64 protein-coding genes and 2 tRNA genes (2 of these 66 only partly in view) are annotated in these 56,767 nt (G+C 34.1%); 31 read left to right on the forward strand and 35 right to left on the reverse strand.

Annotation, left to right across the window (positions count from 1 at the left end):
* Window positions 1–246, reverse strand: the beginning of a protein-coding gene (locus tag KI430_RS06830; protein WP_248877501.1) for a hypothetical protein. Its footprint begins 288 nt before the window's first position; only the first 246 of its 534 coding nucleotides appear in the window; the start codon lies at window positions 244–246; its stop codon lies beyond the left edge, outside the window.
* A 17-nt stretch (window positions 247–263) separates the two neighbouring features.
* The gene (locus KI430_RS06835) at window positions 264–1,346 is read right to left on the reverse strand and encodes a DUF6688 family protein (RefSeq protein WP_248877502.1); all 1,083 of its coding nucleotides are present in this window, start codon (window positions 1,344–1,346) and stop codon (window positions 264–266) included.
* A gap of 155 nt (window positions 1,347–1,501) precedes the next feature.
* Between KI430_RS06835 and KI430_RS06840 the strand changes: the two genes are divergently transcribed.
* From KI430_RS06840 to KI430_RS06865, 6 genes are all read left to right on the forward strand, one after another.
* Window positions 1,502–2,770 (forward strand): hypothetical protein, encoded by a 1,269-nt coding sequence (locus tag KI430_RS06840; protein ID WP_248877503.1) that lies wholly within the window; start codon window positions 1,502–1,504, stop codon window positions 2,768–2,770.
* Between the two features lie 148 nt (window positions 2,771–2,918).
* Window positions 2,919–4,316, forward strand: a complete 1,398-nt coding sequence (locus tag KI430_RS06845) for an APC family permease (RefSeq protein ID WP_248877504.1) — start codon at window positions 2,919–2,921, stop codon at window positions 4,314–4,316.
* Entirely contained in the window at window positions 4,306–5,049 is a 744-nt protein-coding gene (locus KI430_RS06850; RefSeq protein ID WP_248877505.1) for a hypothetical protein, read from the forward strand. Before KI430_RS06845 ends, KI430_RS06850 begins: the two co-directional genes overlap by 11 nt.
* Window positions 5,050–5,058: 9 nt before the next feature.
* Entirely contained in the window at window positions 5,059–5,676 is a 618-nt protein-coding gene (locus KI430_RS06855) for a hypothetical protein (protein WP_248877506.1), read from the forward strand.
* A gap of 54 nt (window positions 5,677–5,730) precedes the next feature.
* Window positions 5,731–5,979 (forward strand): type II toxin-antitoxin system ParD family antitoxin, encoded by a 249-nt coding sequence (locus tag KI430_RS06860; RefSeq protein WP_248877507.1) that lies wholly within the window; start codon window positions 5,731–5,733, stop codon window positions 5,977–5,979.
* On the forward strand, window positions 5,972–6,271 hold the full coding sequence (locus KI430_RS06865) for a type II toxin-antitoxin system RelE/ParE family toxin (protein WP_248877508.1): 300 nt from the start codon (window positions 5,972–5,974) through the stop codon (window positions 6,269–6,271). Before KI430_RS06860 ends, KI430_RS06865 begins: the two co-directional genes overlap by 8 nt.
* Here the strand turns inward: KI430_RS06865 and pheA are convergent.
* From pheA to KI430_RS06905, 8 genes are all read right to left on the reverse strand, one after another.
* Window positions 6,268–7,116 carry a prephenate dehydratase gene (gene pheA / locus KI430_RS06870; protein ID WP_248877509.1) on the reverse strand — a complete coding sequence of 283 codons (849 nt, stop codon included), beginning with the start codon at window positions 7,114–7,116 and terminating at the stop codon, window positions 6,268–6,270. The two genes, KI430_RS06865 and pheA, sit on opposite strands and share 4 nt — an antisense overlap.
* Before the next feature lie 201 nt (window positions 7,117–7,317).
* Window positions 7,318–8,109: a DUF2490 domain-containing protein gene (locus tag KI430_RS06875; protein WP_248877510.1), complete on the reverse strand. Its 792-nt coding sequence runs from the start codon at window positions 8,107–8,109 to the stop codon at window positions 7,318–7,320.
* 59 nt (window positions 8,110–8,168) lie between these two features.
* Window positions 8,169–8,612, reverse strand: a complete 444-nt coding sequence (locus tag KI430_RS06880; protein ID WP_248877511.1) for a hypothetical protein — start codon at window positions 8,610–8,612, stop codon at window positions 8,169–8,171.
* A 135-nt stretch (window positions 8,613–8,747) separates the two neighbouring features.
* On the reverse strand, window positions 8,748–9,818 hold the full coding sequence (locus KI430_RS06885; RefSeq protein WP_248877512.1) for an endonuclease/exonuclease/phosphatase family protein: 1,071 nt from the start codon (window positions 9,816–9,818) through the stop codon (window positions 8,748–8,750).
* A gap of 5 nt (window positions 9,819–9,823) precedes the next feature.
* Window positions 9,824–10,321 carry a GNAT family N-acetyltransferase gene (locus tag KI430_RS06890; RefSeq protein WP_248877513.1) on the reverse strand — a complete coding sequence of 166 codons (498 nt, stop codon included), beginning with the start codon at window positions 10,319–10,321 and terminating at the stop codon, window positions 9,824–9,826.
* A 72-nt stretch (window positions 10,322–10,393) separates the two neighbouring features.
* A complete protein-coding gene (locus tag KI430_RS06895) occupies window positions 10,394–11,548 on the reverse strand; it encodes a cystathionine gamma-synthase (protein ID WP_248877514.1) in 1,155 nt (384 codons plus the stop codon).
* 83 nt (window positions 11,549–11,631) lie between these two features.
* On the reverse strand, window positions 11,632–11,958 hold the full coding sequence (gene gldC / locus KI430_RS06900; RefSeq protein WP_248877515.1) for a gliding motility protein GldC: 327 nt from the start codon (window positions 11,956–11,958) through the stop codon (window positions 11,632–11,634).
* 86 nt (window positions 11,959–12,044) lie between these two features.
* Window positions 12,045–13,028, reverse strand: coding sequence for a gliding motility protein GldB (locus KI430_RS06905; protein WP_248877516.1), 984 nt, complete (start codon window positions 13,026–13,028; stop codon window positions 12,045–12,047).
* A gap of 47 nt (window positions 13,029–13,075) precedes the next feature.
* On the opposite strand from KI430_RS06905, the gene KI430_RS06910 reads away from it, so the two are divergent.
* The 11 genes from KI430_RS06910 (at window position 13,076) to rny (ending at window position 21,939) form a co-directional block, all read left to right on the forward strand.
* Window positions 13,076–13,606 carry a GNAT family N-acetyltransferase gene (locus tag KI430_RS06910; RefSeq protein WP_248877517.1) on the forward strand — a complete coding sequence of 177 codons (531 nt, stop codon included), beginning with the start codon at window positions 13,076–13,078 and terminating at the stop codon, window positions 13,604–13,606.
* Window positions 13,607–13,611: 5 nt separating this feature from the next.
* Window positions 13,612–14,403 (forward strand): NAD(+) synthase, encoded by a 792-nt coding sequence (gene nadE / locus KI430_RS06915; RefSeq protein ID WP_248877518.1) that lies wholly within the window; start codon window positions 13,612–13,614, stop codon window positions 14,401–14,403.
* A gap of 36 nt (window positions 14,404–14,439) precedes the next feature.
* Window positions 14,440–15,129: a DUF6090 family protein gene (locus tag KI430_RS06920; RefSeq protein ID WP_248877519.1), complete on the forward strand. Its 690-nt coding sequence runs from the start codon at window positions 14,440–14,442 to the stop codon at window positions 15,127–15,129.
* A gap of 38 nt (window positions 15,130–15,167) precedes the next feature.
* Window positions 15,168–15,821, forward strand: coding sequence for a hypothetical protein (locus KI430_RS06925; protein WP_248877520.1), 654 nt, complete (start codon window positions 15,168–15,170; stop codon window positions 15,819–15,821).
* 24 nt (window positions 15,822–15,845) lie between these two features.
* Window positions 15,846–16,898 carry a bifunctional diaminohydroxyphosphoribosylaminopyrimidine deaminase/5-amino-6-(5-phosphoribosylamino)uracil reductase RibD gene (gene ribD / locus KI430_RS06930; protein ID WP_248877521.1) on the forward strand — a complete coding sequence of 351 codons (1,053 nt, stop codon included), beginning with the start codon at window positions 15,846–15,848 and terminating at the stop codon, window positions 16,896–16,898.
* A gap of 53 nt (window positions 16,899–16,951) precedes the next feature.
* Window positions 16,952–17,524 (forward strand): hypothetical protein, encoded by a 573-nt coding sequence (locus KI430_RS06935; RefSeq protein ID WP_248877522.1) that lies wholly within the window; start codon window positions 16,952–16,954, stop codon window positions 17,522–17,524.
* A 47-nt stretch (window positions 17,525–17,571) separates the two neighbouring features.
* Window positions 17,572–18,297 (forward strand): bifunctional demethylmenaquinone methyltransferase/2-methoxy-6-polyprenyl-1,4-benzoquinol methylase UbiE, encoded by a 726-nt coding sequence (gene ubiE, locus KI430_RS06940; protein WP_248877523.1) that lies wholly within the window; start codon window positions 17,572–17,574, stop codon window positions 18,295–18,297.
* A 1-nt stretch (window position 18,298) separates the two neighbouring features.
* Window positions 18,299–19,105, forward strand: a complete 807-nt coding sequence (locus KI430_RS06945) for a porin family protein (protein WP_248877524.1) — start codon at window positions 18,299–18,301, stop codon at window positions 19,103–19,105.
* Window positions 19,106–19,459: 354 nt separating this feature from the next.
* Window positions 19,460–19,762: a hypothetical protein gene (locus KI430_RS06950; protein WP_248877525.1), complete on the forward strand. Its 303-nt coding sequence runs from the start codon at window positions 19,460–19,462 to the stop codon at window positions 19,760–19,762.
* A gap of 2 nt (window positions 19,763–19,764) precedes the next feature.
* Entirely contained in the window at window positions 19,765–20,052 is a 288-nt protein-coding gene (locus KI430_RS06955; RefSeq protein WP_248877526.1) for a cell division protein ZapA, read from the forward strand.
* A 315-nt stretch (window positions 20,053–20,367) separates the two neighbouring features.
* A complete protein-coding gene (gene rny / locus KI430_RS06960) occupies window positions 20,368–21,939 on the forward strand; it encodes a ribonuclease Y (protein ID WP_248877527.1) in 1,572 nt (523 codons plus the stop codon).
* A 72-nt stretch (window positions 21,940–22,011) separates the two neighbouring features.
* On the opposite strand, the gene KI430_RS06965 is transcribed toward rny, so the two are convergent.
* From KI430_RS06965 to KI430_RS06980, 4 genes are all read right to left on the reverse strand, one after another.
* The gene (locus KI430_RS06965) at window positions 22,012–22,374 is read right to left on the reverse strand and encodes a hypothetical protein (RefSeq protein ID WP_248877528.1); all 363 of its coding nucleotides are present in this window, start codon (window positions 22,372–22,374) and stop codon (window positions 22,012–22,014) included.
* A 16-nt stretch (window positions 22,375–22,390) separates the two neighbouring features.
* Entirely contained in the window at window positions 22,391–24,076 is a 1,686-nt protein-coding gene (gene ggt / locus KI430_RS06970) for a gamma-glutamyltransferase (protein WP_248877529.1), read from the reverse strand.
* Between the two features lie 91 nt (window positions 24,077–24,167).
* Window positions 24,168–24,734: a pentapeptide repeat-containing protein gene (locus KI430_RS06975; RefSeq protein WP_248877530.1), complete on the reverse strand. Its 567-nt coding sequence runs from the start codon at window positions 24,732–24,734 to the stop codon at window positions 24,168–24,170.
* Between the two features lie 135 nt (window positions 24,735–24,869).
* Window positions 24,870–25,424, reverse strand: a complete 555-nt coding sequence (locus KI430_RS06980; protein WP_248877531.1) for a hypothetical protein — start codon at window positions 25,422–25,424, stop codon at window positions 24,870–24,872.
* A 172-nt stretch (window positions 25,425–25,596) separates the two neighbouring features.
* Between KI430_RS06980 and KI430_RS06985 the strand changes: the two genes are divergently transcribed.
* Together KI430_RS06985 and KI430_RS06990 are read left to right on the forward strand one after the other, a co-directional pair.
* Window positions 25,597–26,973: a glycosyl transferase family 1 gene (locus KI430_RS06985; protein WP_248877532.1), complete on the forward strand. Its 1,377-nt coding sequence runs from the start codon at window positions 25,597–25,599 to the stop codon at window positions 26,971–26,973.
* Between the two features lie 226 nt (window positions 26,974–27,199).
* Window positions 27,200–27,436 (forward strand): YtxH domain-containing protein, encoded by a 237-nt coding sequence (locus KI430_RS06990; RefSeq protein WP_074233415.1) that lies wholly within the window; start codon window positions 27,200–27,202, stop codon window positions 27,434–27,436.
* Between the two features lie 37 nt (window positions 27,437–27,473).
* Here the strand turns inward: KI430_RS06990 and KI430_RS06995 are convergent, their stop codons facing one another.
* From KI430_RS06995 to rpsA, 3 genes are all read right to left on the reverse strand, one after another.
* A complete protein-coding gene (locus KI430_RS06995; protein ID WP_248877533.1) occupies window positions 27,474–28,457 on the reverse strand; it encodes an EamA family transporter in 984 nt (327 codons plus the stop codon).
* 133 nt (window positions 28,458–28,590) lie between these two features.
* On the reverse strand, window positions 28,591–29,352 hold the full coding sequence (locus tag KI430_RS07000) for a T9SS type A sorting domain-containing protein (protein WP_248877534.1): 762 nt from the start codon (window positions 29,350–29,352) through the stop codon (window positions 28,591–28,593).
* A gap of 90 nt (window positions 29,353–29,442) precedes the next feature.
* Window positions 29,443–31,239: a 30S ribosomal protein S1 gene (gene rpsA / locus KI430_RS07005; RefSeq protein WP_074233411.1), complete on the reverse strand. Its 1,797-nt coding sequence runs from the start codon at window positions 31,237–31,239 to the stop codon at window positions 29,443–29,445.
* 573 nt (window positions 31,240–31,812) lie between these two features.
* On the opposite strand from rpsA, the gene KI430_RS07010 reads away from it, so the two are divergent.
* On the forward strand, window positions 31,813–32,457 hold the full coding sequence (locus tag KI430_RS07010) for a helix-turn-helix transcriptional regulator (RefSeq protein WP_248877535.1): 645 nt from the start codon (window positions 31,813–31,815) through the stop codon (window positions 32,455–32,457).
* A gap of 153 nt (window positions 32,458–32,610) precedes the next feature.
* On the opposite strand, the gene KI430_RS07015 is transcribed toward KI430_RS07010, so the two are convergent.
* The 6 genes from KI430_RS07015 to KI430_RS07040 all read right to left on the reverse strand — a co-directional run bounded on the left by KI430_RS07015 (window position 32,611) and on the right by KI430_RS07040 (window position 38,060).
* The gene (locus tag KI430_RS07015; protein WP_248877536.1) at window positions 32,611–34,116 is read right to left on the reverse strand and encodes a carboxypeptidase-like regulatory domain-containing protein; all 1,506 of its coding nucleotides are present in this window, start codon (window positions 34,114–34,116) and stop codon (window positions 32,611–32,613) included.
* 10 nt (window positions 34,117–34,126) lie between these two features.
* Window positions 34,127–35,488, reverse strand: coding sequence for a CsgG/HfaB family protein (locus KI430_RS07020; protein WP_248877537.1), 1,362 nt, complete (start codon window positions 35,486–35,488; stop codon window positions 34,127–34,129).
* Window positions 35,489–35,506: 18 nt separating this feature from the next.
* Entirely contained in the window at window positions 35,507–35,917 is a 411-nt protein-coding gene (locus KI430_RS07025) for a curli assembly protein CsgF (RefSeq protein ID WP_248877538.1), read from the reverse strand.
* A gap of 11 nt (window positions 35,918–35,928) precedes the next feature.
* Window positions 35,929–36,660: a curli production assembly/transport protein CsgE gene (locus KI430_RS07030; RefSeq protein ID WP_248877539.1), complete on the reverse strand. Its 732-nt coding sequence runs from the start codon at window positions 36,658–36,660 to the stop codon at window positions 35,929–35,931.
* 11 nt (window positions 36,661–36,671) lie between these two features.
* Window positions 36,672–37,076 (reverse strand): hypothetical protein, encoded by a 405-nt coding sequence (locus KI430_RS07035; protein ID WP_248877540.1) that lies wholly within the window; start codon window positions 37,074–37,076, stop codon window positions 36,672–36,674.
* A 165-nt stretch (window positions 37,077–37,241) separates the two neighbouring features.
* A complete protein-coding gene (locus tag KI430_RS07040) occupies window positions 37,242–38,060 on the reverse strand; it encodes a hypothetical protein (RefSeq protein ID WP_248877541.1) in 819 nt (272 codons plus the stop codon).
* 143 nt (window positions 38,061–38,203) lie between these two features.
* Between KI430_RS07040 and KI430_RS07045 the strand changes: the two genes are divergently transcribed.
* On the forward strand, window positions 38,204–39,511 hold the full coding sequence (locus tag KI430_RS07045) for a DEAD/DEAH box helicase (RefSeq protein WP_248877542.1): 1,308 nt from the start codon (window positions 38,204–38,206) through the stop codon (window positions 39,509–39,511).
* A 12-nt stretch (window positions 39,512–39,523) separates the two neighbouring features.
* On the opposite strand, the gene KI430_RS07050 is transcribed toward KI430_RS07045, so the two are convergent.
* Window positions 39,524–40,414 (reverse strand): SMP-30/gluconolactonase/LRE family protein, encoded by an 891-nt coding sequence (locus KI430_RS07050; RefSeq protein ID WP_248877543.1) that lies wholly within the window; start codon window positions 40,412–40,414, stop codon window positions 39,524–39,526.
* Window positions 40,415–40,494: 80 nt separating this feature from the next.
* On the opposite strand from KI430_RS07050, the gene KI430_RS07055 reads away from it, so the two are divergent.
* Window positions 40,495–40,827, forward strand: coding sequence for a MerR family transcriptional regulator (locus KI430_RS07055; protein ID WP_034965019.1), 333 nt, complete (start codon window positions 40,495–40,497; stop codon window positions 40,825–40,827).
* A 70-nt stretch (window positions 40,828–40,897) separates the two neighbouring features.
* The gene (locus KI430_RS07060) at window positions 40,898–42,235 is read left to right on the forward strand and encodes a helix-hairpin-helix domain-containing protein (protein ID WP_248877544.1); all 1,338 of its coding nucleotides are present in this window, start codon (window positions 40,898–40,900) and stop codon (window positions 42,233–42,235) included.
* 33 nt (window positions 42,236–42,268) lie between these two features.
* Here the strand turns inward: KI430_RS07060 and rluF are convergent, their stop codons facing one another.
* From rluF to KI430_RS07095, 7 genes are all read right to left on the reverse strand, one after another.
* Window positions 42,269–42,991: a 23S rRNA pseudouridine(2604) synthase RluF gene (rluF, locus tag KI430_RS07065; RefSeq protein ID WP_248877545.1), complete on the reverse strand. Its 723-nt coding sequence runs from the start codon at window positions 42,989–42,991 to the stop codon at window positions 42,269–42,271.
* Between the two features lie 20 nt (window positions 42,992–43,011).
* Window positions 43,012–43,602 (reverse strand): hypothetical protein, encoded by a 591-nt coding sequence (locus KI430_RS07070; protein ID WP_248877546.1) that lies wholly within the window; start codon window positions 43,600–43,602, stop codon window positions 43,012–43,014.
* A gap of 149 nt (window positions 43,603–43,751) precedes the next feature.
* Window positions 43,752–44,618 (reverse strand): T9SS type A sorting domain-containing protein, encoded by an 867-nt coding sequence (locus tag KI430_RS07075; RefSeq protein ID WP_248877547.1) that lies wholly within the window; start codon window positions 44,616–44,618, stop codon window positions 43,752–43,754.
* 203 nt (window positions 44,619–44,821) lie between these two features.
* Window positions 44,822–45,520 carry a tRNA pseudouridine(55) synthase TruB gene (gene truB / locus KI430_RS07080; RefSeq protein ID WP_248877548.1) on the reverse strand — a complete coding sequence of 233 codons (699 nt, stop codon included), beginning with the start codon at window positions 45,518–45,520 and terminating at the stop codon, window positions 44,822–44,824.
* Window positions 45,521–46,339, reverse strand: coding sequence for an undecaprenyl-diphosphate phosphatase (locus KI430_RS07085; protein ID WP_248877549.1), 819 nt, complete (start codon window positions 46,337–46,339; stop codon window positions 45,521–45,523).
* A gap of 76 nt (window positions 46,340–46,415) precedes the next feature.
* Window positions 46,416–46,721 carry a DUF3098 domain-containing protein gene (locus KI430_RS07090; RefSeq protein WP_248877550.1) on the reverse strand — a complete coding sequence of 102 codons (306 nt, stop codon included), beginning with the start codon at window positions 46,719–46,721 and terminating at the stop codon, window positions 46,416–46,418.
* Window positions 46,722–46,723: 2 nt separating this feature from the next.
* Complete coding sequence (locus KI430_RS07095) at window positions 46,724–47,623, reverse strand: cell division protein FtsX (RefSeq protein ID WP_074233398.1); 900 nt, start codon at window positions 47,621–47,623, stop codon at window positions 46,724–46,726.
* Window positions 47,624–47,794: 171 nt separating this feature from the next.
* Between KI430_RS07095 and KI430_RS07100 the strand changes: the two genes are divergently transcribed.
* Window positions 47,795–48,781, forward strand: coding sequence for a DNA topoisomerase IB (locus KI430_RS07100; RefSeq protein ID WP_248877551.1), 987 nt, complete (start codon window positions 47,795–47,797; stop codon window positions 48,779–48,781).
* Here the strand turns inward: KI430_RS07100 and KI430_RS07105 are convergent.
* A complete protein-coding gene (locus tag KI430_RS07105) occupies window positions 48,778–50,265 on the reverse strand; it encodes an NAD(P)H-hydrate dehydratase (RefSeq protein ID WP_248877552.1) in 1,488 nt (495 codons plus the stop codon). The two genes, KI430_RS07100 and KI430_RS07105, sit on opposite strands and share 4 nt — an antisense overlap.
* 118 nt (window positions 50,266–50,383) lie before the next feature.
* Between KI430_RS07105 and mscL the strand changes: the two genes are divergently transcribed.
* Window positions 50,384–50,764: a large conductance mechanosensitive channel protein MscL gene (mscL, locus tag KI430_RS07110; RefSeq protein ID WP_248877553.1), complete on the forward strand. Its 381-nt coding sequence runs from the start codon at window positions 50,384–50,386 to the stop codon at window positions 50,762–50,764.
* A 44-nt stretch (window positions 50,765–50,808) separates the two neighbouring features.
* Here mscL and KI430_RS07115 read toward each other — a convergent pair whose 3' ends face one another.
* The 3 genes from KI430_RS07115 to KI430_RS07125 are packed head-to-tail and all read right to left on the reverse strand — an operon-like array spanning window position 50,809 to window position 54,155.
* Complete coding sequence (locus KI430_RS07115) at window positions 50,809–51,648, reverse strand: GLPGLI family protein (RefSeq protein ID WP_248877554.1); 840 nt, start codon at window positions 51,646–51,648, stop codon at window positions 50,809–50,811.
* Window positions 51,649–51,705: 57 nt separating this feature from the next.
* Window positions 51,706–53,790 (reverse strand): M56 family metallopeptidase, encoded by a 2,085-nt coding sequence (locus KI430_RS07120; protein ID WP_248877555.1) that lies wholly within the window; start codon window positions 53,788–53,790, stop codon window positions 51,706–51,708.
* Window positions 53,790–54,155, reverse strand: coding sequence for a BlaI/MecI/CopY family transcriptional regulator (locus KI430_RS07125; protein ID WP_120212899.1), 366 nt, complete (start codon window positions 54,153–54,155; stop codon window positions 53,790–53,792). Before KI430_RS07125 ends, KI430_RS07120 begins: the two co-directional genes overlap by 1 nt.
* Window positions 54,156–54,372: 217 nt before the next feature.
* On the opposite strand from KI430_RS07125, the gene KI430_RS07130 reads away from it, so the two are divergent.
* From KI430_RS07130 to yaaA, 6 genes are all read left to right on the forward strand, one after another.
* A tRNA-Met gene (locus KI430_RS07130) sits at window positions 54,373–54,448 on the forward strand.
* Between the two features lie 159 nt (window positions 54,449–54,607).
* A complete protein-coding gene (locus tag KI430_RS07135) occupies window positions 54,608–54,733 on the forward strand; it encodes a hypothetical protein (RefSeq protein ID WP_248878282.1) in 126 nt (41 codons plus the stop codon).
* Between the two features lie 294 nt (window positions 54,734–55,027).
* Window positions 55,028–55,103: transfer RNA gene (locus KI430_RS07140), tRNA-Met, on the forward strand.
* A 37-nt stretch (window positions 55,104–55,140) separates the two neighbouring features.
* Window positions 55,141–55,389: a GIY-YIG nuclease family protein gene (locus KI430_RS07145; protein ID WP_248877556.1), complete on the forward strand. Its 249-nt coding sequence runs from the start codon at window positions 55,141–55,143 to the stop codon at window positions 55,387–55,389.
* Window positions 55,390–55,510: 121 nt separating this feature from the next.
* Window positions 55,511–56,122 (forward strand): L-threonylcarbamoyladenylate synthase, encoded by a 612-nt coding sequence (locus KI430_RS07150; protein ID WP_248877557.1) that lies wholly within the window; start codon window positions 55,511–55,513, stop codon window positions 56,120–56,122.
* Between the two features lie 72 nt (window positions 56,123–56,194).
* Window positions 56,195–56,767, forward strand: partial view of a peroxide stress protein YaaA gene (gene yaaA / locus KI430_RS07155; protein WP_248877558.1) — the 5' portion only. It continues 189 nt past the right edge of the window; the window shows 573 of its 762 coding nt (coding positions 1–573); it begins with the start codon at window positions 56,195–56,197; its stop codon lies beyond the right edge, outside the window.

Genomic DNA, 56,767 nt, shown 5'->3' on the forward strand with positions numbered 1-56,767 from the left:
TAATAAAACAACCGTAAATCCAAAAAACATTACCAAAAAGAATCTTTTCCATTTCCTCAGTATTCCTAAAAACAATAAAGTAATTATAATGATTACCAACCAAATCCATTGATAATTGATGGTTATTAGAACATCCTCAAACTTTCTCAAAAACAAATCTATAAAACTGAAAACAATCATTAGCAAAGCAATTACAAAGAGCGTATTGCTTACCTTAATCAATGTTTTATTGTTTAACAATTCCATAATTTAACTAGTCGATGTTACAAATATTGTTTATTGATTTTAGCTTCTGGTTTTTCACAAAAAAGATAAAGACAAAAAAGGAAAAGCCACTCTAAAGGCTTCATCAAAACATAAGTAAGATCAGACGCTTTTTGATTATTGATTTTTGTTGAAAGATTATAACCATATTTATCATAATTAGACCTTAAAAACTGATGACTTTTCGGTGACCAATCTGCAATTAATTCTTCAAAAGCATTGGCAATCTGCAATTGTCTGTTAACAATAATTGGCTGACCGTGACGTTTGCCGATATGGGTTGGTTTTACAAGTTTCGGATTTCCCTTCGCTGAAACCGTACATAGATAATGACCTTTATGATCCAATATAGGCGGATGAGTTTTCTGCGAAAATGCCCAGGTTGTGGTATCGGTAAATACTTTGACCATAGAATTGTAATCTTGACCAAAAAGAATCAGAATTAATGTAATCAAGAAAAAAACTGGCAGTAAAAAGAAAATAGCCCATACGTGAACTTCATATTTTTGAGATAGAAAAAGATTACATCGATTAAGGAATGGATTTTTGAAACTTCGGTTTTCAGTTTCATCTTTTTCCTCAGAAATAATTTTATTCAAAAGTAAAATGCCAATAATATTACTAATTAGCGTTGCTGGAACAAAGAAAAAACTGCCGTCATTACCATTATAAATACTAAGACTTTCCGTATTGTGACTGCTAAATTGAAATAGCAATGCAAAATTGATGATTATCCCAATATAGATAAATATCAGACTAAACACCAAAAGCAAAGGTGGACTTTTTCGACCTTTGATCCAAAGCACATAAGCTGAAATATGATATAGAAAAAAGTACAAAAGCAAGGAGAGAATGTGTTTTCCGCCCAAAGGAGAATAGCATTGGTCCACCGGATCTATGGCAGTATGATAATCTTGATTATGGAACATAAAACCAAATGCAAAAAACAGCAAAGAAAGGATGTAAATAAAAAATAAAACAATCTCGCCCCAGCTTTTCTTTTTGTTGACCATAGCTTCGATCGCAAAAAAGTTAAAGACCAAAAACAAGATCCAAAAAACACAAAAACCTATTTCTGACATCAGATTCTTTCTTTAATTATAAAATATAAATAACAAATGTTTGTAAAGTAAATGTAAAAAGAAAAATTTCTTAATCAATATAAAACATTTAAAAACCTAGTCTAAGTCATAGAAAACCAGAGACAATGATTATATTTGAAACAAAAACAAATCAGATGAAAAAGCAATTGTTCTTATTGTTCGCAAGCATTTTTTTGATTTCCTGTTCACAAAACATTATCAGAAATCCGATGAATGGTGAAAAATCAGATTTCGGTATCACATCGCCGTCCAAAGCATTATTTTTTGTGGAAAATGAAAAAATCGATGATGATGAAGAAAAAATAAAAACTCACACCAAAACGGCCAACGAAATCTACAGTATGTTTGGAGAAATCACTGATAAAATGATGGTTGGAAGAACAAATGCCAAAACTTTTAAATTCACAAGAGGAAAGAAAACGTGGCTTGTGGATGTCAATAAAATGCCCAAAAGAACTGCGATGATTCTTTTCGACGGTTTGCAGAAACCCTTTATAGAATACGATTCCGAGAAATATTTGCCATTAACCAAGCAATATTTTGCTGAAGATTTGAAAGAAAAAAACATTTTAAAACAAACCATAAAAGCTGATACTAAAACAACAAAAACTATTGTAGACTCTTTGTGGACAATCAGTTTTGTACCTGATAAACAATACGCATCTGCAATTACATACAACCTGAAACGTTATTATTCTCCGGCAATTTTTGGTTTTAATTCTAACAATTGCGACGGGACTATTTTCACAGAAACTTTCACAGACCTTAAACAAACAAAACTGAGTTACGCATCATCCGTCACGTATGCCAACGGAAAAATCACAAGTGATGAATATGTTAGAAATGGTGAGGTTTCCGGTCAAAAACGACATTTCAGTTCTTTAGGATTATTGGATTCTATGGTTTATTATTCCAACAAGGAAGCTGATGGTAAAATTGAGTTCAAATATCTTCCGGACCGTATTATCAGTCGATACAACAAAAGTCTGTCCCGCGATGAATATCTTTTGAATGACAAATTTCAAATCTCAAAAAAGATAAGCTTTGATGCAAGAAACCAAACAGAATCTGAGCAAAATTTCTTTTACGACAACTTTGGAAGAATGGTTAAAGAAGAATACTATTCTTCCGGAAAAAAGCTAAGCACTAATATTTTCGAATACGAAGGAAAGGAACAAAAGCGTTTTTCAAAAATGAAAGTAATTCCTTCCGACGAAAGCTACATTTCTGAAAATACAAGCTCGATTATTGATGGCAGAGAAACCTTCATCAATACAATGAACGGAAAAATTCAATCAAAAACCATCAGCTATATGAATAATCAATGTGAAGGAAAAGTCTTGATGTATGATGGTTACAATGCCATTACCGGCGTTACAATACAGCGGAAAATAAAGAAGTGATTTGAAAGTAAGAAAAATTATATAATCAGCTAAAAAATTAAAATGATTGTTTTTTTTCGATAACGAATCTATTTTATTCTAAATGATTTTGCAATAATCATCTTTTACCAATAAGATGTTTTTATATATTTGATTATTAATAAAGACTATGGAAAAGAAACTCAAACTTTGGGACGCTGTGATGATCGTGATGGGCTCGATGATAGGAAGCGGAATTTTTATCGTGAGCGCAGACATCATGCGGAATCTTGGTTCTGGCTATTGGCTAATTGTTGTTTGGCTAATTACAACATTAATGACCATCGCAGCAGCCATAAGCTACGGTGAATTATCAGCAATGTTCCCAAAAGCTGGCGGACAATATACTTACATCACAGAGATTTTTGGAAAACTGATGGGGTTTCTCTATGGCTGGGGAATGTTCACTGTCATCCAAACCGGAACAATTGCGGCGGTTGCTGTTGCGTTTGGAAAGTTCACAGCTTATTTGATTCCAAGTCTCAATGACGCAGCACCGATTTTCCAAAACGGTGATTTTAAAATCACGTGGATTCAGATTCTGGCGATTGTCGTCATTCTGTTCCTCACGTTTGTGAATACTAAAGGTGTTCAAAGTGGAAAAATTCTCCAAAACGTTTTTACTTCATCCAAAATCATCGCACTTCTTGGTTTGATTGTTCTTGGTTTCGTCCTGATTTCTCAATCCAATTGGAGTTCTAATATGAGCTTTGGCTGGGAAGCTTTCCAAAATCTGAAACAAACCGAATGGAAAAGTATTTCCGGAGCAACTATTCTTGGCGGAATTGCCGCAGCAATGGTTGGTTCTGTTTTCAGTTCTGTGGCTTGGGAAAATGTGACTTTCATTTCCGGAGAAATCGAAAATCCGAAAAAGAACGTGGTGAAAGCAATGATTTTGGGAACTTCTGCCGTGATGATTCTTTATCTTTTAGTGAATTTTGTTTATCTCAACGCACTCGACAGAGATTCCATTGCTTTTGCAGCGAATGACCGTGTTGCCGTTGCTGCTGCCGAAAAAATGTTCGGAAATGCTGGAACAATAATCATTGCAGTTCTTGTGATGATTTCGACTTTTGGTTGTGTGAACGGAATTGTTTTAGCAGGAGCAAGAGTTTTTCAGACAATGGCAAAAGACGGATTGTTTCTAAAATCTGCAGTTGAAAATAATAAAAACGGCGTTCCTGCGAAATCACTTTGGATGCAAGGGATTTGGGCGAGTTTGCTTTGTCTGAGCGGACAATACGGTGATTTGCTAGATATGATTTCGTTTGTGATTGTTTTGTTTTATATGATAACCGTTTTTGGCGTAATCTATCTTAGAATTAAAAAACCTGAGATGGAAAGAGGTTACAAAACATTTCTTTATCCTTTCACGCCGATTCTTTATCTTTTGATTGGAACCGGATTTTGTATTCTGTTGTTCATTTATAAACCTCAATATACTTGGCCTGGATTGGGATTGATTTTGCTTGGACTGCCGGTTTATTTTTTTATTAATAAGAAAAGTATGAATACTAATGAAGATTAAATTTTTATTGATATTAATTTTCTTATCTGTAAAAATCCTCGCTTGTTCTTGCGCCGAAGATGCTATAGCTCAGAATTATTTAGATTCGGATATTGTTGGAATTATTACGATTGATTCTACATACGGAGATACAATATGGGAAAATAGAACATTTGGTTTCAGAACTTATAAAGCAAAAATTCATTTTGATAAAATATTTAAAGGTCAAAAATTTAAGGAATTAAATGTTATTGGAAATTCTAAAAATATAAACTCCGGTGCTTGTGAAACGCTTGTTGAACCAGGAAAAAAATATTTAATTTTATTAAATAAAAATAGCAATGGAGAATATACAGTTTCTCTTTGTAGTAGCATGTTTCAAATTAATACCAATGATTTAAAAACAATAGATAACTACAGTAAACAATTCAGCTATTTAGAAAAAAATAATTTGATTTTTAAAGATTTTAAATTCATAAACTATTACGACAGTTCTGTAAAACTTGATGAACTAAACAATGTTCTAACAAACGAATTCAAATCTACTTTTGGACAAAAATTAAAAAACAAATTTGGAGTTTATAAAATTAAATTAGACTCTGAAAATAATATTATTGAAATAAACTCTATTAAAAAAACAGGTCTTAATGAGAGAAAAATTTTAACTTTAATAAAGAAGAATATTAAAGCCAAGTATCTTTTTAACAAGAGTCCTAATTCAGAATATCTATTATTTTTAGATTTTAATTCTTAAATAATGTCGATGAATTTAAATTCCATTTTCTCAGATTTAATCTCAAAATATTCCGATAATGAAATATTAAAAACCGATTATTGGAAAGAAATAGAACAATCTTATTCTCAAAAAAGCAGACAATATCACAATCTCATTCATCTTGAAAATATGATTCTCGAATTGGAAGAGGTAAAAGATAAAATTGCAGATTATGGTTCTATACTTTTCTCCATTTTCTATCACGACATTATTTACAAAGCAACATCAAAAGACAACGAAGAAAAAAGTGCAGAATTAGCAAAAACCAGACTCGAAAAACTGAATATTCCGAATGATAAAATAATTAGAATTCACAATCAAATTTTTGCCACAAAATCTCACAAAAGAAGTGAAGATTCTGACACCAATTTTCTGCTTGATGCAGACTTAGCAATTCTAGGTCAAGATTGGAAAATCTATGAAAATTACACTCAGCAAATCAGAAAAGAATATTCAATCTACCTGGACTTTATGTATAAGCCAGGACGCAAAAAAGTATTGACTCATTTTCTTGAGTTCGAAGAAATTTTCAAAACAGATTATTTCAAAGCAAAATATGAAGAAAAAGCAAGAGAAAATATTCAAAGAGAATTAGCCCAAAAATAATTTTTTAAATTGTTACCAAAATTTGGTAACTTTGATTTGCTTAATAGAATTAAAATGGGACGAAATACATCTGTTTCTTTAGGAAATCATTTTGAAGATTTTGTAGACGACAAAATTTCACAAGGAAGATTCAAGAATGCAAGTGAAGTGATTCGTGCCGGATTGAGACTTTTGGAAGAGGAGGAAAATAAATTACAATTTCTTAAAAACGCTGTTCAAGAAGGCATCAAAAGTGGGATTGCAAAAGATTTTGAACCAGAAAATCATCTTGCATCTTTAAAAGCCAAAATGAAAAATGGCTAAATATTTCTTCGCAAACAAAGCTATTGAAGACCTTTCAAATATTTATGAATATACTTTTCAATCTTGGTCAGAAAACCAAGCTGATAAATATTATGAAGAACTAATCAGATTCTGTCAAATGCTTTCAGAAAATCCGACTATTGGTAAAAATTATAGCGAAATTGCTTCTGACATTTTCGGATTTCTTGCCAATTGGCATATTATCTTTTACAGAATTTTGAATGTCAATGAAATAGAAATTACAAGAATTATTGGCGCTAATATGGATTTAAAATCAAGAATAAAAGATTAAGATTCCAACAAAAACTCCTTATAATTCCCCAAAAACTTAACCTCTGCACCAATCGCTCTTAACTCATCAATCGAATTGACATAAAGAACATTGTTCCAATCGCCAACAACGGTTACAAAAAAGAAATAATTCCCCAATTTAGTTTTCAAAGTTCGGGATTCGATTTTGCTAAGGTTCATATTTCGCCACGCAAAAACCGATAAAACCTGATGCAACCCTCCGGCGTGATCTTGTGGTAAAGTAATCAGAAGCGCTGTTTTTTTTCCGATACTTTGCATTTTATTTTCATATGAATTCTCGGTTTTAGAAATTACAATAAACCGGGTGTGATTTTCCTCCACATCGTGAATATTTTCGTGGATGACTTTTAAGCCGTACAGATTTGCCGCAAATTTGTTGGCGACTGCTGCAATTTTCCTGTCAGGATTTTCGGAAACACGTTTTGCTGCTGCTGCAGTTGATGCAAAATCTTGTTTAGGAACGTCGGGATATTTGTCATTCAGGAAATGAAAACTCTGCGCAAGCGCCTGCGGATGAGAATAGATTTTTTCAATTGCAGTATCATTTTCTTGACTTGGATGAATCATCAGATGATGCGCAATTGGCATTACTGCTTCTGCTTCAATCTTGATTTCCGGCGTCTGATAAAGATAATCCAAAGTCATAGAAACCGTTCCTTCTATCGAGTTTTCCAACGGCACAACCGCTTTATCCACTTCATTATTCTGAACTGCCAGAAAACAGTCTAAAATATTAGCTTTCGGAATCAATTCTTCGTTTGGGAATAATTGAGTTGCGGTCAACTGCGTAAAAGAGGCTTCAGGTCCTAGGAATGCTATTTTCATACTGCGAAATTAAAGAATTTTTGAACCACAAAAGACACAAAAGAAAAGTTAGTTGCTCTTTAAGCTAAAAATAACCATAAAATCCTTCGACTCCGCTCAGGATGACAATTCTAAATACTAAACTATAATTATTAACAGTGTCAGGCTGAACTGAGTCGAAGCCTTTAAACAACTTAAACTTTTGTGACTTTTGTGGTTAACCTAATCAAGCGTTTTCTTAGAGAAATCAAAATTAAAGTTGGCGCTTACGATAAAACCATTGTTGTATTGGAATACATTTTTACCTTCCACTTCCCTTCCCAATTGAACAATTTGATTCAGATAACCGCCTTCTACTCTTACCAAATCATTAAATTTATAGCCTAACAAAACTCCGATTCTGTTTTGGTCAAAAATATTCTCGCCAACATTTTTCCCGAAGCCAATCATCACCTCATCATAAACCGCAACATAAGGCGTTTTATCCGCAATTGAATTTCCTTTTAAAGGCATTTGCAAACGAATCATATACCGCGCTCGGTTCATAAATGGATATTGGTCTTCCGAAGTGAGATTGGCATTAGAATATCGCCCAACCCAGCGCTGTTCCAACATAAAACGATGCGACAAATCGATTTTCCCAATCTTGTCGATCACAGTTGCCATTTCGTAAATCCTGTGTTCCGTAAAATCTTTCCCCATTCCGTTAATCGGGATTTCACCGTAAGGAAAAGTCTCTGCCCAAGCGTAACCAAAGCGCAATTGCAAGTTCGGATTTGCCTGATAATTGATTCCCAAACGCAAAAGACTCTGCTGCCAAGTCGTGATATAATCATTTCTTCGCCACTGATATTCAGTGTGGATGGAGAATTTTGAATCTAATTTAAATGTTCCATTGTAAGCGTACCAGCCAATATTATTATGATTGCTGATTCGGTTTTGTCCAGAAAAAAAATTTGAAATTAAAACCAGAAATAATGCGCTAAAGAATAATTTTGCTTTAGTGAAAACCATATTGAAATATTATCGATTTCAGCAAAAATAGGGATTCAGAAAGGCAAAAGCAAATGACTTTAATTAGTTTCTATGCTGATCGCCGGAACCTTATAATTATTGAAATTCCTGTCAGGCTGCAGAATTCTGGCCCGTTTCAAAAGGTCTTCCGCAATCAGAATCGAATCGTTGTGAACTTCGATATCATTCAGAAAAAATCTGGATTCTGAAGTAAGATTCAATCTTTTCTTGGCTTCGGAAACAGTTACTTTTTCGAGATTCAGAGGCTTTTTCATGATGATATTAATCAAACCATTTTTCACAAGGTCGTCGTATTGTTCGATTTGCGAAGATGGCGATTTGTAAACCTGAACACTTTCGATGTCTTCCGGATTGAAACTATGAAGCAACACATTAGAAACAATTACATTATCAACAATATAAATTGGGCTCACTTCAGATTTCTGAGCAAATGAAAGTTGGAAACAAAAGAAAACTGTGAAAGCAAGAATCAGTTTTTTCATAAAAATTCGATTTAATTTTAAAATTAAAGAATCAGCAAAATTAAAATTATTTCTCGCAGATTTTTTAGATTTAGCAAATCATCAAAAAATCTGCCCAATTTGCGAAATCTGGGTGAAATTTTATTTTAACAAAGTCTAATTAGCGTCGCCCTTTTCGATGCCTTCTTCAATTTTTTCAAAAACCTCTTCCTGTTCATCGTTAGAAATCTCGAATTGGTCTTCTTTATCTTCATTCCTTACAACCAACGAAATCCAAATCGGAAAATGATCAGAATCTACAGATTTCATTACTTTCATATCGACCAATCGAAAATGCGGGCTTACGAAAAAATGGTCAAGAGGCCAACGCAAAAACCAATATTTGACGTGAAATGTATTGAACATTCCCCGTCCACGCCGAGGGTCAAGCATTCCACTGGATTTTAGAAATAACTTAGTCGTTCTGGACCAGGCGACATCATTCAAATCTCCAAAAACAATGGAAGGTTTACCGTAATTTCTCGCTTTTTCTCCAACCAAAAGAATCTCCGCATCACGTTCCGTACTTTCAGGATTTTCCTGTGGAACCGGCGGTGTCGGATGAATTCCAAATAATCTGACTGTCTGATTATTATATTCCAAATCCGCTACAATTGACGGAATATCATCATCAATCAAATAATTGACTTCGTAATTTTTAACCGGAAAATGACTGTAAAATAAGAGTCCGTAAGTGTTAGCTAAAGGAACTTCAATTTTGTATTCGTAATGTTTTGTAACCGTTTTTAAGGCATTTTGCCATTCTTCATCGGTTTCCAGAAAAAACAAGACCGATGGATTTTGTTCTTTAACCAAATCAATTAATTTCTGATAATTTCTGTTATGCTGGTAAACGTTACAAACGAGAATATCGAGAACTTTCTCACTAGGATTTGGTTGCGTTTTATCAATCATCGTCTTCCCAAAATCTGTGTAAGGAAGGATGATGTAAAACAAATAGCCGGCACAAATAATCTCAACAGCTAGAATAATCTGCTCATAAATATTTGGATTTTCGAAGGCGAAAAACCAAGCGAAAATGAGAATTAAAAGAATAACAAATTTCTGAAAACGTGGATAATCAAAAACGCGAAAAGCCCAGTAAGTGTTTCTGATAGCCGGAATCAGCACCGACAGAATCGCTAAAACGGAAATAATCCAATACAAACAGTGTGTGATATTTTCCATTTAGGCTAATTCTTAATATTTTTTCCAAGAATAATTAAACTTCTTTTTTCCCCGTCGAGTTCAGCAATATTTTTAAGATTCGCCCACAATTCAAAACCAAATTTTTCGAATAAAGTCAAACTTGGAAGATTATGAGCAAAGATAAATGCGAGAAGATTTTCGATTCCGAGATTTGGCGCTTTTTCGATACAAGATTCCAGAATCTGCTTTCCGTAGCCTTTTCCACGAGATTGCTCAGAAAGATATATACTGATTTCAGCTGTTTTCTGATAAGCCGGTCTTCCGTAAAAATCCTGAAAACTAACCCAGCCAATGGTATTTTTTTGAGAGTCCTCGACCATCCAAAGCGGACGAAATTCTGAATTATGCTGATGAAACCAAGCGAGTTTGCTCTCGATAGAAACAGGCTCCAAATCAGCAGTGACCAGGCGTGATGCAACCGTAGAATTATAAATTTCCACAATCTTAGAAAGATCCTCTAACGTTGCATCACGAAAAGTCATACTTTTATTATAGTTGATGAATAATGATTGATAAATGATTTTATCATATTCTCAATCAATAATCATTTATCATTAATCATTTATTGAGTTAAATGCTTGTTCCAAATCGGCAATCAGATCCTCTGCATCTTCGATTCCAACGCTTAATCTCACCAAATCATCAGTGATTCCAAGAACCGCTCTTTTGTCTTCGGGGATTGAAGCGTGCGTCATCATTGCAGGAAGATTTGCTAATGATTCTACTCCACCCAAAGATTCTGCCAAAGTGAAAACTTTGATATTTTCTAAGAATTTAATCGCATCTTCTTTCTTCCCAGATTTGAATGTGAAAGAAACCATTCCACCAAATTCTGTCATTTGTCTTGTCGCCAGATCGTATTGCGGATGAGACGATAATCCCGGATAGAAAATTTTTTCTACCAAAGAATGATTCTCAAGATATTTAGCGATTTCGAAACCATTATCAGAATGTCTTTGCATTCTAAGCGCCAAAGTTTTGATCCCTCTCAAGACCAAATAAGAATCGTGAGGTCCTAAAATTCCGCCACTCGCAAACTGGATGAAATGTAATTTTTCTCCTAATTCCGCATCTTTCGCAATCAAAGCTCCGGCGATAACATCAGAATGTCCGCCCAAATATTTGGTTGCGGAATGCATCACAATATCTGCACCCAAATCCAATGGTTTCTGAATATAAGGTGTTGCAAATGTATTATCAACAGCTACCAAAATATCTTTACCTTTCACAGCATCAGAAACCATTTTAATATCTACCAATTTCATCAAAGGATTGGTTGGCGTTTCTAGCCAGATTAATTTAGTTTTATCAGTAATTACATTTTCCAATTCCTCAACATTATCAAAACCGATAAAAGTGAATTTCAGCTGATACTTCTCAAATAATCTTGTGAACATTCTGTAAGAACCGCCGTAAAGGTCGTCTACAGCAATCACTTCATCGCCAGGACTCAGTAATTTCAGGACACAATCTATAGCAGCCAAACCAGAACCAAAAGCCAGACCTCTCGCTCCGTTTTCGATGCTCGCTAAAGAATCTTCCAGAGCTTGTCTTGTTGGGTTTGCTCCTCTGGAATATTCGTAGCCGGAAAGCAATTGTCCCGGACTTTTTTGTGCAAATGTTGATGTTAAAAAAACAGGAACATTGACCGCTCCAGTTGCTGGTTCGTGGTGTTGTCCACCGTGTATAACTTTTGTATTGAATTTCATATTGTTGATTTTTAAGTTGGAAGATGGAAGTCTGAAGACGGATGAAAAGCTTCCAGCATCAAACTTCCAACTTCCAGCAATTATTACATTTTTATCGCCGACTTTACCGCAAATTCCTCAGCCATTTCTCCTATCCATTGTGCTACATCTTCTTCACTGGTTGCTCTTTCGTAAGTATGTCCGATGGAAACTAAGATTTGGTGGAAAAATCTTTTCATTTCGTCAACAGGCATATCTTTTGTCCAAAGGTCAATTCTCAAAGCCTCCATTGCTTTGCTGTCCCAAACGGAAATCATCGCTGCTTTGGTTTCTTGTCTTTTGATTCCTCCGTCTTCGGCTTTCCAAAACATTTTTTCCGGAACGTGATTATCGTCTAGCTCAACGTCTATAACTATTTTTGATTTTTTCATTGATTTTATTCTTATAAAAATTTTAATATTTAGAAATTAAGAGATTCTAAAAATGAAACTCATAATTAATAATTCATAACTAATAATTACTTTGGTCTATAATCAGAGCCATTGAAGATTTCTGTTGCATTCTTTTTCAAAAATACTTGTAGTTTTTCTTCAGGATGCGCTTTCAGATAATGTTTACAGATTTGCCAGCCTGTCCAGATCGCAATTTGTGGCGAGCTTTCTCTATCTACTTCTGTATAAAATTTTGAAAATGGTCCAGGTGTGATGAATCTTTCGGAAAGATTTGGGTCTGCACTGAACAACAAATCGCTTTCTACAAAATAATTCCAGATATTAGCTTCATTAGCAACCGCCCAATCGTATTGTTCTTTGGTATAATTGATTTTCAAATAATCCGGAACATTAGGTAAAAATGCGTCTTGGAGAATCTGAATCTTTCCCTGATAAACCATTTGATCCAAAAATTTCTGTTGATCCAAAGGCACAGGAACCAATCTTGCTGCAAAAAATGCCGAAATTTTAGGAACCAAATTTTCCGGATTCATCGATTTTTGAAAATATAATTCCAAACCTTTGTAGTTCTTGTTTCCATTTCCTAGAAAACCTGTGATATCAACAAAAAGCATATTCTGATCTTCTCTCAGGAATATCGGATCCGTTACATTTTGAGGATCAATAACCGATGAATAAAGGTAAATATGAGGTGGAATAAAATTCGGAAAATAGTTTTTGATACGTGAAAAAAGATCAATTAAATCTTTATTTAATTTAGTTTTATCAATCTTGGAAATCGCTTCTTTATAAATGCGAACTTCCATTGTATCTTTTCTTCTTTCACCATATTCAGAATCCGGAACTGAGCCTTGAAACCAGGGATATTTTGCTTTGAAGTCGTCCAAACTCACCGATGAATTGTAAAACTCACCGGATAGATCTGTGACCTCGACTTTTTTGACCGGATTTTTGATTTCGACATTCCATTGGTTTTTATTTTCTTTTTTACAGGAAATCAATCCAAAAACTAAAACTGCAGAAATCGTGATATATCGGAAAAACTTCATTATTTTTACATTAAGATTTTCGAAAAGCAAAAATACAATTTTAATAGATGAAGCTCCCAATATTTACAGAAAGATTAACGCTAAGAAAGATAACAATAGATGACGTCGATAATATTTTTCAACTGGACAGCAATCATGAAGTGATGAAATATGTTGGAGTTTCACCAATTACGAAGAAGGAAGAATCCGCAAAAATGATTAATAACATTCTGAATCAATACGAAAAAAACGGAACAGGGAGATTAGCAGTTATTGAAAAAGAAAGCAATCAGTTTATCGGCTGGAGCGGAATTAAACTTTTGACAGAAGAAGTGAACGGTTTTAAAAATGTATATGAATTAGGCTATCGTTTTCTTCCCGAATTCTGGAGTAAAGGTTACGCAACCGAATCAGCAAAAGCTTCAATAGATCTTGGCTTCAATCAACTGAATGCTGATAAAATTTATGCTTACGCTGATGTTGGAAATGAATCTTCCAATCGTATTCTCACAAAATTAGGTTTTGAAAACAAAGGAACTTTTCTTGATAAAGGTGATATTTGTAATTGGTATGAATTAGAAAAAAATAATAGAAAATAAAGACAATGCAGACACAAAAAGTAATAGATCATATCGTCAATTGGTTAAAGGATTATGCAACCAAAGCTAACTCAAAAGGTCTTGTAGTAGGCGTTTCCGGAGGAATTGATTCCGCTGTAGTTTCAGTTTTAGCAGCTAAAACGGGACTGCAAACTTTGGTTTTGGAAATGCCAATTCGTCAAAAGGCTGATCAGGTAGACAGAGCTCAGGATCACATAGATTTTCTGAAAGCTAATTATCCTAATGTAGAAGGTTTCCGGGTTGATTTGACGCCTACTTTTGAAAGTTTTGAAAAAACAACAGAAGGTTACAAAGACGATTCGCCGAATAAAAATCTGGCAGAAGCCAACACAAGATCTAGACTGAGAATGGTAACACTTTATTATTATGGTCAAATCAACGGATTATTGGTAACCGGAACGGGAAATAAAGTGGAAGATTTCGGAGTCGGATTTTTTACAAAATATGGCGACGGTGGCGTTGACATCTCTCCTATTGCTGATCTTTATAAAACTCAGGTTTACGAAATTGCAAAAGAATTAGGAATTCTTGAAAGCATTCAGGTAGCAAAACCTACAGATGGACTTTGGGAAGTTGAAAGAACAGATGAAGATCAAATTGGCGCCACTTATCCGGAATTGGAATGGGCAATGGAACAGCAGATCGCAGGAAAAAATGCAGAAGATTTTAGCGGAAGAGAGAAAGAAGTGATGGAAATCTATCTGAGATTCAACAGAGCGACTCAACATAAGATGAATCCAATTCCTGTTTGTGAGATTCCGCAAGAATTAAAATAGAATTTAATTTTTTGACAACTACAAAAACAATAGTTTATGCAAGAAGAAATCAGCAAACATTCCAGAAAAATTTATAAAACTGTAAAAAATCCAAAACATACAGTCAACGAAAAAATTAAAGAAATCATTGTCGAAATCTTTATTATTGTTTTTGCAGTATCACTTTCTATTTGGCTTCACGGCTGGAGCGAGCACAGACACGAGCAAAAAGAATCTAACAAATTTCTAAAAGAACTGAAAACTGATCTGGAAGCGGATGCAAAACTGATTGAAGAAAATAAAAAAACATTGTCAAGTCTTGATAGTGATTATAAATTTATTCTCTCTTTAAAAAACCAAAAAATACCTATAACAGATAGTTTGGTAGGTTCTCATTCAAATTTTTATCTTTTGGGCTCTGCTTTCAATGTTGGAAGGTATGAAGGTTTCAAATCGAGTGGTAAAATTGGAACAATAGAAAACGATTCTTTAAAGAACCAAATTTTAGCATATTATCAACAAACTTTACCTAATCTGACATTCAGAGTTAATTTTATAAATTCTGAACAACTGAAAATAAAAGATGCTGATCCTGGTAGTCTTAATTTATCCGATTTTTATAAAAGTCAAAGGATGCAGTCTAATTATTCTAATTTGAGTTATAATAGCAAAGGCTTGATCGATGAATATCAAAATGCATTAAATCAGATTAATCAAATCCTAAAGGAAATTGATTCTGAAAAATAAATTAAAAGTATTAGGTACAAACAACAAATCTAAAATATATGAAAATAAGAAATCTACTTGCTATCTCAATCGGTTTGGCTTTTTCATCTCTGGTTTACGCTCAGGAAACTAAAACCGAAGAAACTACGGCTGCAGTTCCAACGGAAGTTATCGACCGCCTGAACATTCCGGGTCCGTTGACATTTAATGGCAATGAATATTTCCTGGCTTGGAGCAAGCAAAACTCAGCGACATGGGCGCAGCAGCAATATATTTTAAGAGATGATGATTTCAAAAATTATAAGGAACTCATTAACATTTCATACTTCGATAAAGAAATTGATATCGAAACGGCTGTAAAACAAAAAGTGGAATATGTTGAGAAAAGAAAGGAAAGAACTCAGGATAAGTATTCTTTTGTGAGCGTAACAGAAAGTCCGGATGGCAAGGAAATCATTGTAGATTACCTCGTAACGGTTGTTCCGCAAGAAGGCGAATCTTACGCAGAATATAATATTGATCGATTCAAAAATTTTGATACCAATGGTAAAAAGTCGTTCGTGATTTTTTCTTATTCAAAAAGAATTGCCGGCGATTTGAAATACTCAAGCAAAGCTCTATCCAAAGAAAGAAGCCGACTGATGGAAGCGATCATTACGACTGCAGTTCCGATGGTAACTTACAAACCGACTGCGGTAGAACCGAAGAAATAAATTTTATTAGAAGTTAGAGTTAAGATGTCAGAAGCTAAAAATGATGATGAGTTTTACATCAAACGATGTATCGAATTAGCCGAAAAAGCTTTAGGAAAAACCTATCCCAATCCTTTAGTTGGTTCGGTAATCGTATATAATGACCGAATTATAGGCGAAGGCTTTCACAAGAAAGCAGGCGAACCACACGCAGAAATCAATGCAATTAATTCCATTAAAGACGAAGACCAACATCTGATCCCGGAATCCACCATTTACGTTTCACTGGAACCTTGTGCTCATTTTGGAAAAACGCCACCTTGCGCTCTTAAAATCAAAGAATTAGGCTTCAAAAAAGTGGTCATTGGCGCAATGGACAGTCACGACAAAGTGAATGGAAAAGGAAAAAAAATCATTACTGAAGCTGGAATCAAAGTGGTTTCCAGCATTTTGGAAAATGAATGCAGACAACTGAATAAGCGATTTTTCACTTATCACGAGAGAAAACGACCATTCATTATTTTGAAGTGGGCACAATCTGCGGATGGATTTATGGACAAAGATTTCAAACCCTACCAAATCAGCAATGCCTTGTCAAAACAATTGGTTCATCAGATGAGAAGTGAGGAACACGCCATTTTGGTTGGCAAAAACACTGCGTTTCACGACAATCCGAGCTTGACGGTAAGAGAAATCGAAGGAAGAAATCCTATTAGAATTCTGATTGATTTCAATCTCGATGTTTTTGAAAATTCTAATATTTATAATGGCGAAGCGGAAACAATTATTTTTAATTCGGTTAAAGATTTAGAAGATAGAAATCTAAAATTCATTAAAATAGAAAGGCAAAACTCTATTAATCAGATTTTAGAAAAATTATATGAACTACAAATTCAGTCTGTGATTATCGAAGGTGGAAGATTTACATTGCAGGAATTCATCAATCTAAATCTTTGGGATGAGGCTTTGATTTTCAAAAATCCAAATCTTAATCTGAAAAACGGAACCAAAGCTCCGGAATTCAATTTCAATCCTCAAAAAATAGAAAACCTGAGAGACACAGAAGTTTTATTTTTCGTTAATCAAAGTCTTGATTAATATCAGAATTACAGCTCAGAAAAAATCCGTAAATTCGCAGCTTGAATCACTCTATGAAAAATCTGAGCGCATCTACAAAAGGTTTGATTTTTTCTTTATTGGCAATGGGTTTTGCTTTTGCTGTTTACTTTTTGTTTTTGGCAAAACCGAATTATTATTTGGTGGACAATCCTACGCCGGAAACTTATTATTTCAAAGTCAATAACGGCGAAGAAAAGGTATTGTCTGCCGGACAATATCTGAAAGTTGACCTTAATAAAGGGAAAAATAAGATTCAGGTTTTTGATCAGAACAAACAATTGCTTTACGATTCAGCCTTCGCGGTTAACAAAATAAGAGGTCTTCTTAATATCACACACAAAGATTATTATATCAACAATCAATATTATGGTTACGGCTTGAACAAAGATTCTTTGATGGCTACAAAACCAGGCTTGGAGATTGATAAGAAACTTTATCTTGGCGATGTTAAGAAAATAAACAAGCTATACTCCGAAGATTTCTACTACAACTTGGACGAAGATTATGACCGCGTTATCAAAAACGTCGCAAAAATCGAAAGCAGATCAAAGATTTTCAGAAAGCAGGATTTTATCAATTATTACAACAACTATTACAAATTTTAAGTGATTTTGAAATTAAGCAATCATTTACAAATTATCATTTATAAAAAATGGAACACAACAACGTAACACCATATAACTCCGAAAACAGCAAGAAAAGTCAAGTAGAAGATATGTTTGACAATATTGCACCAAAATATGATCTTTTGAATCACGTTTTATCCATGAAAATAGATGTGCTTTGGAGAAACAAGTTGGTGGATATGCTGAAAAAAGATCAGCCACAATTGGTTTTGGATGTAGCGACTGGAACCGGAGATTTGGCGATTACCGTTCAAAAGGGTACTAATGCTAATGTTGTCGGTTTGGATCTTTCTCAGCAAATGCTGAACGTTGGAATCGAAAAAATCAAGAAACAAAATCTTGACAGCAAAATCACGATGCAGAAAGGCGATGCAGAACAACTTCCTTTTGAAGACAATAAATTTGATGGCGTTACCGTTGCATTTGGAGTAAGAAATTTTGAAAATCTGGAAAAAGGATTATCAGAATTGAGAAGAGTGGTGAAAGAAAACAAAAGTATTTATATCTTAGAATTCTCAAAAGTTGAAGGATTTTTAGGACCTTTTTATATGTTTTATTTCAAGAACATTTTGCCTGCGATCGGGCGTTTGGTTTCCAAAGACAACAGAGCTTACACCTATCTTCCGGATTCTGTAAACGCTTTTCCTTTTGGAGAAAAAATGAAAACCATTCTTCTGAATACAGGTTTCAAAAAAGTAGAATACAAAAAATTAAGTTTAGGAATAGCCACCATTTATAAAGCTACAAAATAGGATGAAGCAAAGATTAATCAAAATATTATCAATATCTGCCATAATACTGGGCAGTAACCTTCAGGCACAGACTTACAACAATCTTTTCAGAACAAAAGACAGACAAGAAAACAGAGAAGGAATGGATTTGGAAAAATTCAGTTATGGATTTTATCTGGCTGGTAATAATTTTGATTATAAAATGGTTCTCAACCGAAAATATGGGATGGATGGCAACAAAAATCTGGTTGAATCCAAATCAACCTACAGTTTCGGCGCCGGATTGATTGGAAAAATGAGGCTTAATTATTATCTGGATCTTCGTATAGAACCAGGTTTACATTTCGTACAAAGAGATTTGACCTTCAATACATACGATCACATCAATGATATTACCAATGGTGGAACCACATACAACCCACCGTTTACTCCTTTGGCAGATTTTACAGAAACTGACCAGAAAAAAATTGTAAAATCCACTTATGTAGATGTTCCGATTTTGCTGGAAATCCACGGTGACCGCTGGTACAACTCACGTCCTTACGCCGCAGTTGGTGTCAATTATCTGATGAACCTTCAGTCCAACGAAACCTCCGAAGGCGACAACAGTGTGAATACTTTTCGTACAACTACTCACAATTTTGGTTGGTCAGCAGAGTTAGGAATCCAGTTTTATTTTAGTAGATTCAAACTGACACCAGCAATCAGAGGAACATTCTTTACGAACAACGAGTTAGTTCAGGACAAAGCAACCACACCGCCTTATTGGACACCTGCCATTTCCACAATGCAAACCAGAGCATTTATGTTCGTTCTGAAATTCGAATAAAATCTACAAAGCTTTCTCTTCAGGAAGCTTTTTTTGTGGGCGTGCCCTTTTGTCCCGACTACCTCGGGACAAGCAGGTCGGTCTACAGGCAGTCGCTTCCCGATAAACCTTGCAAGGTTTATCGGGAGAGCTCCAACAATGCCTTCCGCCCTCACGCAGCGGTGCCAATTAGAAAATGAGGTTATCAAAAAAGAGAAACTATAGAAACCATTTATTTTCCAGTACATTTTTACATTCGACTTTAAATCCTTATAAATCAAACACAAACCCATTCATTTTCACAAAACAGGAATAAGGTGTTAATTCATCATTAATTTTTCTTATTTTTGTAAAAGTTAGAATTTAATTCTGGTAATGCTAAGCGAATTAGAAAACAACTTTTCTGTTTTAGAGAAAAAGATTCAGAACCTTTACAAAAAGTTCAGGACTCTTTCAGAAAAACACGCAGAAACGTATGAGGAGCTACAAAAAGTGAAAGAAGAATATGCCGAGGAAAAACGCAGAAACCAGATATTAGCAGAAGAAAATAAAGAATTAAAACTCTATTCAGCAATATCCGGAAACGCAGAACACAACCGACTGATGAAAAATCACATCAACAGATTGGTAAAAGAAATAGATATGTGCGTTTCTGAATTACAAAACAGCGGTTTATAACAATGGATTTCAGAAGAATAACGATCAATATAGCCGGAAGAAACTATCCGTTGAACGTGCCTGCTGCAGAAGAAGAAACCTTGCGTAAAGTAGGGAAACAGATAGAAAGTATGATCAAGGATTTCGAGGCAAGCTTCGATGTGAGAGATAAACAGGATGCTCTTGCGATGTGCGCTTTGAAACTGGGAACCAATGCAGAAGTATATTCTTTAAACAACGAGAAAAATATTAAAAATACAAACGAGCGTGTTGCCAAAATCAATACACTCTTAGAGCAATTGGAAAAATAATTTTTTCTATTACAAGCTGCCTACAATAGTTCTAACACAAAGAAGTAAACTCAACAATTAAAAATTACCGGACGAAAGTTCATTCGATGGCGTGCTGCCTTGCGCAGATTACAGAGAGTGAAAATCAGTTCAAATCGTGTTTTTATGGAGTTTACTCTATAACTGAACTGTTGTAGGTTTTTTTTTATGTGAAAAGTTAGCGGTGATAAGTAAGAAGGTTTGATTGTATATAAGCTATAATAAACATTTTACTTCTCACATCCTACTTCTTACAAATTAGAGAGACAATTAAACTCAATATATATATTAAATTTTATGGACACAATTACCATTATTATCGGTGTCGTTGCCCTTATCATCGGAGCAGTTGCAGGACTTTTCTTCGGAAAAAGTTCTCTCAATTCAAAAGCTCAATACATTGTAGAAGATGCTAAGAAAACAGCCGAAAACATTATAGAAAAAGCCAATGTACAGGCAGAAGCGGTAAAAAAAGAAAAACATCTGCAAGCCAAAGAAAAATTCCTGGAACTGAAGTCGGAACACGATGCCAACATCAACAACAGAGAGAAAAAAATGCAGGAGGCTGAAAAGCGTACCAAAGACAAAGAAAACAAACTGAATGACGAGCTTAGCAAAGCTGGAAAATTAGAAAAAGAGCTGGAAAGACAAGTTGCAGATTACAACAAAAAACTGGAAATTGTTCAGAAAAAACAACATGATTTGGATGTGGCAACAGCGCAGAAAGTAGAAATGCTGGAAAAAATCTCCAACTATTCTGCTGAAGAAGCTAAGAACGAACTGGTAGAATCTTTGAGAGCAGAAGCTAAAACAAAAGCTCAAGCCCACGTTCAAAGCATTATGGAAGAGGCCCAACTGAATGCAAAAAATGAAGCAAGAAAAATCGTTATCCAAACTATTCAAAGAATTGGAACAGAGCAAGCGGTTGAGAATTCGGTTTCTGTGTTTAATATCGAATCTGATGAAATAAAAGGTAGAATCATTGGTAGAGAAGGTAGAAACATCCGTGCTTTGGAAGCGGCAACAGGTGTTGAAATTATTGTAGATGATACTCCGGAAGCCATTCTTCTTTCGTGCTTTGATCCTGTAAGAAGAGAGATTGCGAGATTATCACTTCATAGATTGGTGACGGATGGTAGAATCCACCCGGCAAGAATCGAAGAAGTTGTTGAAAAAACAAGAAAACATATCGAAGAAGAAATCATCGAAGTTGGTAAGAGAACCATCATTGATCTTGGAATCCACGGTTTGCACCCAGAATTGGTGAAAATCGTTGGTAGAATGAAGTTCCGTTCTTCTTATGGTCAGAACTTACTACAACACTCCCGTGAAGTAGCTAACATCGCTGCAACTATGGCAGCCGAATTAGGATTAAATGTAAAATTAGCAAAAAGAGCTGGTCTATTACACGATATCGGGAAAGTTCCTGAGCAGGAATCAGAATTACCTCACGCACTTTTAGGAATGCAATGGGCAGAGAAATATGGGGAAAATGCAGAAGTAATCAATGCTATTGGAGCTCACCACGACGAGATTGAAATGACTTCTCTCCTATCTCCAATCATCCAGGTGGCTGATGCTATATCCGGTGCAAGACCAGGTGCAAGAAGACAAGTTTTGGAATCTTATATCCAAAGGTTAAAAGACTTAGAAGCCGCAGCATTAAGTTTCGAAGGCGTTTCCAGCGCTTACGCCATCCAGGCTGGTAGAGAACTGAGAGTAATGGTAGAAAGCGGAAAAGTAAATGACGAAAACGCTTATCAATTATCTTACGACATCTCCGAAAAGATCCAGAATGAGTTGACTTATCCTGGACAAGTAAGAGTTACTGTAATCAGAGAAACAAGAGCTGTGAATATCGCTAGATAATCCTCTATTTGAAATAATAAAAGGCTTCCAGATTTGGAAGCCTTTTTTGTTTTATGAGTAATGTTAGAATCCTTATTGCTTCTTTATTTCCCAAGTACCGGAATATGAATTTTGTTTCCAAATCCCAGAACTTGAAACAAAATTATTGATAGTTCCAATTAGATAAAATCCAGAGTTTGAAGTTACATTACTTAGAGTTCCATCTTTTAAAATCTGTCCTTGAAAAGTTTCTGAAGAATTAATATCCTTTCTGACAACCTCCAAAGCTCCGGTTTTATAAACAGTAATCGTTAAATTACCAGACAAATAACCTGCGTAAGTTCCATACCAAATTCCCTGAAACGGAGATGAATTACTATCATCTATAGTTTCTTCAGTCATTCTATCACAAGAAAAAAGCGTAAAAATTGATAACAGAAAAATGCAATATTTCATAAACTCATAACAACATTTATTCTACCCCTACAGAATCATCTCCTCTCCCATCTGCTACAGCGTGGATGTTCTGATTCTCATCGACGAGAATTATTTCTGTTTTTCCAATCTGCTTGATTTTCTCAAATTTATAATTTTTTTTCTCAAGCGTGGTGATTGTAGTTTCTGGGAAATTGTATTCTACTTTTACGACTTCCGGCAACCACTGGTGGTGAAATTTAGGTGTATTGATAGAGAAATTGGCATTCTGCTTAAAATCAATCACGCCAACAATTGCCTGAAAAACCGATGTAGGAATCGTAGTTCCACCAGGCGTTCCTACAACCATTTTCACTTTTCCATCCTTGAGAACTATCGTAGGTGTCATAGATGACAGCATTCTTTTTCCTGGTTCTATTTTGTTCGCTTCTCCTCCAACTGCTCCAAACATATTGGGAACACCAGGTTTTATAGAGAAGTCGTCCATTTCGTTATTCAGGAAAAATCCTGCTCCTGAAACAACCGTTTTACTGCCGTAATAACCGTTGAGTGTGGTAGTAATAGAAACAGCATTTCCAAACTTGTCCAAAATAGAGATATGCGTGGTCTGCGTACTTTCTTTTGGCTGATTGATAATGGTTCCTACATCTTTACTTGGCGTTGCCTGATTGGGATTGTAGGATTTCCATCTGTTTTTGAGATACTCATCTGAGATCAGCATTTGGGTTTTGTCTGCTGTAAAATCCGGATCGCCCATATATTCTGCTCTGTCGGCATAAGCTCTTCTCTCCGCTTCCACCATAATCTGAACAGCTTCAGCCGAATTTTGCTGGTATTTGGAAAGGTCTTCATAAGAAGCCATTTTCAACATCTGAGCCAGCAAAGTTCCACCGCTGGAAGGCATTGGCATCGATATGATTTCGTTTCCTTTATAATCAAACGACAGCGCTTTTCTTTCTTTTGTTTTATAACTTTTAAGGTCTTTTGCCTGAATAATTCCGTTTCCGAGTTTCATTTCAGCCAAAATCAATTCAGCTGTTTTTCCTTCATAGAATTCTTTTTCTCCAAACTTTTGGATTCGTTTCAATGTTTCCGCCAACTCTGGCTGAATCAGCAAATCTCCTGCTTTCCAACCTTTATCATTAATGAAAACGATTTTGTTTTTGTTGTGCTTTTTAAAATCATCCTGATGACGGTTGAGAAGATCTGCTTCCTGCTCGGTAATCGTAAAACCTTTTTGTGCCAAATCTATAGCAGGTTCTATCAGTTTTGAAAATGGAAGCTTGGCATATTTCAAAGTTTCAAACATCCCAGAGATGCTTCCGGGCACACCAACCGCCAATCTGCCATATTGAGACAAATCTGTATTAGCATTTCCTTTTTTATCCCAGTACATATCAAAACTAGCTTTAGACGGTGCTGTTTCACGGTAATCTAAAGCTAACTTTTTTCCATCAGAAGTTACTGCCACCATAAACCCGCCTCCACCAATATTACCAGCCTGAGGATAAACAACTGCCAAAGCCAATTGTGTGGCAATAGCAGCATCAAAGGCATTGCCTCCTTCTTTCATAATCTTTGATCCAGCCTCACTTGCGAGTGGATGCGCCGAGACAACAACGCCCTTGTTTTTAACTTTAACTTCTTTGATGAGATTGAAGTCTGTATATTGTGCAGAAACCGTTACAGATAAAAGGAAACTTGCATATAGTATTTTTTTCATATTGATATTTAATTTGATGTTATTGTCCGCCCCGTCAATTCGCTAAGGCGAATCGCCACCCTCAATAGGATGGGAATTTTGAAATGTAAATTTACTCTATAATTATCTGAAGTTGATCTAATAATCCGGCGAGATTGTCTTTTGCGAATTTGGTTTTTTTGAGTTGATTTTTATTGGGATCAATAGAATAATTGATGGCATTCTTGAGATTTGCATTATCTAAAATTGTTTGGTCAAAAATAGCATTATTCAAATTAGAGCTATCAAAAAATGCATTGGAAAGATTGGTTTCTGTAAAATCCACTTCTTTCATACTACAATTTCTAAAAATCGTTTTCCGGATATCTAGCTTATAAAAGGAGGAATGATCCAGAACACAATCTTCAAACCTAAAAGATATATTGAAAGAATGTGCATCTTCAAAGCTGAGTCCCATCATTTTGCAGTTCTTAAAAACGACATCTCTAAAAGCAGTCTGTCGAATCTTCGCATTACTCAAGTCACAATCTGCAAAATTGCAATTAGAAAATTTGAAATCTGAAAAATCATAGTTTGAAAAATCGATTCCTGTGAAATCACATTCTTCGTAATCGCCTTGCTCAATCTGCTCTGGTTTGTAGTCTTTGGAAGAAAAACTTTTCCCCGCTTCATATATCATTTTAACTCATTTTAAAAACAGATAAATTTACAGAATGTAAAGCTGAAGCAGAAATTCTCAGCAGGAAAATTCTTAAAAATTTAATAGAAAATTTCGAATAAAAAAACCTCAATTAAAAATTGAGGTTTGCTTATATTATCTATGTCCTCTCGGACCGCCTTTGTGATGTTTATTCGGTTTTGGATGATTTCCCATTTTAAAGTGCTTATTTTTTCCAGGCTTGAAATTGCCTTGATGACCAACTTTGGCGTACTTGTATTTTGGCGATTTGTAATGCTTTTTAAAACTTTTTTTATAATAATTATTACCATTGTAATGCTTTACAAGCACTGGAGGAGCGTGATTGACTCTATACCTGGCATACTGATTATAATGAACTTTATGTCTTTTGTAAGGATAGCGATCAACTAATACAACTTTATGAGTTCTGTATAAATCGATGTGGCGGTATCTTACAGGTAAAACCGGCGAGAAAACCCATCTGCTTCCAGACGAATAATAATATCCACGTTTTGGAACATTATAGTAAAGATCATATTCTGGCAGATAATAAGATTCTACATAATCGTAGCCTGAAGGTCCCCATTTTGGCTGGCTGTTGATATTAATATTGACATTTACCTGCGCCTGAAAAAGTCCGGATGTTAAGCCTGTTGCTGCTAACATCAGAATTAAAATTAATCTTTTCATATTTACTTTTTTAACAAATATCAAAGGGAGCAAAGATAATACCATAGATATAAATGATTATTAATCAATATATCAACGGTTTCATAACAATATATATTTTATGAATCATTTTGAAATCGGTTCAAAAACAAATAAATTTACAGAACAGTTTCAGACGTTCTGAAATTTGAAAATGGAAAAATTGAAAAAAGTATTAATTGTTACCTATTACTGGCCACCTGCTGGCGGACCTGGCGTACAGCGTTGGCTGAAGTTCGCCAAGTATCTTCCCGAATTTGGTTTTGAGCCAGTTATTTACACGCCTGAAAACCCGAGCTATCCTTTGGTAGATGAGACTTTAATAGAAGAAGTTCCGGAGAATCTGAAGATTGTGAAAACCAATATTTGGGAACCTTATCAGATTGCAGAAAAATTCAGTAAGAGTAATAAGAAATTTAAAGGCGGACAGTTTGATGTTGGGAAAAATCAGTCTTTTTTGTCTAAGCTTTCAATTTTTATAAGAGGAAATTTTTTCATTCCAGATGCGAGAAAATTTTGGGTGAAACCTTCCATCGAATTCTTAAGACAATATCTGGTAGAAAATCATATTGAAACGATCGTTACAACTGGTCCACCACACAGTTTGCATCTGATTGGATTGGGTTTGAAAAAAGAATTACCAAAACTAAAATGGATCGCCGATTTCCGTGATCCTTGGACAGAAATCTCTTATTATAAACATTTGAAGTTAACTTCAGCATCTGACAAAAAACACAGACATCTTGAAAAATCTGTTTTTGAAAATGCTGATTTGACGCTGGCGACAAGTTATACCGATGCTGAGAATTTCAGAAAAAATGGAGCGAAAGCTTTTTGTATTACGAATGGATTTGACAAGTTTGAGAGTTTGGGAGATGGTGAGTCTGAGAGTTGGACTGTTGGAGAATTGGAGAATGAGAAAGATAAAGTTTCTGAAGCTCCGAACCACTCAAACACTCAGACACTCGAACCTAAGTTCACGTTGAGTTATGTTGGTGTTTTGGAACAATTGAGAAATCCGGAAAATCTTTGGAAGGCTCTGACTGAATTATCTGAAAAACATCAAGATTTTGCTAAGGATTTTGAATTGAAATTTGTTGGAAGAGTTGATGATAAAATTCTGAATGATATTGAGAGTTCGGTTTTGAGAGATAACATCAGAAATCTTGGTTATTTGGCGCACAATGATTCTGTGAATGAAATGCAGAACTCGGATTTACTTTTGATTACCAATTTCCCGAACGAAAGTTCTAAAGGAATTATTCCTGGAAAGTTGTTTGAATATCTGGCGACCGGAAAGAAGATTATTTCGTTTGGACCAAAAGATGCGGATGTGGAAACGATTCTCAACAAGACCAATGCTGGAAAGCACTTTGATTATTCTGATAATATGGAAATCCAGGATTTTATTTATTCGCTTTATGAGGATTGGAAAGCCGGAAAATGTATTCAGAATTCTGCTAATATCAATGAGTTCAGCAGAAAAGAACTGACGAGACAGTTGGCTGAACTGTTGACAAAATTGGATTAATTGCTGACTGGTTCTACTCTGCGCAGCGCGTGAGCGATGGTAACGGCTATCCTTTTTTTGATTGGGCTAATGCAATGGCAAAAAAAAGATAATAGTGGACAGCGCGGTCCCAGCTCTTGCCAATGTGTTGGAAAGGACACGCCCTAAATTTTTTCCTTAAAACTGAGAGATGGCATACATTTTTCTTGTAACTTTAAGAATCAAATATTAATCAAAAAATTATATCATGGGAAATAAGACAAATGGTCTTTTGGCATTGTTAGGATTGGGAGCTTTGGCTTGGTGGAAATACAAAAAAGCTTCTCCGGAAGATCAGCAAAAGGTGAAAGATACGATCAACACTGCAAAAGACAACCTGACGAAATTCGGGAATGATTTGAAAGACAAAGCTGGACAAACTGTAGATCAGCTGAAAAGTAAAGCGGATGAGCTGAAAAATGATGCTCAGCAAGCCGCAGAATAAAAATAAAAGCCGTTTCTATTGAGACGGCTTTTTTTATTTAGTGATAAGATATTGCTTCTTCGTTTTGGTTTTTGGAAGGTAAATTCATCAGAACAATTGCAAAAAGTATCAGAGCTATTCCCAACCATTGGATTAAAATGACTTCTTCATTCAGTAACATAAATGCCATTGTCACAGAAACAGGAAGTTCTAATGATGAAATGATACTTCCTAATCCTAAACCTGCATTGGGGAAGCCAAGATTGAACAAAATCGGCGGAATGATGGTTCCGAATAACGCTAATACAAATCCGTAAGTCCAGAATATTGAATAATCAAATGGTCTGATGTGTTGTGTATTCTCGGTAAAATTAAGGTAGAAAGACTTAAGTCCATCAAAATACATTGGCCCTATCTGGGCAAAGAATAGAAATAACAGGACAATAATAGAGCCGCCGCAAAGCATTGTAAAACTTTTTCTAAGAACCGGCAAATGCGTAGCTAAAGTATTGGACGTAAACATCGTCATTGTAAAAGATGCTGCAGCCAGTAATCCCCAGAAGATACCGTGCCAATCGATTTTGACATTCAGATTAATCAAATTGGTTGCTAAAACTGTTCCTAACAAAACTATGATTGTAGCAATGATTTTTCTGGCATTCGGAAACTTTTTGGTAATGAAACTTTCCACTACTACACTGAACCATACCGACTGCATCAACAATACAATCGCAATCGAAACATTGATGTATTGAACAGCAATATAGTAGAACAAACTTGTACAACCAAGTGATGTTCCTGCCAACATCAACATTCTGATTTCTTTTCGGCTGGGTGCAGATAATGGTTTTTTAGAGGTTTTGGTTTGAATGATATTCAGAATCAGCAATCCGATAATTCCAAGTATAAATTGTGCCGTTGTTACTTCTGAAGTTGTAAAACCATCGTTATACGACATTTTCACAAATGTAGCCAGCATTCCGTAAATACTAGCACCAATACCGACAAATAGAACACCTTTTAAAATATTTTTCTTTTCCATAGTTTTTTAGAGAGCCGGCGAATTTACGATTTAATATTTATTCTCCCTAAGAACTTAAATAAATATGTTTCATAAATAAAATCCATCTTTTAAAGAAAAAAGCGCTTCGGGATTCGAAACGCTTTCTTTTGTTTTAGTCTTTTATCAACTTAGTTTGTTTCTTGCTTCCGTCCTTGCTCTCAATTGTGAGAATATAGACTCCTTTTTTAAGTTCAGAAAGTCTGATTTCTTTTGATGCTATTGCGACAGTTTTGATATTTCTACCAGAAATATCAGCAATTGATACAGATTTCACTGCATCTGCATTGTCCAAATAGATTACATCTTTGAAAGGATTTGGATATACTGCTGTTTCTTTTTTAGCAATATCAGAAGTTGCCAAGAATGGCGACTGCGTTAATTTGAAATCATCTAAAATAACATTATAATCCCCCGATGTCCATTGTCCGGAAACTCTGAATTTAAAATCTGCTCCAGATGGAACCGAACTTTGAGGAATAGATCCAGACCAAGTAGTACAAGCAATTACTGAATTGAGAGTAATAGTTCCTAAAGCGGTATAATTTTGACCGCCATCAATAGAATATTCTGCTTTCAAGGTTCCATTAACAGATCCTCCAGAATAGATGTGAGTTTTGTAAGCGAAGGAAATATCAATTTTACCACCGTTGGATAATGTAGAAGAATAGGTTGTTGATCCTGCAATTCCGCCGCTCCAAAAGTTTCTTGTCAAACCATAGCTTCCAGTACAAGGCGTAAGAACTTTGCTTGGGAAAAAGCTAACATTTGTAAAACCAGCTGGCGTAGATCCTGCTTCAAAACCTTCATTCAAATTGATTTGAGCTGATGAAAAAGCGGCTGTAATGAAGCCTAAAGATAATAGAATTTTTTTCATAGGTTAATTTTATATATACTAAATTGTTTTTTTGGCTAAAAAAGCCACCTAAAAAAGGTGGCTTCATTATTTTAAAATGATTTAAGGCGATTATTTACCTTCTTCCATTTTTCTTTTCAATTCTGCTAATGCATCGATATCTCCAAGAGTTGATCTTTCTTCGTTGTTTGAAGAAGAAGCAACATTGCTTGATCTGTTAGAAGATTCTCTTACATTCTTTTTCTCCTCATCTCTGAAGATTCCTGTGTGAGAAACTACTACTCTCTTGAATTCTTTGTTGAACTCGATTACTTTGAATTGAGCTTCTTCTCCTTTTTTGATTTTAGATCCGTCTTCCTTCTCTAATAATCTTGATGGGCAGAAAGCTTCAACCTCAGCATCTTCGAATTGTACAGAAGCACCTTTATCGTGCACTTCTACAGCTTTTCCAGCGTGTACAGTTCCTTCAGCATATTTAGTTTCGAATTTATCCCAAGGATTTTCAGTCAATTGTTTGTGACCTAGAGACAATCTTCTTGCTTGAGTATCCAATTCTAATACTACAACATCTAATTTATCTCCAACTGCACAGAACTCAGATGGGTGTTTGATTTTCTTAGTCCAAGAAAGATCAGAGATGTAGATCAATCCATCGATTCCTTCTTCCAATTCTACGAAAACTCCGAAGTTTGTGAAGTTTCTTACAGTTCCAACGTGTTGAGAACCTACTGGATACTTAGCTTCGATATTTTCCCAAGGATCTTTGTTCAATTGCTTGATACCTAAAGAGATTTTTCTGTCTTCTCTATCCAAAGTAAGAACTTCTGCTTCTACTTCATCACCAACTTTTACGAAATCTCCAGCGCTTCTCAAGTGAGTAGACCAAGACATTTCAGAAACGTGGATCAATCCTTCTACACCTGGAGCGATTTCTACAAATGCACCATAGTCAGCAAGAACTACTACTTTTCCTTTTACTTTGTCACCAACTTTCAGGTCAGCAGAAAGAGCATCCCAAGGATGAGCCTCTAATTGCTTCATTCCCAATTGGATTCTTGTTTTCTCATCATCAAAATCAAGGATAACAACTTTTACAGTTTGTCCGTCTTCTAGGATTTCAGATGGGTGGTTCACTCTAGACCAAGAAAGATCTGTAATGTGGATCAATCCATCAACACCTCCAAGATCTACGAATACACCGTAAGAAGTGATGTTCTTAACAGTACCTTCAAGAACTTGTCCTTTCTCCAATTGAGCGATGATTTCTTTTTTCTGACCTTCGATATCTGCTTCGATAAGCGCTTTGTGAGATACAACTACGTTTTTGAACTCTGGGTTGATTTTCACAACTTTGAACTCCATAGTTTTACCTACAAACTGATCGTAATCTTTGATTGGCTTCACGTCGATTTGAGAACCTGGCAAGAATGCTTCGATTCCGTGTACATCAACGATCATACCTCCTTTAGTTCTAGATTTTACAAAACCGTTTACGATTTCTCCAGTTTCGTGAAGTTCGTTTACTCTATCCCAAGCTTTAAGCGTTCTAGCTTTTCTGTGAGATAATTGTAATTGTCCGGTTTTGTCTTCTCTTCTGTCAACCATTACTTCAACCTCATCGCCTACTTTAAGACCTTGGTTGTAACGGAATTCGTTAAGAGAAATAACACCTTCAGATTTGAAGTTGATATCTACGATAGCTTCTTTATCAGTCAATCTTACAACTTTACCAACAATGACGTCGTTATCTGTAAGATCATTAAGAGAACCATTATAGATTTCTTCCAATTCTTTCTTTTCGCTTCTGTCTTCTGCGTTAAGACCTGACTCGAAAGAATCCCAATCAAATTGTTCTGGTGCTACGTTTTGGTTCAAAAGAACCTCTGCTGAATTTGTCTCTTTTGACATTTTCTAATAAAATTTGTATTCCTATTTACTCAGACTTTGGCTTTGCTGTGACTCCTGAAAAATACGGAAGATGTTAATTGTTAATGTTTTACTTCGCCCAAAGTGCGTTCACAAAAGCGGTGCAAAATTAAGCAAAATATTTGAACCTAGCAATAATTTTAAAGAAGTTGAAGTTAATTATAATCAATTGAAAATCAAATCATAATATTCAATTAATAGAAAACACCTTATGAGCAGTGATGATTAGTTTAATAACTCACACACAATAGCGATTTATTTAACTTTTAATAATAATTCAGAAAACAATCGTTTGTAAAAATGACTATTTAAATATCTGTATTTTTTATAAAAAAAAGGCTAAACTATTTAAATCAAAAAACATTAAATAATTAAATTTCAACAATTTAAAAAAGTCAAACAAATACCTTTTTAATCAACAGTTTAACATAAAAATAAAACTAAAACCCAAGTTAAATTTATCAACACATAAATACAAATTAAATAAAAAAAATCACAAATAAATATTAAATTTTCATTATATTTGAGTTACAACCGTTGAAAAAAAATAAACCTATGAAACCAAAATTAATTATTTTTGATGAACCTCTATTTTATACAGAAGGACTCTCCAAACTGCTTACAGAAGGCGATATTTTCAGCAATGTAAGCATTTGTACCTCAACAGAAACACTTTACGAATGTATCAAAAATAGACCACCAGATTTTATTTTGTTAGGCGCTAACTCTCTCGTATTGACAGAAATGTATGTTTTAGTAGAAAATTTGGTTAACGAATACAAAGACATAAAAATTATTACTATTGGTAATTTTTATGAAGTTTCAAAAATCAGAAAGCTTTTTGAGAAAGGAATCAAAAGTTATCTGGACACCAATTGTTGCTATGATGAATTTGTGAAATCTATTGAAGCGCTTAGTTCAGATCTTATTTACATTTGTGATTTTGCAAAAGAAAGAATGATGAACTTCATAAGTCACAAGCAGAATAACCAGAAAGATCACGCAGATTGTCTGACTAAAAGAGAAATGGAAGTTCTAAAACTGATTTGTGATGGACTAAGTAGCAAACAAATTTGTGAAAAACTTTTTATCAGTATCAATACAGTAGAAACGCACCGTAAAAAAATCCTCCTAAAACTGAATGTGAAAAATTCCGCAGGTGTTGTAAAATATGCTATCGAAAACCATATTATAGAATAATACAAAAAAAAAGAATTTCAAACACCTTGTAAAGATTAGAAATTCTTTCCTACCACAAAAGTTTGCAATATATTTTTGACTTATTTCAAATTAATCTTTCTGATTATTTTTTTTCTTCACTTTTACTTTTTATTGTTGTCTCTTATGATATAATCATTCATAATCAGGCATTTCCGCATTACTGAACAACGAAGTTCTTTCTAAATCGGTTCCGGAATTATTAATATCAATCGTTTCTACATTTCTCTGTGAAATACCATCGTTCGAAGTATTCGTAAAAATAATTTGTGCATTATTTGGCGAGAATCTTGGATCAACATCGTTGGTTCCGTTTGGTTTTTCACTTTCTGTAGAAATATCTCTCACAGTATTATCCATCAAATTATAAATAAAAATATGAGAATCCAATTGTCTGTAATTACCATCCTGATAACCTGAAACATCGTGTGTATAAACCAGATAATTACCATCAATAGAAAAATCCAAACCTCCGCTTCCTCCCGCAACTCCTGCTAGAACTGTTTTCATAACATTCCCCAACATATCTATTATATAAATCTTGGTATTATAACCATTGAAATCATTAGTTTTAAGCGCAATCTTACTTCCATCATAGCTCCAATCACATTCCGAAATCAAACTACCGTCTGGAGTTGTATAGATTAATTCTTGTCCGCTACCATCTTTGTTGATTCTGTAGAGTTTATCAAAATTGGCATAAATCAATTCTTTACCATTAGTTTTCCAAGTGAAATCTAATTCATAGCTATTAAATCCTCCAAGAGGAACACTTGTAACTTTGAAAACATCAGAACCATCTGGTTTAGCTGTAAAAATATGTGTACTTCCTCCTTCTGTTCTTAGAAAAGCAATAAGTCCTGCATTATTATTTTTTCTTGGTCGCCAACTATTATTTGCAAGCGCGGTAAATTGGAAGCTATCTCCCCCATCATTACTGGAAACGATGTAAAGATTTCCCGATTGCTTTCTTACATAATGGAATCTATTCGCAGGAATAGTGTTGGTTGTAAATTTACTTACTGCACTTAAAACCTCAGGATGAATATTATCGGAAACAGCAACTTGCCAAAAATAACTCACTCCGAATTTGAGATCTTTCAAAGTATAATGTTTATCCAATAAATCCTTAACCTCCAGAACATCTGTATTAAGATTATTCTTAACAATCAATCTATATTTAAGAACATCAAGACTGTCGGGATCTGTAGAATTCCAAGTTAGTTCAACAGAAAGTGGCTGGTTTTCTGAGTTATCTATTGGACTTAGCAGTTCCGGAATTGTTGGCGAGGAATTAAGAGACTCATCATCTTCCATTTCGAAAACAATGGTTACCAATTGATTTTGAGTTTGAAAATTAATGCTGGTAAAATTTGCTAAATAACCAGAAAGTTCAGCTTTTACAGAGTAATTACCAATAGGAATATCTGAAATTTCAAATGTACCATCAGCAGCACTGAAAACGGTTTTTGTTGTAGGATTGGTGAGGATTTTCACATTAGCCAAAGGTTCATTACTTCCTCTTTTTACAACTTTCCCTTTTAAAACTCCTGTTTGAGTTTGTTCCACCAATTCTTCATTACAAGAAAATAAAAGCAAAGAAAAGATGATGAATATTGTGTTTTTTATAATTGTTTTCATGACAGACGTTTTACTTTTTTCCGATATAAAAATTAACTCCAAATGCAAACCGAATCGCTTGATCCTTCCTTTTGCCATTCGCAAAATCATCCCAAGTATCTTTGAAACCAAGATCATACTGAGAGGAAACTCTTAATGCAAAATTTTTATCCAGGAGATATTCCAATCCTCCACCTAATTGCGCTTTGTATAAATTTGACTTTCTGGAAGACATTGTTCCTCCGCCTGCATAGATAAAAGGCGTTAATTTATACTTTGGAAGAATCATAAATTCTAAATTAATTTCAGAGACAAAATAAGTTCTGGTAAATATATTTTCATTCTGAAGCTTGAGAATATTCGCATTCAGTTCCAGATTGAGATGGTCATTGATAAAGTATTTGAATCCCATTTTTCCTCCAACATTCCAATTTGGATTTACATAATCTCCTTTGATCTGTTGTCCTTCAATATCAGCGAACAAAGCGAATTTTTGTCTGTAATTATTAGGAAATTTATTACCAATTACTTTCCCAGAATTGATTGTTTCTTCGCTATTATAATTATCAATCAAACTTTTATATTTAGCAACATCTTCAACTGCTTTTCCCCAGATTCCATCTCTTATTCCTTCTACAATTAATGATTTTACAGCTTTTTCAATAGCTTCGGTAACTGCTAATTGAACAGGTTCGTTTTGAGTAACACCAACTTCGGATTCTAAGAGTCTTTCCAAATCGATATATCGAAAGAAATTACCATTAACGCTAGTGGAAAGTATCGTTTTGGAAGTGTAAACCGTTTTCATAATCTCTCCATTGAGTGTAGAAACAGCTCTTAAATAAATTGTAATTCTATCCTGACGATATTGGGAAGAAGCTCCAATTCCAAAATATCTCGCTCCAATTCCTCCAGTCATTACATTACTATCATAAGAAATTACGCCACCTTCTAATAAAATCCCCGCATATAATAATGGAGGCAAAGACTGAGTAGATTTATCTGTTTCCTTTAGATATTCTTGTCTTGTAGATCTTATGATTTGTCTTTCATTAAGGAGATTTGCGATATTTTCTCTTTCGATTGGCAAAAACCATTTGCTATCTTCCAAGGCTTTTATCAGAATCGTTGTTGTTCCTTGAGGAACTGCTGTGCTCCAGTTGCTTCCGTTTTCCGAAGGTTTATATTGCCCCGTCTGATCTCGGAATTTATAAACTCCAATCACAATTTTTTCCTTCGGTGGTGGTAGATTTTTGAGTTCAGTTGTGTAAGATGTTATTTCACCTAAAGAAGATTTTTCACTATTGATAGGCAAATTGAATAACGTACTGCAACTTTGAAATAATGAAAGTACGAAAACACAAAGCCATTTAGTATTAATATAAGTTTTCATCAGATTTGGTTTTAATTTTTATTTCGGAATTACAATTTCTGTTTGTTCTCCGTTATTGGTATTCAAAATATTGATTAACAATCCTTGAGATGACTGTGTAACCTGCAAATACAACGAACCAAACATATAATTACCCGGAGTCAAAGGTCCACTCCCAAACTGATCTTCAAATAATTTTTGTGATAACTGACTAAGTATTTGCCTGTTAAGACTTTCCGTGAAACTGTCCATAGAATTGAGACCATCAAGAAGATTTTTGTAACTATTTTCATTATCAAATGGATTCTGTGCATTAGCCGAACTCAAAAGCCATTGATAATTAAAAGTATCGCCACCAAATGCGGGATTAATCGGTTTATAAACTAACTGTTGGGATTTCGCAAGGATTCCTCCAACAGTTAGTAAAATAAGAATAAATGCAGTTTTCATCTTGTGTGTTTTTAGAATAAGAATTCGTTATTAATAAGACTTTTTTTAATGTTGTAATCTTTGATGTACCTAAAAGTCATTACAAGTTGCTCTTTCTGATAATCCTCATTAGGATTGGTCATAAAACTGTAAATTGTTTTATCATCAATTACGATATTAATTTGTCCGTTATTTCCTCTGGAAGGTAATTCTGAGATGACAATGGTATTATTAATTTTATCCGGCATCTGGCTGTATTGGAGATAGAAAGCATCATAAAAATCCCTTCCGACTTTGGTTTTGGTTTCATCTATTGTAAGTCCATTCAATTCAAATGATTCGGTTTCTTCTGCTTTACTGAGGTTTTTTCGGAAAGAATCATCATTAATATTAAGACTATCTTTTGCAATGAGTTTTTGTGTTTGCTCATCTCGGATGTACAGGAAGGCTTTTAGTGCATCTTTATCATTTAGATTAACACTAATTTCAGAAAGTTTTTTAGTTTCATTGGGATTAATAGAGAATTTGCCGCTTTGTTTGTTGTTGGAAAGATTGCCGCTTTTTCCTTTTTTGATTGAAACCAAAAAATAATTCAGTTCCTGAAAAATGGAAGAATTATTAGTAACTGTTGCATTCAGTTTCAACTGTCCTTCTATGTCTTTGCTTTCTATTTTTGCTATAATTTTTTTCTCATCTTGCCCTTTGATTTTTAGAATAGGAAAGCAAATCGCTGTAAGAAACATTAGAATATATAAATTTTTCATCTTCAATAATTTTAGTAGTTTCTCATAAAAATGATCTTATTATCACCTTTGACGGTAAGTTTCATATTTTCAGAAATACTGTTACTGCCTGTGACATCTATAATATTATTAAACCCATGAGTTGTAATGGAAGTTTTAAGCTCTGTTTCTGTAAAAGAATTATTGTAGAAAAGTCTGTTATAATCTCCAATCTGTTGTAATATAATATTGGTTCTATCATTGAGATAAAGCTCAGCATTATTAGAATTACCAATCTGTAATGTAGAAGAATAGGATTTAGAATTTAGGTCTTGCTTAGTAATGATATCTATAACATTATTACTATTAATCTGTCCCCAGTTAATCTCCTGCGAAATAGCCGCTGTTGAAAAAAAAACAAGAACTAAATAAAATAATATGACAACTATTCTCCTCATCTTTTTTTTATAAAGTTACACTAGCAAGTAATGGCAAAAAACACGGTTAGTTGGTAAAGATTAAAAATCATGGTTTTCCGTTAGTCTTAATTCAAAAAACAAAAAATAGGAGAAACCTCAACTTCTCCTATTCTTTTTACATAATTAAAAACAAGACAACTGTAATTAGTTGGATTGATTTACAATCAGTGAGTTGCTATTACCGACTTGTAATCCCATATGGAAATGAGAATCTCCAGTTTGAGTTACGCTTGTATAGTTGCTATTACCAATTTGTGTATCCAAAGCAACGTTACCATCGCCATACTGATATTGGCTTAGATAGTTACTATTTCCAACCTGTAATCCCATTGTTGTGTTATCATCTCCATATTGGTGAGAATCTGCAACATTATCGCTACCAAACTGTAGATGAGTTGCGCTGTTATCATTACCGGATTGTAATTGATGGATGTAATTATCTGAGCCTAATTGGAAAGCATACGCTTCATTTCTTCTACCCATTTGGTCTTGCCAGATATCGTTATCTGTACCAATTTGGAGAGCAGTTGCGCTGTTTCTTCTACCATTTTGATATTGACTGATATAATTTCCAGCTCCTAATTGAGTAGCAGAAGCGTCATTTCTTCTACCGATTTGTAATTGATCCACTTCATTGAAAAGTCCAATCTGTAAAGTTTGTGCAGAGTTTCTATTACCATATTGGCTGGTAGTATTGGAGTTTCCTATACCCCATTGGTCAACATCTATAGAGTTTCTGTTTCCCATACTTAGAGCAACATTACTGTTTACCCATCCAACTTGGTCAATATCTGCATCGTTACGATTACCGTCTTGCAATAAGGCGTTGAAGTTCAAGATTCCTGTTTGATCCACTGTAGCAGTGTTAAGGTTTCCAATCTGTACACTCAAATCAATGTTAGATTGTGCAAATGTGAAGCTCACAAAAAATAGTGTGATAACTCCAAAAATAATTTTTTTCATTGTAGTAAATTTTTATTGATTAATTGTAGAACAAATGTAGAATGATAAGCAAAGCCAAAAACCACCATAAAAGTGTAAATACTAAAAATCACTATTTATAATGACAAACCAACGATGACCTTCCAAATACTTACCTTTGCAAAATGGAATTACAACCAATCTTCGAAAAACTGCAGATTCAGGATATGAATCAAATGCAGAAATCTATATACAAAGCATCCGAGAACGAAACCGACGTGGTTTTATTATCACCAACCGGTTCAGGAAAAACATTAGGATTTTTATTTCCTGTTCTTAGAAATTTGCAATCTGACGTCAAAGGAATTCAAACCTTGATTTTGGTTCCGGCAAGAGAATTGGCTTTACAAATCGAACAGGTTTTCAAATCGATGGGAACAGATTTCAAAGTTTCTATTGCTTACGGTGGACACGATAAAAAGATAGAAATCAATAATCTGATAGAAGCTCCGGCAGTTCTGATTGGGACACCTGGAAGAATTGCTTATCACTTAAAAAATAAAAATTTCAATCCGGAAACCATCAAGACTTTGGTTCTGGATGAGTTTGACAAAGCTTTGGAATTAGGTTTTCAGGAAGATATGGAATATATTATTGGTTCGCTTAATGGACTTTCTCAACGTATTTTGACTTCTGCAACTGTGATGGACAACATTCCGAAGTTTGTAGAACTCAACAACGAAAAGAAAATCAATTTCCTAAAAGAAAACGAAGCCAAACCAAATATTCAGCTGAAAAAGGTAATGACCACGCCTGAAGAAAAACTGAACACACTTTTCCAACTCGTCTGCAAAATCGGAAACAAAAGAACATTGATTTTCTGTAATCACAGAGATGCGGTGGACAGAATTTCTGAACTTCTGAGGGAAAAAGGAATCCAGCGAGAAACTTTCCACGGCGGAATGGAACAGGACGAACGAGAGCGTGCTTTACTAAAATTCAGAAATGATTCTGCGAGAATATTAATCACAACAGATTTAGCTTCGCGAGGTTTGGACATTCCAGAAGTGGAGTCCATTGTACATTATCAATTGCCACCAAAAGAAGATGCTTTCATCCACAGAAACGGTCGAACCGCAAGAATGAACGCCAAAGGTTTTGCTTATCTTATAATGACTGAGGACGAAAATTTCCCTTTCATCAAAAGCAATACGCCGGAAGAAAATGTTTCAGAAAGTCACCGCGTTCCGGAAAGAACACCAAACCAAACCATCTACATCAGTGCTGGTAAAAAAGATAAAGTCAATAAAGTTGACATTGTCGGTTATCTAATAAAAAAAGGTGGTCTTGGAAAAGATGACATTGGATTGATTGAAGTGAAAGACACGACTTCTTACGTCGCTGTCAACCGTAAAAAAACCATCGAATTGCTCAAACAATTAGCCAACGAAAAGTTAAAAGGCAAAAAGATAAAAATAGAAATCGCTTATTAATAAGCGATTTTTTTATTTGATTCCGGAGACATTCATAGGCAAAACATAAACAGAATGCGACGCTGTGATGAACAAAGTAGAGTTATTTTTTCCGCCAAAAGTCACATTGGAAGTCCATTCCTCATCAATCGGAATATAGGTTAATTTTTCGCCTTTATTATTGAAAATCGTTACACCATTTCCTGTGAGATAGAGATTTCCCTGGTTGTCCAAAGTCATTCCGTCCGAACCCATTTCGCAGAACAATTTCTTTTCAGATAATTTTCCTTTACCCCGGATATCGTAAACATAAGTTTTTCCAGCATTGATATCAGAAACATAAAGTTTCTTAAGTTTTTCAGAACCGATAATTCCATTAGGCTGAACGAAGGTTTCCAGTTTTGTAATCGTTCCGTTTTGATTTCTGTAATACAGATTTTTCTCCGGGATCTCTTCTTTGAAGTTTTTCCAATAATCTCTTTTGTACAACGGATCTGTAAAATAGATTCCTCCAAATTTATCGATCCAAAGATCATTTGGTCCGTTCAGTCTTTTACCTTCAAAACCTTTTGACAAAACCTGAATGTCTTTATTTTTATTGATTTTCCAGATCTCACCGTTGTCATCGGAACAAGTAATGAGATTATCATTTTTATCAAAATAAGTTCCGTTAGCTCGTCCTGTTTTAGCAAGAAATAATTCCAACTGATTGGTTTTCCAGTTCCAAAAATAGATCTTATCATTGGGCTGATCTGTAAAATAGACATTTCCTTCTTTATCAGAAGCCGGTCCTTCCGTAAAAGTAAATTGACTTGAAAGTAATGTCGGCGGAACGTCAAACAATTTTTCATTGGTATTTTGAACTTTGCAATTCATCAGAATCAACAAAATCGCGACATAACGAAACTTCCAAAAACTTTTCATACCATAAATAATAAAGTCGCAAGTTACAATTTGCTTAAAAGAATTAAAAATAATTATCTTTGAGAATTCGATTTTTATCAATGAAACTCAATCTTCCGGACAAACTCTACTATTCTATTGGCGAAGTTGCCAAAGCTTTTGATGTAAACACGTCCCTAATTCGCTATTGGGAACAGGAATTCCCTATCATCAAACCTAAGAAAAACAAGAAAGGAAACCGCTATTTTACACCTTCTGACATCGAGAATTTGAAGATTATTTATCATCTCGTAAAAGAAAAAGGTTATACGCTGGACGGCGCAAGAGTTGCATTAACAACCAATACAAAAATCTCTGAAACCATCACGATTATTGACAGATTGGAATTTATCAAAGCGGAACTTTTGAAGTTAAAAAACTCTTTGAACGATTAAATAAAATTATTTTTTCCAACTATTAATTTTTCGATTCATTTTTTATTTAACTTTGGTTAAAACACAAAAGATGAATCCAAAATTACCTTTCCAAATCCGGAAAAGGCAGATTTTCAGCCTTGCAATTTTCGGGATTCTTGTTATTTTTTCGCAGACTGCTTTTTCGATTTATAAGAAAAATCAGCATTATGAAAAGCCTCAAATCACTTTCATTACACCGAAAGTTGAAGAGATTATTCTGACTGAATTTAATCCAAATGATTTAGACGAAAATCAGTGGAAGAATCTTGGTTTCAATGAAAAGCAGATCAAAACGATTTTGAAATATAAAGAAGTTGTAGGCGGAAATTTCAAATCTAAGGAGCAATTCAAAAAGTGTTACGCACTTACTCCAGAGAAATATGAACAGCTGAAAAATTACATTCTTCTTCCTGAAAATAATTCTGATTTTAAAAATAATCCATTCACTTATAAACCTTATGAAAAGAAAAAGCTGAATATCAAAGGGAAATTCAATCCTGACTTGTATACTCAAAAAGATTGGGAAAACCTTGGTTTTTCTGAGAAACAATCGGCTGCTATTCTAAAATATAAAAATTATCTCGGTGGAAGTTTCATCAGCAAAGAAAAGCTGAAAGAATGTTTTATGATTAATGATGAGCAATTTTCTCAAATGTCACCTTTCTTGATTTTACCAAACAAAACTACGGAAAATCTGGCTCAGAAATTTGAGAAAAAGAAAGAGAAAGAAGTGGTGCAAATTAATCGATACTTTGACCCCAATGAATTGAATCAGGAACAATGGCAAGCATTGGGATTTTCTGAAAAACAAGCTATTTCGATTTTGAAATACCGAGACAAGATTCTGAAAGGTTCTTTCAAATCTTTGGAAGATATTCAAAAATGTTATATGATTTCACCAGAAAAATTTGAGGAAATGAAACCTTGGATTAAGCTTTCTATTCCTGATAAAGCTAAACAGACTGAAGAAAAAACTATAGTTGCAGAAAAAACTGATTTTTCAAAAATTAATCTCAATCAAATCACTTTCAAACAACTGCAGGAATTTGGATTTACCGAAAAAGATTCGGCTGGGATTTTAGCATTTAGAAAGAAATTAGGCGGTTTCATCAATAAACAGCAATTACTGGAAACATACGAAATCGACAGAGCTTTATGTGAAAAATTAATCTATGTTACAAAGCTTGATAACTCAGATGTTCCGAAATATTCTTTAACCGAAGCACCTGAAGATTGGCTGAAAAAACATCCATATTTCCGATTTTCCGCGGACAGAATTATCTTTTATAGAATTTCTTATCCTAATGATAGGAAGATCTGGAAATACTTGAAATTGAAACCCGAATATGAGGAAAAAATGAGACTTTATATTATTAATGATAAATGATAGTTGATAGTTGATAGTTGATAGTTGAAAAAATTACTCAAACGTTTTGCTAGAATCTTCTAATAATCCATTCAGTTCTTTCATTTCTTCTGCTGTTAAATCGCGCCATTTTCCGACTGGAAGATCAAGTTTGATATTCATAATCCTGATTCTTTTAAGCTTCTTTACTTCGTAATCCAGATGTTCACACATTCTTCGGATTTGTCGGTTGAGACCTTGCGTTAGAACAATTCGGAAGTTCATTGTGTCGATTTTTTCGACTTCGCATTTTTTTGTCACTGTTTCCAAAATCGGAACACCATTTCGCATTTTTTCAAGGAACTTTTCAGTGATAGGCTTATTAACTCTTACGTAATATTCTTTTTCGTGATTATTTCTAGCCCTAAGAATTTTGTTGACGATATCGCCATCTGAAGTCAGCAAAATCAAACCTTCACTCGGTTTATCCAACCTTCCGATTGGGAAAATACGTTTTGGATGGTTGATGTAATCTACGATATTATTTTTTTCACGTTTTGTATCAGTTGTACAGACGATTCCAACAGGCTTATTGAAAGCAATATAAACAAACTCCTCTTCTACTTTTTTGATGGTTTTCCCATCTACGAAAATTTCGTCCTCATCAGAAACTTTAGTTCCCAATTCTGGAACGACACCATTGATAGTAATTCTGCCTTCTTCCAAAAGTTTATCCGCTGCTCTTCTGGAACAGAATCCTACTTCTGATAGATATTTATTGATTCTTATTTTTTCCATATTCAATTTGCTGTTAGAAATTAATCATTTCTGTAAGCTGTATATTTTTTGTTGCTAAAAATAGTTGCACCAAATGATAATCCTATAAAATAAGCATTTGAAACAGGTGAATTATATCTGTAAATAAACAATCCGCCTTCCTGAATCAGATGTTTTGAAAAAGAATCTTGATAACCAAGTTTAGCACCGAAGTAGTGTGTATCATTAATGTTGGAACTGTTGAATTGCTTTCCATATTCAAATTCCATAATAAATTTTCCTTCGCTTTTTCCGAAAATAAATTTTGGCTGGACTGTCCAGTTCAAAAGATGAAGATTATCTGCTACATAATTATACTTGAGTCCAGTTCCCAAAGCAAAAAATGGAAAAATTTGATATCCACCAACAACACCAATTCCATAAGTGAAATCATTGGGAAGATAAGGTGAAACGTATTGCTGATAATACTGTGAATCCTGATTTTGATTCCTTTTTATAGAGTTCCCAAGATTGTATCCAACCTGAACATTTGGACTGATATAAAAGCCCATTGTCTTGCTTTTATTATCTTCAGATTGTCCAAAAACGACAATTGAAAGTATTAATGTTAAAGTCAGTAAAATTTTATTCATAGAGTTTTTTCGAAAATTCAAATCTTCTTAAATACAGTTTTTAAAGATTTCGTTTAAAATATTTGGCAAAAGTATGTTTTATTAAACTTCAACACAATAAAAAAGCCTTACTTTAAAAGCAAGGCTATAATTACATCAAAATAAATGATTTATTTTTTGATTACTTTTTTAGTATAAGAAGCATTTTCTGTTTGTACCTTAACTACATAGTTACCTTTGCCAAGCTCAGATACGTTTAATGATTTTGCTCCATCTTTAGACATTTTGACTAGTTTACCTGCAACATCATAAACTTCAACAGAATTAATTTTTCCAGCAACATCAAAATTCACAACATCTACAGTTGGATTTGGATAAACTCTGAAGATGTCTTTTTTACCTGCTTCAGCAACAGCTAACGTAGCATCTTTAACCTGGATATTATCAACACTGAAACCAGAACCATAATTTTCTATAGATAGATCTAAAAAGGAAAAATCTGTAGCTGTCAATGTTGTTGAGTAAATAACATTTCCGTTCACATAATATTCAAGTGTGTTATTGGCTTTATCAATTACGGTTTTGAAGTTATACCAAGTTGTAGAGTCCCACTCTAAATCAGTTTCTACATAAGTCTCTTGCGCCGGATCATAAACTACAAAGTTCCAGCTTTGATATGTCAACCAAAAATCAGCAACCACATCTCCATCTTCAGTATATAATCCTACTGCATAATCAGAATCAAAACCATCAAGATAAACATCTGCAGATACTTCTGTTTTGCTATAGTTTGGTATTGTTGTGTAAGCATTACTCCACTCTTCACTAGCATCATCCTCGATATATAGAGAACTTGTTCCATCTGTAGCTCTATTGTTTGACACTTTAAAATAAGAACTTGAAGCAGTCCAATCTTTTTGTCCATCTACACTACCAACATTATAACCCTCCGAAGCTTCGAAAGAAATTTTTGTTTGTGCATTAGCCGAAAAGAAAATTGCTGATGTAGCAATAAAAGATAATAGAAGTTTTTTCATATTATTTATTTAAATTAAACGTTTGTTTTAAAAATTGGAAGGCGAAAATAGAGATTCTCTTCAGAATAAACAAAATAATTAAACAAATATTTGATTTTTAACTTCTCTTTAATATTAATGATTATTCTAAAATAAGTAATATAAAATAAATTATATTTAACATTAACAGCAAATACACTATTAATAATGTAAAATAAAATTCTTTAATTATTAAAACGGAAATCATTTTCGAGATAATCAGAAGTCGCACTTTCTATTGAATAATCTCCAATTCTTGTCCTTCTGAGCTGTGTCAAATAAGCGCCAACTTTTAATTCTTGTCCAATGTCGTGGGCCAAACTTCTAATGTAAGTTCCTTTTGAACATCCGACAGTGAAAGAAACAAATGGTAGATTAATCTCTATATTATTAAGATAATGAATTGTGGTTTTTCTAGACTTCATTTCTACTTCTGTTCCAGCTCTTGCCAGATCGTAAGCTCGTTTCCCATCTACTTTCAAAGCTGAAAAAACAGGTGGTTTTTGATCAATTTCTCCAATGAATTTCTCTAATGCTAGATGAATATTTTCTTTGGTAATGTGAGAATAATCGGTTTGTAGAATCTCTGGCTTCTCGGTGTCGTAAGATTCGGTTTGAACACCTATTTTTATTTCCGCCCAATACTCTTTTGGCGCATCCTGAATCTCTGGAATTTTCTTTGTGAATTTTCCTGTGCAAACAATTAATAATCCTGTCGCTCTCGGATCCAAAGTACCAGCGTGACCTATTTTGAATTTCTTAGGTAATTCCTTGAACTCATTTTTTAGTTTATATTTCAACTTATTGACAGCCTGAAAACTTGTCCAATCCAAAGGTTTGTCCAATAAAAATATCTGTCCGGATTGTAATTCTTCTACTGTCATTTATTTAAAGAAATAAAAATAAATCAACAGCGCAATTCCAACAAAAATACGATACCAGCCCCAAGGTTTGAAACCATATTTGTTCAATAAAGCAATGAACGATTTGATGGCAATCCAAGCGACAACAAAAGCAACGATATTTCCGATTACAAAAATCAAAATATGGTCTTGTGAAGCTAAAATCATCTCATAACCTTTCTGAGGATTCCCTGTTTCTTTACCCCAAGTTTTTACAAAAACAGAGTAAAGCGTTACAGCCAACATCGTCGGAACTGCAAGAAAAAACGAAAATTCTGCTGCAGCTTTTCTGGATAATCCCTGAGACATCCCACCAATAATAGAAGCGGCACTCCTACTCGTTCCAGGCATCATCGCCAAACATTGCCAAAAGCCAATAGTCACTGCTTTTTTGATCGTAATTTCTTTTTCATCGTGAATAATTGGATTCTTGAACCAATTATCTGCAAACAACAAAACAACTCCACCTAAAACCAAAACAGATGAAATAGCAATTTGATTTCCGAGAACAGATTCAATGATATCATCTAAGAAAAAACCAATGCCCAAAGCAGGCAAAACGGCAAAAGCTAATTTGTAATAAAACTGAAGATTGCTGAAATCAAAGAATTTTTTACCATAAGCCACAACTACAGAAAGTATCGCTCCGAATTGGATAGAAACCTGAAACATCTTGAGAAATTCAGTTTCTTCTAATCCCATCAAACTGGCAGCAAATCCCATATGAGCGGTTGAAGAAATTGGTAAATATTCGGTAAGTCCTTCTATGATTGCAATAATAATTGCTTTGATCAAATCCATAGTTTGTTTGTTTATTAAAAAAAACTTTGTCTCAGTTTGACCAAGACAAAGTTATTATTGTATTTCTTATTAAAGTTTAATCCTTATTTCTCTTCAGAATTGCAAAAACCTGAACCACAAATCCTGCAATGACCAGCATTGGCGCTAATCTGATTCTTCTAAAAGAGAAAATCCCTTCGTTCCAGTAATTTGGGTCAAATTTTCCTTCCGGCGTTGTGTTAGCGTCTGCTCCCATCATCAGAACAAATCCTAAAAGAATCAATCCTAATCCGATTAACATCAATTTAAAATTTTTGTTTCCGAAATAGAAAGCATTTTTTTCAGCAGTTTCAGTAGGTTTTCCTATTTGATCCGCAGAATATTTATTTGTTTTTTTTGCCATCGTTAAGAGTAATATAGATCATCAACGTTGCTTCGTAAAAATCTCCAGGTTGCAAAGATAGTACTTGCAATGGTTATAAAAACACCCACCAATAAAATTATTATCACCAAGAAAACATATTGGTTCGTGTCCTGAACAAATGGTGTCCCAATCTGGCTTGTGAAATAATACCAAACACCTCCTAAAGCTAAAAGCCCTATGAACGCACCAATTAATCCAAGAACCAAGGCTTCTTTTATAAAAGGCATCAGAATAAATCTCCTCTTAGCTCCAACTAATTGCATAGTTTTGATAATAAATCTCTTAGAGAATATTTTCAGTCTGATTGAATTATTAATAAGAACCATTGCGACAATCAAGAATAAAATTGAAAATGCTAATATCCAAGTCAGAATTCTATTCAAGTTGTTGTAAACATCGATAGTTAATTGATTATCATTAGCCACATCTTTTACGCCTTTTATCGCCTTAAGTTGTGTTACAACACCATCAATTTTTGCAGGATCAACAAATTCTGGCTTCAGAGTAACTTCAACAGAAGCAGGAAATATATCTTCTTCAAAAAGTGCATCAGCGTCTATTCCCAGCTGTTTTTTTGCCAAAACTGTCGCTTGTTGTTTAGAAATATATTTAGCTTGCTTTACATAATTCTGCTGCTTGATTGTGGTAAAAGTTTCCTCTTGAAACTTAAGCGTTTTTGCAGAATCGCGTGGATCCAGATACTCATCAAAATAAGCTTCCACCACCAATTGCTCCTTGATATAATCCGAATATTTTTGAGCATTGATCAATATCAATCCAAATAATCCTACAAGGAATAAAACCAGCGAAATACTGATGACCACAGTAATATTACTTGATCTCAGTCTGCTTTTATTAAAATCGTCAACTGTCTTTGGCATCAAAAAAATTTTTGCTAAAATAGAAATTTTCGTTTAAAAAGCCGTTGTAAGCTCTGTTAATAAAATCATAAAAACATCATTATGACTTAATTTTCACAACTTCTTTCCTGAGAATTTTAGAATCGAAAAATCGGCATTTTTATTGTTTAGGAAAATTACCAAATCAAAATTATGAAAGTGACACGCCAAGCTACAGGAAAAAATTTTTCTTATTTCGATAAAAATAAAGAGAAACTCAAGGACCCACAAAAAATCGAATATATAAAATCGTTGGTCATTCCACCAGCTTGGACCAATGTTGAAATCACAACCAATAAAAGCGCAAAAATACTGGCAATCGGACGAGACCAAAAAGGCAGAAAGCAATACATCTACAATCCAAAATTCCGAGCTAAGAAAGATGCGGACAAGTTTGACAGGATTTTACATTTTGCCGAAAACCTGGAACATATGCGGCGCGTTACAGGACAACATCTGAGAAAGAAAAAAATGACCCGTGAAAAAGTTCTTGCCGCAATGGTCAGACTTTTAGATTCTGCTTATTTTCGTCCTGGAAGTCCAAAATATACACAACAAAACCAGAGTTATGGCTTAACAACCATCCGCAAAAAACATCTTAACATTGAAGGCGACGAAATGATTTTTTCTTACAAAGGAAAATCAGGAAAATTTCAAGAAAAACATATTATCAATGCTAAATTGACAAAAGTCATTTCTGATTTGGAAGATCTCCCAGGCTACAGACTTTTCAAATATTATGATAAAGACAACAATCTTATTACGGTTGAAAGTCAGGATCTGAACCAATATATCAAAGAAATAATGGGTGAGGAATTTTCTGCAAAAGATTTCAGAACCTGGGCAGGAACGATGATTGCTGCCGGAATTCTGGATGAATTGGGAATCTGTGAAAAAAAACAACAAAAAGAATTGAAAAAAAGAATCCGAAATGCGATTGTTGCAGTTTCTGAAAAGTTAGGCAATACACCTTCCGTAGCAAGAGATTCTTACATTGATCCCCGCATTTTTGAACATTACAAAAACGGACACACCATACAATATTTCAAGAAAGAAATTAAAAAGCTATTGAGAAAGAATGAAAATCTGTCCGAGACCGAAGTTGGTGTTTTGTATATGTTGAAATCGAAATTAAGTTAACTCAAGCTTTTAAAAACTTCACCTATTTTATTGATGAGATCTGTTGGCAACATCGCTTCTTTCGAGAATTCTTCGGCAGCCAAATCACCTGCTTTTCCGTGAAGCCAAACGCCGAAAATGCAAGCTTTTTCAATTTCATATTTTTGAGAAATCAATGAGGTTAAAATCCCAGTCAGAACATCGCCGCTTCCACCTTTTGCCATTCCGGAATTGCCTGTTACATTATAAAAAACTTGTGCATTTGGAGTAATGACAGCTGTATGATGATCTTTCAGTATGATAAAAATTTGCAATTCTTTTGCTTTCCATTTTGCCAATTCTATTCTTTCAAAAGAGTTTTCTGTTTTACCAAACAATCTTTCAAATTCCAGAGGATGTGGTGTTATGACAGATTTTTTTGGAATTAAATTTACTTTATCGTTTTCGGCCAAAATATTAAGCGCATCGGCATCCAGAATAATTGGATTTTGATAAGATTTCAAAAAATCAAACAACGCTATTTGGGTTTGTTTTTCTTTTCCCAGCCCGGGACCAATTCCATAAACAGCTTTTTCCTGAACTTCGATTTCATCTAAATTTTTTTCTCCGGAACCAATAAACATCGCTTCGGGAATCTGAGATTGCAAAATGAAATTTCCACACTCTGGGGCAATTGTAAAAGTCAAACCACTTCCAGTTTTCAAAGCAGATAAAGTGGACATCAGAATTGCACCTATTTTACCATAACTTCCCCCAACCAAAATACTTTTCCCAAAAGTTCCTTTGTGACTGAAATCTCCGCGCGGTTTGTAAATTTGTTTGACTAATTGCTCATCAATTACAAAGTAATCTGTCTCGACTTCATTAATAAAATCCTTATCCAAATCAATATCTAAAACTGTAATTTTCCCACAAAATCGCCCCGTTTCAGAATGAAGAAAACTTCTCTTATAAAACTGAAACGTCAAAGTAAAATCGGCTTTGAAAACAGTAGAATTTTGTTCAATAATCTTGTCTGCATAAAGTCCAGTTGGAATATCAATAGAAATTTTTGGAACTGGAATTTGATTTAATTTTTCAATTAAATTTTTAAAATCATCAGACAATTTCCGATTCAAGCCATAACCAAACAAAGCATCTATGATAACAGATTTTTCACTATTGACATTAAAAATTTCAGAAAAATATTTAGTATCAATGCCACTTATTGTCTTTATTTTTTTGAAATTGGTTTCTGCATCCGTGGAGAATTTCAAATTACCTTCATTGATAAAAACTTCGACATCAAATCCTTTTTCATAAAGCATTCTTGCAATTGCAAAACCATCACCCCCATTATTTCCTGTGCCACAAAAAATCAGAAACTTATTCGTCGGCTCAAAATTTTCTTCAATCCAATCAACACAAGCTTTGGCAGCTTTTTCCATTAGATTAATAGACGAGATTCCTTTTTCTATTGTAGCAGAATCACATTTTTTTATTTGATCGGCGGTTAGAATTTTCATTTTTAGAATTGCATGAATATCAAAATTAGACAATAATTTCTTTAAAAAGCTTTAATTAATAAAGCATTATAAATAAAAAAACTATATTTTTGTTTATACTAACTATAAAAATACAACTATGGGCTTTGTAAAAGAATTTAAAGAGTTTGCATTTAAAGGCAACGTGGTAGATCTGGCAGTCGGTGTAATCATTGGTGGAGCATTCGGAGCGATTGTAAAATCATTGGTAGATGATGTCATCACGCCACTTTTATTAACTCCTGCTTTGAAAGCTGCAGGTGCAGAAAACATTAAAGAATTAGCTTGGAACGGTGTAACTTATGGAAATTTCCTTTCATCGGTTATCAGCTTTTTGGTTATTGCATTTGTTTTGTTTTGGCTAATCAAAATAGCTAACAGGGTCAACAAAAAGCCAGAAGTAGCTCCAGCAGGACCATCTTCTACAGATGTTTTGCTTGCTGAGATTCGCGATGAGTTGAAGAAAAAACAGTCACTTTAAAATAAATAAAATGCCACTTGAAAGTGGCATTTTGGTTTTAATACTTAATTCACAATATCAAGTTCAATTCTGTTATTATCTTTTTTGATTTGATTTTTCAATCGGTCTTCCTGATCTTTTGCAATTTTTGTTGAAGTTCCATCTTTTCCGGTTAAAACAATAGATGTTCCGCCCATTTGGATTTGCTTAATTCCTTTCGTTGGATCATTTTCGTATTCTTTTATCACTTTCTGAAACTGTTTGGAATTGACAGCGATCTCTTTAGCATTCCATACATTGATATCTATGTTTCCTGCTATGTTTTCAATACCTCTCAATTCCAATTTGTGAGAACCTGTTTTATCTTCAATTTTAACAATCAATCCCGGTAAACCTCGGAATTTATACGGTCCATCCTGAATCGGAATTTCTGTCGAAAACCAAGCAATCCAATGTCTTCCCGCAAAATCGGCTTCAGCTTTTTGCGCGTTCCATTCTCCTATTTTTTTTTTTTCTGATGATATTTTCCAGTTGATTTTGCGGTCGTCGGAGATATTGTAAGCATCCATTCCCAATCTACGGTGGAGATTAATTCTATAATCTGGATAAGCTTTTGTTACAGAATATCTTACACTGCCTTTCTGCATATCTGACCTAACATTAATTGAACCTGTTGCTGCCAACTGTTTTTCCAAATCTACTTTCATTATAGAATCCGAGTTAAAAACTGTATAGCTGTAGTATTTGGAACCATCTTTTGTGGTGTCCAAAAACATCATCTCTGTTTTGATATCTTCCACATTGGTCGAATCAGGAATGAATTTGTATTCATAGATGAATCGCTTATTCTGAGCAAATGTTAGAATTCCTAAAATCAGAAATAAATTAATTAATAGTTTTTTCATAGTTATCAAATATTAAAAAAGCCGGCGAACCGGCTAAAGTGTTATGAATATCTCTTTTTACTTGGTGACGATTTTTATTGTGCTAACTTTATTATCTTTTATAACATCAATCATCTTAACATCTTTGGAACTAATATTTTTAAAATCCTCTGAAGAAATTTTCACTCCATTAAGATAATAATTAATGGCTGAATCGTCTGTGGTTTTATCTAAAACAATGACCTGATTTGATCTGTTAATTTTTAGCGGCGCTGTAACACTCTTATTATACACCAATGCTTTCGGAGAATCTAAAACAGAATTAAAACTAATTGACCAAGGGCTGTTTTGACGCATTTCTTTGTTTAGTTCCTGTTGCTTTTTTTGAAGCTTTTTCTGCTCTTCTAATAATTCGCTTTGTTTTTCCTTAAGTTGTTTTCTTTTTTTCTCCAATTTTTTCAATTCTTTGGGAGACAATTTGGATTTAGCTTCATTATAGAATTTATCATCTGAAAAATTAAAATTAAAATTACTTGTCAAATCTTTAAACTCTGGAAAATCACTTGCATCAAATCCAAAAGCCACAGTTCCATCGGTAAAAGCATCTTTTCCATATTGGTCTTTTATCATTTTCTGGAATTCTTCTTCAGTATAGGTTTTTCCATATTTTTCAGAAGCTTCCTGCGCTCTTTTTTGAGCATCCTGAATCATTTTCTGGAATTCAGGTGAATTGACTTTAATCTGCATTTTTTCAGCCTGTTCCTGCGCATTTTTCAAATCTTTCTGGAACTTAGGAGAATTCATCATTCGCTCGGCAATTTTTGCCTGTTTCTCAGCAGTAGCAATTCTCTTTTTGAATTCCGGAGAATTGACCATCTTTTCGGCATCCTTCGCTACTTTTTCAGCATCAACGATTCTTTTCCTGAACTCAGGAGAATCATACATTTTCGCCATTGCTTCAGAATGCTCTTCTAAACCTTTGATATTTCTTTTGTAATTATCAGAGTTTACAACATCGTCCATTTTAGCAGCAAGTGATTCCATTTCATCTTCCAAAGCTTTGTATTCTGCAGTTTCTTCCTTTTTAGCTTTTTTCAAAGCTGATAATTCTTTGCTTTTTTCAGCCATTTTTTTGCTGATTGCCGACATTTTCAAATGATCTTCCTGCAAAGCATCGGAATAGGCTTTTGTCTGTCTTTGGTGATCGCTTGCCAGACTATCAAATTCCGATTGTTTTGGCTGGATTGTATCCATTTTTATTTGTTGAACCGCAATTTCTATCGCTTTGTTCGTTTCTTTGATCTCTTTGTTTTTAGCATTTACCATATAAGCAAATACCATAAAAAATAAGATCGGTAGCGCAAATAACTTGCGTGCATAGCTGTACTTGGTTTGATTTTTTGTAATCATTGTAAGTCTTTTTTTGAGGTTAGATGATAAAAAAGGACTTGTAACAGGCAAAACAGAACCCGAGAAATGACTCTCCAACAGCATCTGCGCAAATGCTTTTGTGTCCGATTTTTTGACTGCTTTGTTGTCCGCCAAGTATTCGTGAATAAGATTGATTTCTTTGTTGATAAAATAAAACACAGGATTAAACCAGAAAATGGATTTAACCAATTGCATCAGGAGTTTATCCCAGCTGTGTTTTTGTTCTATATGGACCATCTCGTGCTTCAGTATCTGCTGACCAACGGGAGAATTAATCTCTATTGATTTTTTCCAGAACAGATTTCTGAAGAATGAAAATGGTGCATTATTCAAATTAGTCTGATAAAATTTGATTCCTTCGATGGTTTCATTCGGGAACTGATTTTTTATCGAATTGATTTTTAAAATTCCTAGTATTAATCGAATTAAAAGAATGATTGAAACCACTCCAATAACTGTATAAAAAACCGAATAAATAGTGATATCATAGTTTGTAGTTTGAGGTTGTTTTTGATTGAATCCACTCAACAGCAGATATAAGTTTTTGTTTGTTTCTATCGTGAAATAGGAAACTTTTACCAGAGGCAGAACCAGACTGATGATGACCAAAAATAAAAGATAGAATCTGTTATAGTGATGAAAGGTCTTGTCCTTTAAAAACAATAGATAATAAGCAAACATCACTGCTGAGCATAGAATCATCTTGCCAAAATAAAGTAATATTGGTTCCATTATTCCTTGTTTTTAAGTTCGTTTAATAAAAGCTCCAAATCTTTCACACTGATTTCATTTTCTTCTACCAAAAACGAAACAGCATTGGTATATGACCCTTCGAAATAATTCTTAACCAGGCTTCTGATAGATTTTCCGCTGTAATTCTCTTTACTTATCAAAGGAAAATATTCGTGCTGTCTTCCAAAAGTTTTGTAATTCACAAATCCTTTTTCCATCAGTATTTTAAGAATCGTGGAAATCGTATTGGTATGTGGTTTTGGTTCAGGAAACAATTCTAAAACGTCTTTTAAGAATCCTTTCTCTATCTGCCAAAGGTACTGCATTACCTGTTCTTCTGCTTTGGTTAACTTATTCATATTCATTTACTTTAAAAAACAATCAATCTTATATCACTAAAAACTTAGTAATACAAATGTAGGATTAATTTTAATTCATACAACTATTTTTATAGTTAAAAGAAGTTAAAAACTATAACTTATTGGTTTTCAGCTTGTAAATTTAATAAAAGTATTAATTTCAAAAATTATTAAAATAATACTTGACTTGAGATGAATTAGCCGTATATTTGCAGTCCAATATCGCGAGGTAGAGCAGTAGGTAGCTCGTCGGGCTCATAACCCGGAGGTCGCACGTTCGAGTCGTGTCCTCGCAACCAATCCAAGAGAATCACAATTGTGGTTCTCTTTTTATTTATGGAAGAATTTGTTGTTTATGTTTTATATTCAGAGAAATTTGATAAAACCTACACTGTGTTTACTTCTAATCTTTTAGAAGATTTAAATCTCATAATTACTTAGCTAAATCTGGATATACAATTAAGTTTAGACCTTGGAATGTAATTCACGTAGAATTTTTCAACGAAAAGAAAGATGCAATGAAAAGAGAAAAATTTTTGAAAAGCGGACAAGGGAGATTATTCATCAAATCTTTGATTCGATAATTGGAGGGCTCATATCCGCCAAAGGCGGACGCACTTTCGAGTCTTGTCCTCGCAACCAAACTAAGAGAATCACAATTGTGGTTCTATTTTTTATTTAAATACCCTCAAGAAAAGAATTAGTTAAAATAAATATCTCGCAGATTGAGCAACTATTGAAGATAATAGGTATTTAAAAATCAGTTCAATAAGCCCAATCTGCAAGAATTTAAAATTCGTCAGTAAAATCAGTAAAAAAATAAAAACAACAAATCACTTGACTTGCATTAAAAAAGTTGTATATTTGCAGAACAATATCGCGAGGTAGAGCAGTAGGTAGCTCGTCGGGCTCATAACCCGGAGGTCGCACGTTCGAGTCGTGTCCTCGCAACCAATCCAAGAGAATCACAATTGTGGTTCTCTTTTTATTTATGGAAGAATTTGTTGTTTATGTTTTATATTCAGAGAAATTTGATAAAACCTACACTGTGTTTACTTCTAATCTTTTAGAAAGATTTAAATCTCATAATTACTTAGCTAAATCTGGATATACAATTAAGTTTAGACCTTGGAATGTAATTCACGTAGAATTTTTCAACGAAAAGAAAGATGCAATGAAAAGAGAAAAATTTTTGAAAAGCGGACAAGGAAGATTATTTATCAAATCTTTGATTCGATAATTGGAGGGCTCATATCCGCCAAAGGCGGACGCACGTTCGAGTCGTGTCCTCGCAACCAATCCAAGAGAATCAATTATTTTGATTCTCTTTTTTTTATTTAAATCAATTCATACCTTTGACTATGGCAAAAATATTAAAAATATACCCGCAAAACCCGCAAGAAAATTTAATAGACGAAGCCGTAAAAGTACTTCAAAACGGTGGTGTTATCATTTATCCTTCGGACACGATTTATACGATTGGTTGTGATATCTACAATCACAAAGCAATGGAAAGACTCGCTCAGATCAAAGGAATCAAGATTGACAAGCAGAAATTTTCAATCATTTGTAATGACTTGAGTCATCTTTCAGAATTTACAAAACCGATAGAAACTTCAACTTTCCGTTTCCTGAAAACACATCTTCCCGGTGCATTTACATTTATTTTAGAAGCTAACAGAAATCTACCTACGGCTTATAAAGGAAATAAAACCGTTGGAATCCGTGTTCCTGACCATATTGTTCCACAAATGATTGTAGAGAAATTGGGACACCCGATTGTTTCCACTTCCATCCACGATGATGATGAGATTTTGGAATATTCTACAGACCCGGAATTGATTGCCGAGAAATACGATAAATTGGTAGATTTGGTCATTGATTCTGGTTACGGAGACAACGTCGCATCCACTATTGTGGACTTAACTTCCGGCGAACCAGAAATCATTAGACAAGGAAAAGGTATTCTTTAATTCTAAGTTTAGATTCAAAGTTTCGTATCATTAATAAGCTTGAACCTCAAACTATAAACTTTAAACTACATAATGAAATTCATAACATCGCCTGCGAAATTGATGAACATAGAGAATTCTACAGAATTTTTAAAAAGTACAACACCTAAATTTATCAAGGACTCAGAATTTATCCAATCCTTTTTGAAGGAAAAATCTCCAAAATATCTTTCTGAATTAATGGAAATTTCTCCGAAACTGGCAGACGAAAATTGGGAACGCAACCAAAAATGGTCTTCAAAACCGACGACTAAAAACTCGGCGCCGGCAATGTTTGCTTTCACAGGTGAAGTTTATCGAGGTCTTGATGCAAAAACTTTGGACGAAAAAGCTGTGAAATTTTTGGAGAAAAACTACAGAATCTTATCCGGGCTTTATGGACTTTTGAAACCTTCTGACAAAGTGATGTTGTATCGTTTGGAAATGGGAAGACCCTTCCAGTTCGATTCTTATAAAAACCTCTACGAATTCTGGACTGAAAAAGTGACAGAGCAAATCAATTCTGAATTAAAAAAAGGTGAACTTTTGATCAACCTTGCAAGTACAGAATATTTTAAAGTCATTGACAGAAAAAAATTGAAGTCGAAAGTGATTGATTTTGAATTT

This window comes from Epilithonimonas zeae (assembly GCF_023278365.1).
GTDB classification, from domain to species: domain Bacteria; phylum Bacteroidota; class Bacteroidia; order Flavobacteriales; family Weeksellaceae; genus Epilithonimonas; species Epilithonimonas zeae_A.

Coding starts and splice junctions, on each gene's coding strand:
- KI430_RS06835 (WP_248877502.1), bottom strand. CDS start 1,346: ATGTCAGAAATAGGTTTTTGTGTTTTTTGGATCTTGTTTTTGGTCTTT.
- KI430_RS06840 (WP_248877503.1), top strand. CDS start 1,502: ATGAAAAAGCAATTGTTCTTATTGTTCGCAAGCATTTTTTTGATTTCC.
- KI430_RS06845 (WP_248877504.1), top strand. CDS start 2,919: ATGGAAAAGAAACTCAAACTTTGGGACGCTGTGATGATCGTGATGGGC.
- KI430_RS06850 (WP_248877505.1), top strand. CDS start 4,306: ATGAAGATTAAATTTTTATTGATATTAATTTTCTTATCTGTAAAAATC.
- KI430_RS06855 (WP_248877506.1), top strand. CDS start 5,059: ATGAATTTAAATTCCATTTTCTCAGATTTAATCTCAAAATATTCCGAT.
- KI430_RS06860 (WP_248877507.1), top strand. CDS start 5,731: ATGGGACGAAATACATCTGTTTCTTTAGGAAATCATTTTGAAGATTTT.
- KI430_RS06865 (WP_248877508.1), top strand. CDS start 5,972: ATGGCTAAATATTTCTTCGCAAACAAAGCTATTGAAGACCTTTCAAAT.
- pheA (WP_248877509.1), bottom strand. CDS start 7,116: ATGAAAATAGCATTCCTAGGACCTGAAGCCTCTTTTACGCAGTTGACC.
- KI430_RS06875 (WP_248877510.1), bottom strand. CDS start 8,109: ATGGTTTTCACTAAAGCAAAATTATTCTTTAGCGCATTATTTCTGGTT.
- KI430_RS06880 (WP_248877511.1), bottom strand. CDS start 8,612: ATGAAAAAACTGATTCTTGCTTTCACAGTTTTCTTTTGTTTCCAACTT.
- KI430_RS06885 (WP_248877512.1), bottom strand. CDS start 9,818: ATGGAAAATATCACACACTGTTTGTATTGGATTATTTCCGTTTTAGCG.
- KI430_RS06890 (WP_248877513.1), bottom strand. CDS start 10,321: ATGACTTTTCGTGATGCAACGTTAGAGGATCTTTCTAAGATTGTGGAA.
- KI430_RS06895 (WP_248877514.1), bottom strand. CDS start 11,548: ATGAAATTCAATACAAAAGTTATACACGGTGGACAACACCACGAACCA.
- gldC (WP_248877515.1), bottom strand. CDS start 11,958: ATGAAAAAATCAAAAATAGTTATAGACGTTGAGCTAGACGATAATCAC.
- KI430_RS06905 (WP_248877516.1), bottom strand. CDS start 13,028: ATGAAGTTTTTCCGATATATCACGATTTCTGCAGTTTTAGTTTTTGGA.
- KI430_RS06910 (WP_248877517.1), top strand. CDS start 13,076: ATGAAGCTCCCAATATTTACAGAAAGATTAACGCTAAGAAAGATAACA.
- nadE (WP_248877518.1), top strand. CDS start 13,612: ATGCAGACACAAAAAGTAATAGATCATATCGTCAATTGGTTAAAGGAT.
- KI430_RS06920 (WP_248877519.1), top strand. CDS start 14,440: ATGCAAGAAGAAATCAGCAAACATTCCAGAAAAATTTATAAAACTGTA.
- KI430_RS06925 (WP_248877520.1), top strand. CDS start 15,168: ATGAAAATAAGAAATCTACTTGCTATCTCAATCGGTTTGGCTTTTTCA.
- ribD (WP_248877521.1), top strand. CDS start 15,846: ATGTCAGAAGCTAAAAATGATGATGAGTTTTACATCAAACGATGTATC.
- KI430_RS06935 (WP_248877522.1), top strand. CDS start 16,952: ATGAAAAATCTGAGCGCATCTACAAAAGGTTTGATTTTTTCTTTATTG.
- ubiE (WP_248877523.1), top strand. CDS start 17,572: ATGGAACACAACAACGTAACACCATATAACTCCGAAAACAGCAAGAAA.
- KI430_RS06945 (WP_248877524.1), top strand. CDS start 18,299: ATGAAGCAAAGATTAATCAAAATATTATCAATATCTGCCATAATACTG.
- KI430_RS06950 (WP_248877525.1), top strand. CDS start 19,460: ATGCTAAGCGAATTAGAAAACAACTTTTCTGTTTTAGAGAAAAAGATT.
- KI430_RS06955 (WP_248877526.1), top strand. CDS start 19,765: ATGGATTTCAGAAGAATAACGATCAATATAGCCGGAAGAAACTATCCG.
- rny (WP_248877527.1), top strand. CDS start 20,368: ATGGACACAATTACCATTATTATCGGTGTCGTTGCCCTTATCATCGGA.
- KI430_RS06965 (WP_248877528.1), bottom strand. CDS start 22,374: ATGAAATATTGCATTTTTCTGTTATCAATTTTTACGCTTTTTTCTTGT.
- ggt (WP_248877529.1), bottom strand. CDS start 24,076: ATGAAAAAAATACTATATGCAAGTTTCCTTTTATCTGTAACGGTTTCT.
- KI430_RS06975 (WP_248877530.1), bottom strand. CDS start 24,734: ATGATATATGAAGCGGGGAAAAGTTTTTCTTCCAAAGACTACAAACCA.
- KI430_RS06980 (WP_248877531.1), bottom strand. CDS start 25,424: ATGAAAAGATTAATTTTAATTCTGATGTTAGCAGCAACAGGCTTAACA.
- KI430_RS06985 (WP_248877532.1), top strand. CDS start 25,597: ATGGAAAAATTGAAAAAAGTATTAATTGTTACCTATTACTGGCCACCT.
- KI430_RS06990 (WP_074233415.1), top strand. CDS start 27,200: ATGGGAAATAAGACAAATGGTCTTTTGGCATTGTTAGGATTGGGAGCT.
- KI430_RS06995 (WP_248877533.1), bottom strand. CDS start 28,457: ATGGAAAAGAAAAATATTTTAAAAGGTGTTCTATTTGTCGGTATTGGT.
- KI430_RS07000 (WP_248877534.1), bottom strand. CDS start 29,352: ATGAAAAAAATTCTATTATCTTTAGGCTTCATTACAGCCGCTTTTTCA.
- rpsA (WP_074233411.1), bottom strand. CDS start 31,239: ATGTCAAAAGAGACAAATTCAGCAGAGGTTCTTTTGAACCAAAACGTA.
- KI430_RS07010 (WP_248877535.1), top strand. CDS start 31,813: ATGAAACCAAAATTAATTATTTTTGATGAACCTCTATTTTATACAGAA.
- KI430_RS07015 (WP_248877536.1), bottom strand. CDS start 34,116: ATGAAAACAATTATAAAAAACACAATATTCATCATCTTTTCTTTGCTT.
- KI430_RS07020 (WP_248877537.1), bottom strand. CDS start 35,488: ATGAAAACTTATATTAATACTAAATGGCTTTGTGTTTTCGTACTTTCA.
- KI430_RS07025 (WP_248877538.1), bottom strand. CDS start 35,917: ATGAAAACTGCATTTATTCTTATTTTACTAACTGTTGGAGGAATCCTT.
- KI430_RS07030 (WP_248877539.1), bottom strand. CDS start 36,660: ATGAAAAATTTATATATTCTAATGTTTCTTACAGCGATTTGCTTTCCT.
- KI430_RS07035 (WP_248877540.1), bottom strand. CDS start 37,076: ATGAGGAGAATAGTTGTCATATTATTTTATTTAGTTCTTGTTTTTTTT.
- KI430_RS07040 (WP_248877541.1), bottom strand. CDS start 38,060: ATGAAAAAAATTATTTTTGGAGTTATCACACTATTTTTTGTGAGCTTC.
- KI430_RS07045 (WP_248877542.1), top strand. CDS start 38,204: ATGGAATTACAACCAATCTTCGAAAAACTGCAGATTCAGGATATGAAT.
- KI430_RS07050 (WP_248877543.1), bottom strand. CDS start 40,414: ATGAAAAGTTTTTGGAAGTTTCGTTATGTCGCGATTTTGTTGATTCTG.
- KI430_RS07055 (WP_034965019.1), top strand. CDS start 40,495: ATGAAACTCAATCTTCCGGACAAACTCTACTATTCTATTGGCGAAGTT.
- KI430_RS07060 (WP_248877544.1), top strand. CDS start 40,898: ATGAATCCAAAATTACCTTTCCAAATCCGGAAAAGGCAGATTTTCAGC.
- rluF (WP_248877545.1), bottom strand. CDS start 42,991: ATGGAAAAAATAAGAATCAATAAATATCTATCAGAAGTAGGATTCTGT.
- KI430_RS07070 (WP_248877546.1), bottom strand. CDS start 43,602: ATGAATAAAATTTTACTGACTTTAACATTAATACTTTCAATTGTCGTT.
- KI430_RS07075 (WP_248877547.1), bottom strand. CDS start 44,618: ATGAAAAAACTTCTATTATCTTTTATTGCTACATCAGCAATTTTCTTT.
- truB (WP_248877548.1), bottom strand. CDS start 45,520: ATGACAGTAGAAGAATTACAATCCGGACAGATATTTTTATTGGACAAA.
- KI430_RS07085 (WP_248877549.1), bottom strand. CDS start 46,339: ATGGATTTGATCAAAGCAATTATTATTGCAATCATAGAAGGACTTACC.
- KI430_RS07090 (WP_248877550.1), bottom strand. CDS start 46,721: ATGGCAAAAAAAACAAATAAATATTCTGCGGATCAAATAGGAAAACCT.
- KI430_RS07095 (WP_074233398.1), bottom strand. CDS start 47,623: ATGCCAAAGACAGTTGACGATTTTAATAAAAGCAGACTGAGATCAAGT.
- KI430_RS07100 (WP_248877551.1), top strand. CDS start 47,795: ATGAAAGTGACACGCCAAGCTACAGGAAAAAATTTTTCTTATTTCGAT.
- KI430_RS07105 (WP_248877552.1), bottom strand. CDS start 50,265: ATGAAAATTCTAACCGCCGATCAAATAAAAAAATGTGATTCTGCTACA.
- mscL (WP_248877553.1), top strand. CDS start 50,384: ATGGGCTTTGTAAAAGAATTTAAAGAGTTTGCATTTAAAGGCAACGTG.
- KI430_RS07115 (WP_248877554.1), bottom strand. CDS start 51,648: ATGAAAAAACTATTAATTAATTTATTTCTGATTTTAGGAATTCTAACA.
- KI430_RS07120 (WP_248877555.1), bottom strand. CDS start 53,790: ATGGAACCAATATTACTTTATTTTGGCAAGATGATTCTATGCTCAGCA.
- KI430_RS07125 (WP_120212899.1), bottom strand. CDS start 54,155: ATGAATATGAATAAGTTAACCAAAGCAGAAGAACAGGTAATGCAGTAC.
- KI430_RS07145 (WP_248877556.1), top strand. CDS start 55,141: ATGGAAGAATTTGTTGTTTATGTTTTATATTCAGAGAAATTTGATAAA.
- KI430_RS07150 (WP_248877557.1), top strand. CDS start 55,511: ATGGCAAAAATATTAAAAATATACCCGCAAAACCCGCAAGAAAATTTA.